At 64.7% G+C, this 57,123-nt stretch carries 51 protein-coding genes and 2 pseudogenes (1 of these 53 only partly in view); 28 read left to right on the forward strand and 25 right to left on the reverse strand.

Annotated features, from left to right (window positions below; genetic code table 11):
* Nucleotides 1-292 precede the first annotated feature (292 nt).
* Genes IC50_RS24305 through cnbZ form a run of 4 tightly spaced genes read left to right on the forward strand, consistent with a single transcriptional unit; the run spans nt 293 to nt 5,288 of the window.
* Nucleotides 293-2,899 (forward strand): sensor histidine kinase, encoded by a 2,607-nt coding sequence (locus IC50_RS24305; RefSeq protein WP_050991077.1) that lies wholly within the window; start codon nt 293-295, stop codon nt 2,897-2,899.
* The gene (locus tag IC50_RS24310; RefSeq protein WP_035710643.1) at nt 2,896-3,285 is read left to right on the forward strand and encodes a response regulator; all 390 of its coding nucleotides are present in this window, start codon (nt 2,896-2,898) and stop codon (nt 3,283-3,285) included. The genes IC50_RS24305 and IC50_RS24310 overlap by 4 nt, the downstream gene beginning before the upstream one ends.
* On the forward strand, nt 3,282-4,532 hold the full coding sequence (locus IC50_RS24315; RefSeq protein ID WP_035710644.1) for an adenylate/guanylate cyclase domain-containing protein: 1,251 nt from the start codon (nt 3,282-3,284) through the stop codon (nt 4,530-4,532). Before IC50_RS24310 ends, IC50_RS24315 begins: the two co-directional genes overlap by 4 nt.
* A 9-nt stretch (nt 4,533-4,541) precedes the next feature.
* Nucleotides 4,542-5,288, forward strand: coding sequence for a 2-amino-5-chloromuconate deaminase CnbZ (gene cnbZ / locus IC50_RS24320; RefSeq protein ID WP_035710645.1), 747 nt, complete (start codon nt 4,542-4,544; stop codon nt 5,286-5,288).
* Between the two features lie 63 nt (nt 5,289-5,351).
* Here cnbZ and IC50_RS24325 read toward each other — a convergent pair whose 3' ends face one another.
* From IC50_RS24325 to IC50_RS24380, 12 genes and pseudogenes are all read right to left on the reverse strand, one after another.
* A complete protein-coding gene (locus IC50_RS24325) occupies nt 5,352-6,236 on the reverse strand; it encodes an ABC transporter permease (RefSeq protein WP_035710647.1) in 885 nt (294 codons plus the stop codon).
* A gap of 3 nt (nt 6,237-6,239) precedes the next feature.
* The gene (locus tag IC50_RS24330) at nt 6,240-7,181 is read right to left on the reverse strand and encodes an ABC transporter permease (RefSeq protein WP_035710764.1); all 942 of its coding nucleotides are present in this window, start codon (nt 7,179-7,181) and stop codon (nt 6,240-6,242) included.
* Nucleotides 7,182-7,341: 160 nt separating this feature from the next.
* Nucleotides 7,342-8,852: pseudogene (locus IC50_RS24335) on the reverse strand (ABC transporter substrate-binding protein).
* Nucleotides 8,853-8,869: 17 nt separating this feature from the next.
* Nucleotides 8,870-9,979 (reverse strand): ABC transporter ATP-binding protein, encoded by a 1,110-nt coding sequence (locus IC50_RS24340; RefSeq protein WP_035710650.1) that lies wholly within the window; start codon nt 9,977-9,979, stop codon nt 8,870-8,872.
* A 175-nt stretch (nt 9,980-10,154) separates the two neighbouring features.
* Entirely contained in the window at nt 10,155-11,144 is a 990-nt protein-coding gene (locus IC50_RS24345; protein ID WP_035710654.1) for an ABC transporter ATP-binding protein, read from the reverse strand.
* A complete protein-coding gene (locus tag IC50_RS24350; protein ID WP_035710657.1) occupies nt 11,141-11,851 on the reverse strand; it encodes a DUF1028 domain-containing protein in 711 nt (236 codons plus the stop codon). Before IC50_RS24350 ends, IC50_RS24345 begins: the two co-directional genes overlap by 4 nt.
* 10 nt (nt 11,852-11,861) lie before the next feature.
* Nucleotides 11,862-13,667, reverse strand: a complete 1,806-nt coding sequence (locus IC50_RS24355; protein ID WP_035710659.1) for a gamma-glutamyltransferase family protein — start codon at nt 13,665-13,667, stop codon at nt 11,862-11,864.
* A gap of 81 nt (nt 13,668-13,748) precedes the next feature.
* Nucleotides 13,749-14,738 carry an ABC transporter ATP-binding protein gene (locus IC50_RS24360; protein ID WP_035710664.1) on the reverse strand — a complete coding sequence of 330 codons (990 nt, stop codon included), beginning with the start codon at nt 14,736-14,738 and terminating at the stop codon, nt 13,749-13,751.
* Nucleotides 14,735-15,721 (reverse strand): ABC transporter ATP-binding protein, encoded by a 987-nt coding sequence (locus tag IC50_RS24365; RefSeq protein ID WP_035710668.1) that lies wholly within the window; start codon nt 15,719-15,721, stop codon nt 14,735-14,737. Before IC50_RS24365 ends, IC50_RS24360 begins: the two co-directional genes overlap by 4 nt.
* 28 nt (nt 15,722-15,749) lie before the next feature.
* Nucleotides 15,750-16,721, reverse strand: a complete 972-nt coding sequence (locus IC50_RS24370) for an ABC transporter permease (protein WP_035710671.1) — start codon at nt 16,719-16,721, stop codon at nt 15,750-15,752.
* Between the two features lie 10 nt (nt 16,722-16,731).
* Nucleotides 16,732-17,712 (reverse strand): ABC transporter permease, encoded by a 981-nt coding sequence (locus IC50_RS24375; RefSeq protein WP_035710674.1) that lies wholly within the window; start codon nt 17,710-17,712, stop codon nt 16,732-16,734.
* A gap of 102 nt (nt 17,713-17,814) precedes the next feature.
* Nucleotides 17,815-19,416, reverse strand: coding sequence for an ABC transporter substrate-binding protein (locus IC50_RS24380; RefSeq protein ID WP_035710677.1), 1,602 nt, complete (start codon nt 19,414-19,416; stop codon nt 17,815-17,817).
* Between the two features lie 373 nt (nt 19,417-19,789).
* On the opposite strand from IC50_RS24380, the gene IC50_RS24385 reads away from it, so the two are divergent.
* From IC50_RS24385 to IC50_RS24410, 6 genes are all read left to right on the forward strand, one after another.
* Complete coding sequence (locus IC50_RS24385; RefSeq protein WP_035710680.1) at nt 19,790-20,047, forward strand: DUF6489 family protein; 258 nt, start codon at nt 19,790-19,792, stop codon at nt 20,045-20,047.
* Complete coding sequence (locus IC50_RS24390) at nt 20,047-20,847, forward strand: esterase/lipase family protein (protein WP_035710683.1); 801 nt, start codon at nt 20,047-20,049, stop codon at nt 20,845-20,847. The genes IC50_RS24385 and IC50_RS24390 overlap by 1 nt, the downstream gene beginning before the upstream one ends.
* Before the next feature lie 48 nt (nt 20,848-20,895).
* A complete protein-coding gene (locus tag IC50_RS24395) occupies nt 20,896-22,446 on the forward strand; it encodes a WS/DGAT/MGAT family O-acyltransferase (RefSeq protein WP_035710686.1) in 1,551 nt (516 codons plus the stop codon).
* A gap of 10 nt (nt 22,447-22,456) precedes the next feature.
* A complete protein-coding gene (locus tag IC50_RS24400) occupies nt 22,457-23,452 on the forward strand; it encodes an alpha/beta fold hydrolase (protein ID WP_035710691.1) in 996 nt (331 codons plus the stop codon).
* Nucleotides 23,453-23,586: 134 nt separating this feature from the next.
* Nucleotides 23,587-26,823, forward strand: a complete 3,237-nt coding sequence (locus IC50_RS24405) for a bifunctional cytochrome P450/NADPH--P450 reductase (RefSeq protein ID WP_035710695.1) — start codon at nt 23,587-23,589, stop codon at nt 26,821-26,823.
* A gap of 128 nt (nt 26,824-26,951) precedes the next feature.
* Nucleotides 26,952-27,626 carry a spermidine synthase gene (locus IC50_RS24410; RefSeq protein WP_035710698.1) on the forward strand — a complete coding sequence of 225 codons (675 nt, stop codon included), beginning with the start codon at nt 26,952-26,954 and terminating at the stop codon, nt 27,624-27,626.
* On the opposite strand, the gene IC50_RS24415 is transcribed toward IC50_RS24410, so the two are convergent.
* Nucleotides 27,623-28,537, reverse strand: a complete 915-nt coding sequence (locus IC50_RS24415; RefSeq protein WP_035710768.1) for an alpha/beta fold hydrolase — start codon at nt 28,535-28,537, stop codon at nt 27,623-27,625. The genes IC50_RS24410 and IC50_RS24415 overlap by 4 nt on opposite strands.
* Nucleotides 28,538-28,699: 162 nt before the next feature.
* Here IC50_RS24415 and IC50_RS24420 point away from each other — a divergent pair, with 162 nt between their 5' ends.
* The 16 genes from IC50_RS24420 to IC50_RS24495 all read left to right on the forward strand — a co-directional run bounded on the left by IC50_RS24420 (nt 28,700) and on the right by IC50_RS24495 (nt 43,027).
* Nucleotides 28,700-29,080, forward strand: a complete 381-nt coding sequence (locus tag IC50_RS24420) for a hypothetical protein (RefSeq protein ID WP_035710702.1) — start codon at nt 28,700-28,702, stop codon at nt 29,078-29,080.
* Nucleotides 29,077-30,159, forward strand: a complete 1,083-nt coding sequence (locus IC50_RS24425; protein WP_035710704.1) for a PHA/PHB synthase family protein — start codon at nt 29,077-29,079, stop codon at nt 30,157-30,159. Before IC50_RS24420 ends, IC50_RS24425 begins: the two co-directional genes overlap by 4 nt.
* The gene (locus IC50_RS24430) at nt 30,156-30,749 is read left to right on the forward strand and encodes a GNAT family N-acetyltransferase (RefSeq protein WP_035710705.1); all 594 of its coding nucleotides are present in this window, start codon (nt 30,156-30,158) and stop codon (nt 30,747-30,749) included. Before IC50_RS24425 ends, IC50_RS24430 begins: the two co-directional genes overlap by 4 nt.
* 327 nt (nt 30,750-31,076) lie before the next feature.
* Nucleotides 31,077-31,532 carry a phasin gene (locus IC50_RS24435; RefSeq protein WP_035710709.1) on the forward strand — a complete coding sequence of 152 codons (456 nt, stop codon included), beginning with the start codon at nt 31,077-31,079 and terminating at the stop codon, nt 31,530-31,532.
* 225 nt (nt 31,533-31,757) lie between these two features.
* On the forward strand, nt 31,758-33,044 hold the full coding sequence (locus IC50_RS24440) for a DUF445 domain-containing protein (protein ID WP_035710711.1): 1,287 nt from the start codon (nt 31,758-31,760) through the stop codon (nt 33,042-33,044).
* A gap of 190 nt (nt 33,045-33,234) precedes the next feature.
* Nucleotides 33,235-34,005, forward strand: a complete 771-nt coding sequence (locus IC50_RS24445; protein WP_035710771.1) for an esterase/lipase family protein — start codon at nt 33,235-33,237, stop codon at nt 34,003-34,005.
* A gap of 238 nt (nt 34,006-34,243) precedes the next feature.
* Nucleotides 34,244-35,110, forward strand: coding sequence for a phenylacetic acid degradation operon negative regulatory protein PaaX (gene paaX, locus IC50_RS24450; protein WP_035710716.1), 867 nt, complete (start codon nt 34,244-34,246; stop codon nt 35,108-35,110).
* Between the two features lie 76 nt (nt 35,111-35,186).
* Nucleotides 35,187-36,179, forward strand: a complete 993-nt coding sequence (gene paaA / locus IC50_RS24455) for a 1,2-phenylacetyl-CoA epoxidase subunit PaaA (RefSeq protein ID WP_035710718.1) — start codon at nt 35,187-35,189, stop codon at nt 36,177-36,179.
* A 9-nt stretch (nt 36,180-36,188) separates the two neighbouring features.
* Entirely contained in the window at nt 36,189-36,476 is a 288-nt protein-coding gene (gene paaB, locus IC50_RS24460) for a 1,2-phenylacetyl-CoA epoxidase subunit PaaB (RefSeq protein ID WP_008136594.1), read from the forward strand.
* Nucleotides 36,476-37,252: a 1,2-phenylacetyl-CoA epoxidase subunit PaaC gene (paaC, locus tag IC50_RS24465; protein ID WP_035710719.1), complete on the forward strand. Its 777-nt coding sequence runs from the start codon at nt 36,476-36,478 to the stop codon at nt 37,250-37,252. Before paaB ends, paaC begins: the two co-directional genes overlap by 1 nt.
* A complete protein-coding gene (paaD, locus tag IC50_RS24470; RefSeq protein WP_035710721.1) occupies nt 37,246-37,749 on the forward strand; it encodes a 1,2-phenylacetyl-CoA epoxidase subunit PaaD in 504 nt (167 codons plus the stop codon). The genes paaC and paaD overlap by 7 nt, the downstream gene beginning before the upstream one ends.
* Before the next feature lie 136 nt (nt 37,750-37,885).
* Nucleotides 37,886-38,968, forward strand: a complete 1,083-nt coding sequence (gene paaE, locus IC50_RS24475; RefSeq protein ID WP_035710723.1) for a 1,2-phenylacetyl-CoA epoxidase subunit PaaE — start codon at nt 37,886-37,888, stop codon at nt 38,966-38,968.
* Between the two features lie 101 nt (nt 38,969-39,069).
* Nucleotides 39,070-39,519 (forward strand): hydroxyphenylacetyl-CoA thioesterase PaaI, encoded by a 450-nt coding sequence (gene paaI, locus IC50_RS24480; protein ID WP_035710725.1) that lies wholly within the window; start codon nt 39,070-39,072, stop codon nt 39,517-39,519.
* Between the two features lie 33 nt (nt 39,520-39,552).
* Nucleotides 39,553-40,884, forward strand: a complete 1,332-nt coding sequence (gene paaK / locus IC50_RS24485) for a phenylacetate--CoA ligase PaaK (RefSeq protein WP_035710727.1) — start codon at nt 39,553-39,555, stop codon at nt 40,882-40,884.
* 77 nt (nt 40,885-40,961) lie between these two features.
* Nucleotides 40,962-41,966, forward strand: a complete 1,005-nt coding sequence (locus tag IC50_RS24490) for a quinone oxidoreductase family protein (RefSeq protein ID WP_035710729.1) — start codon at nt 40,962-40,964, stop codon at nt 41,964-41,966.
* Nucleotides 41,967-41,968: 2 nt separating this feature from the next.
* The gene (locus tag IC50_RS24495) at nt 41,969-43,027 is read left to right on the forward strand and encodes a YeeE/YedE family protein (RefSeq protein WP_035710731.1); all 1,059 of its coding nucleotides are present in this window, start codon (nt 41,969-41,971) and stop codon (nt 43,025-43,027) included.
* Here IC50_RS24495 and IC50_RS24500 read toward each other — a convergent pair.
* On the reverse strand, nt 43,006-43,920 hold the full coding sequence (locus tag IC50_RS24500; protein ID WP_035710773.1) for a DMT family transporter: 915 nt from the start codon (nt 43,918-43,920) through the stop codon (nt 43,006-43,008). The two genes, IC50_RS24495 and IC50_RS24500, sit on opposite strands and share 22 nt — an antisense overlap.
* Nucleotides 43,921-44,020: 100 nt before the next feature.
* Between IC50_RS24500 and pdxR the strand changes: the two genes are divergently transcribed.
* Nucleotides 44,021-45,451: a MocR-like pyridoxine biosynthesis transcription factor PdxR gene (pdxR, locus tag IC50_RS24505; RefSeq protein WP_193374151.1), complete on the forward strand. Its 1,431-nt coding sequence runs from the start codon at nt 44,021-44,023 to the stop codon at nt 45,449-45,451.
* Nucleotide 45,452: 1 nt separating this feature from the next.
* Here pdxR and IC50_RS24510 read toward each other — a convergent pair whose 3' ends face one another.
* The 8 genes from IC50_RS24510 to IC50_RS41440 all read right to left on the reverse strand — a co-directional run bounded on the left by IC50_RS24510 (nt 45,453) and on the right by IC50_RS41440 (nt 53,682).
* Nucleotides 45,453-46,676, reverse strand: a complete 1,224-nt coding sequence (locus IC50_RS24510) for a bifunctional alpha/beta hydrolase/OsmC family protein (RefSeq protein ID WP_035710734.1) — start codon at nt 46,674-46,676, stop codon at nt 45,453-45,455.
* Nucleotides 46,677-46,701: 25 nt separating this feature from the next.
* Entirely contained in the window at nt 46,702-47,358 is a 657-nt protein-coding gene (locus IC50_RS24515; protein WP_035710737.1) for a sulfite oxidase-like oxidoreductase, read from the reverse strand.
* Nucleotides 47,359-47,361: 3 nt separating this feature from the next.
* Entirely contained in the window at nt 47,362-48,684 is a 1,323-nt protein-coding gene (locus tag IC50_RS24520; RefSeq protein WP_035710739.1) for an MFS transporter, read from the reverse strand.
* Nucleotides 48,685-48,716: 32 nt separating this feature from the next.
* The gene (locus IC50_RS24525; RefSeq protein ID WP_035710741.1) at nt 48,717-49,940 is read right to left on the reverse strand and encodes a cytochrome P450; all 1,224 of its coding nucleotides are present in this window, start codon (nt 49,938-49,940) and stop codon (nt 48,717-48,719) included.
* A gap of 53 nt (nt 49,941-49,993) precedes the next feature.
* Entirely contained in the window at nt 49,994-50,203 is a 210-nt protein-coding gene (locus tag IC50_RS24530; RefSeq protein WP_035710743.1) for a ferredoxin, read from the reverse strand.
* 324 nt (nt 50,204-50,527) lie between these two features.
* Nucleotides 50,528-51,733, reverse strand: coding sequence for a calcium-binding protein (locus IC50_RS24535; protein ID WP_035710745.1), 1,206 nt, complete (start codon nt 51,731-51,733; stop codon nt 50,528-50,530).
* Between the two features lie 255 nt (nt 51,734-51,988).
* Nucleotides 51,989-53,191: a calcium-binding protein gene (locus IC50_RS24540; RefSeq protein WP_035710747.1), complete on the reverse strand. Its 1,203-nt coding sequence runs from the start codon at nt 53,189-53,191 to the stop codon at nt 51,989-51,991.
* A 329-nt stretch (nt 53,192-53,520) separates the two neighbouring features.
* A complete protein-coding gene (locus tag IC50_RS41440) occupies nt 53,521-53,682 on the reverse strand; it encodes a hypothetical protein (protein ID WP_157461049.1) in 162 nt (53 codons plus the stop codon).
* Nucleotides 53,683-54,142: 460 nt separating this feature from the next.
* On the opposite strand from IC50_RS41440, the gene IC50_RS24545 reads away from it, so the two are divergent.
* Nucleotides 54,143-54,790, forward strand: a complete 648-nt coding sequence (locus IC50_RS24545) for a TetR/AcrR family transcriptional regulator (RefSeq protein WP_035710748.1) — start codon at nt 54,143-54,145, stop codon at nt 54,788-54,790.
* On the opposite strand, the gene IC50_RS24550 is transcribed toward IC50_RS24545, so the two are convergent.
* The 3 genes and pseudogenes from IC50_RS24550 to IC50_RS24560 form a co-directional block, all read right to left on the reverse strand.
* Entirely contained in the window at nt 54,769-55,437 is a 669-nt protein-coding gene (locus tag IC50_RS24550; RefSeq protein WP_035710751.1) for an aspartate/glutamate racemase family protein, read from the reverse strand. The two genes, IC50_RS24545 and IC50_RS24550, sit on opposite strands and share 22 nt — an antisense overlap.
* Before the next feature lie 165 nt (nt 55,438-55,602).
* Nucleotides 55,603-56,616: pseudogene (locus IC50_RS24555) on the reverse strand (amino acid ABC transporter substrate-binding protein).
* 12 nt (nt 56,617-56,628) lie between these two features.
* Nucleotides 56,629-57,123 carry the end of an aspartate aminotransferase family protein gene (locus IC50_RS24560; protein ID WP_035710755.1) on the reverse strand. It continues 855 nt past the right edge of the window, so 495 of the gene's 1,350 nt are visible here — the last part of the coding sequence; its start codon lies off the right edge, out of view; its stop codon occupies nt 56,629-56,631.

Consider the following 57,123-nt stretch of genomic DNA (forward strand, 5'->3'; position numbering starts at 1 on the left):
GGTCGTCGTGGCCGGCATGTCGATCGGCACGCTGTTCACCCTGTTCGTGCTGCCGGCGGTCTATGTGGTGCTGGCGACCGACCATCGCGCTGCGGCCGATTCGGAGCGGAACAAGCAGGTCAACGAGCTCGACCTCGGCTCAAAGGCGCTGCGGCCGACCTGAGGCCGCAAGGCAAGCTGGTCCAAGGGCGGTAGCGGTCATCCGCTGCCGCCCTTTTTGTTGTGTCCCGGGATAGCCGCTTTTCCGCGCCTGCGAGAGACAAGGTCCGGTCTTCTTGCTAGGTTCCGCGGTATGAGCCTTTCCGTCCATCCCGATAGCCGGCAAGCGAGGTCTTTGCCGAGCGGAGCTTCGAATGGCGTTGCCTCCGGCGGCCAGGCGGCACGGGGGATCAGAAGCCGGCTGTTCATCAAATATGTGGCGCTGTTCGTGGCGGTCGTTGCTGTCGCCCTGCTTGCGAACGGCCTGTTCGAGGTCGTCTTCTATTACCGCGAGCACAAGGCGGCGCTGATCCGTGTCCAGCATGAGCAGGCCGAGGCCGCCGCGGCCAAGATCGGCCATTTCGTGAAGGAGATCGAGAGCCAGCTCGGCTGGACCACGCAACTGCCGTGGTCGGCGGGCTCAATCGAGCAGCGCCGATTCGATGCACTGCGTCTCCTGCGCCAAGTCCCCGCCATTACAGAGCTTGCCCAGGCGGATTCGACCGGTAAGGAGCGGCTGCGCGTTTCGCGGTTGGCGATGGACGCCATCGAGAGCGGGATCGACCTGTCCAGGGATGCCAAGTTCACCGAGGCGGTCGCGCACAAGATCTATTATGGCCCGGTCTATTTCCGCCGGGAGTCCGAGCCCTACATGACGCTGGCGCTGGCCGGTGTGCGCAAGGATGCCGGCGTCAGCATCGCCGAGGTCAATCTCAAGCTGATCTGGGACCTCGTGTCCCAGATCAAGGTCGGCAAGCACGGGCACGCCTACGTGGTCGGCCCCGAGGGACGCCTGATCGCGCATCCCGACATCAGCCTGGTCCTGCGCAACACCGATATGTCGAACCTGCCGCAGGTGCGGGCCGCGCTTGCCTCAGGCGGCCTTATGGGCGACGGGCTCTCCGAGGCGCGCAACATCGAAGGGCAGAAGGTGCTGACCGCGTCGGCGCCGATCGCTCCGCTGCACTGGACCATGTTCGTCGAACTGCCGGTCGAGGAGGCCTATGCCGCACTCTACGCCGCGTTGCAACGGCTCGCGATCGTGCTGCTCGCGGCATCGATCTTTGCCGTGCTCGCCGGGATATTCCTGGCACGTCGCATGGTCGGGCCCATCCAGGCGCTGCGCAGCGGCGCCGAAAGGATCGGCGGCGGCGACTTCTCCCAGCGCATCTCGATCCGGACCGGCGACGAACTCGAAGGCCTTGCCGATCAGTTCAACGACATGGGTGCGCGCTTGCAGGAATCCTATGCCGACCTCGAAAACAAGGTCGAACGGCGAACTGCGGAATTGAGCGAGTCCTTGCAGCAGCAGACGGCGACCGCCGATGTGCTGAAGGTCATCAGCCGTTCGGCGTTTGATCTGCAGACCGTCCTGAACACGCTGGTCGGATCGGCCGCCCGCTTGTGCGACGCCGACGAGGGGACGATCTTTCGGCCTCGCGACGGCGTTTTCTATTTGGCGGCAAGCTGCGGGCTCGACGCGGAGCAGGAAAGCAAGCTTCGGACCTTCGCGTCCGTACCGGAGCGCGGGAGTGTGGTCGGACGCACGTTGCTTGATGGCAGGACGGTCCATGTTCCCGACGTGCAGGCCGACCCAAACTATGCCCCCTCGGCCGCGCGACGGCGTTCCAACGTGCGTACGATGCTCGGTGTCCCCCTCCTTCGGGAGGGGACACCGATCGGCGTGTTCGTCCTGACGCGGCATATGGTACGGCCCTTCAGCGACAAGCAAATAGAACTCGCTACGACCTTTGCGGATCAGGCCCTTATCGCGATCGAGAATGTCCGATTGTTCGAGGAGGTTCAGGAACGCACGACAGAACTGTCGCGATCCCTCGACGATCTGCGCACCGCGCAGGACCGCCTGGTCCAGACGGAGAAGCTTGCCTCGCTCGGCCAGCTTACCGCGGGGATCGCTCATGAGATCAAGAACCCGCTCAACTTCGTCAACAATTTCTCGGCTCTCTCGACCGAGTTGATCGACGAGCTCAACGAGGCCCTGCAATCCGCCGCGCTCGACGGCAAGACGAAGGAGGAGATCGAGGAGCTGACCGGCACGCTCAAGGGCAACCTCGAAAAGGTGGTGCAGCACGGCAAGCGCGCCGATTCCATCGTCCGGAACATGCTGCTGCATTCGCGCGAGGGCTCCGGCGAACATCGCGCCGCCGACATCAATGCCGTCGTGGAGGAAAGCCTCAATCTGGCCTATCACGGCGCGCGCGCCGAGCGGCCGGCCTTCAACGTCACGCTCCAGCGCGAGCTCGACCCGGCCGCCGGTATGGTCGATATCTATCCGCAGGAGATCACGCGCGTCTTCCTCAACCTGATCTCCAACGGCTTCTATGCCACTGCCAAGCGCAAGGAGAGCGCGGGCGACGCCTTCGAGCCGACCTTGCGCGCCGCGACGAAGAACCTCGGCGACAAGGTCGAGATCCGGATCCGTGATAACGGCACCGGGATTCCGTCCGAGGTGAAGGAGAAGATGTTCAATCCCTTTTTCACGACCAAGCCGGCCGGCGAGGGGACCGGGCTCGGTCTTTCGATGAGTCATGACATCGTGGTGAAACAACACGGCGGGACGATCGACGTGAACACCACACCCGGTGTATTCACCGAATTCGTCATCACCTTGCCGCGGACGATGACACCGGGCAGCACGACCGGTAGTACAGCTGGCAGTACACTTGGAGGCGAGTCTTGAACGTTTACATCCTGGTCGTCGATGACGAGCCCGACGTCGAGGCGCTGTTCCGGCAGCAGTTCCGGCGCGACCTGCGCGCCGGCCGCTTCCAGATGGAGTTCGCTCTCTCGGCTCCCGAGGCGCTCGAGCGCGCCGCCGAGGTTCGCGATCCCTCGCTGATCCTGATCCTGTCCGATATCAACATGCCCGGCATGAGCGGGCTCGACATGCTGCCGAAGGTGCGTGCCGCACATCCGGACGTTCCGGTCATCATGATCACAGCCTATGGCGACGCCGAGACGCGCCGAAAGGCGATCGAGCGCGGCGCGGTCGGGCTCCTCACCAAGCCGATCGATTTCGTGCTGCTGCGGCAGGAGATCGACACGAGGCTCGAGCAAGCCGCATGACTGCGACCATCCTCTTCGTCGATGACGAGCCGGACCTCGAGGCGCTGATCCTGCAGAAATTCCGCAGGCAGATTCGCGATGGACAGTTCGCTCTCATATTCGCGCGCGACGGCTTGGAGGCGCTGGAGTCGCTCGAGCAGAACCCGCATGTCGACATGGTGGTTTCCGACATCAACATGCCGCGGATGGACGGGCTGTCGCTGCTGGCGAAGCTCCAGGAAGCCGAGGACAAGAAATCGACCATCATCGTCTCGGCCTATGGCGACATGAGCAACATCCGTGTCGCCATGAACCGCGGCGCGTTCGACTTCCTGACCAAGCCGATCGACTTCGCCGATCTGGAGACCACGATCGAGAAGACCATTCGTCATGTCGAGATGCTGCGCGACGTGCGGCGGCGCCAGATGGAAGCCGAGCGCGCCCATGCCTCGCTGTCGCGTTTCTTCTCGCCGGAGATCGCAAGGCGCCTGGCGGCGGATGTCGACGGCGACGGCATGGAGGTGCAGTGGCGCGATGTCGCCACCCTCTTCACCGACATCACCGGCTTTACCTCGCTGGTCGAGTCCGCGGCCCCGCAGACGCTGGGCGAGCTTCTCAACGAGTATGTCGGCGGCATGACCGAGATCGTCTTCGCTCATGAGGGGACGGTCGCCAAGATCATCGGCGATGCGATCCAGGTGCTGTTCAATGCACCAGGCGACCAGCCGGACTATGCGACGCGTGCAGTTGCCTGCGCTCATGACCTCGACGCCTGGGCGGAGGACTTTTCGGCGCGCTGGAAGGCGAGAGGCGTGAATTTCGGGGCCACCCGCATCGGTGCCCATGCTGGTCCCGCGCTGGTCGGCAATTTCGGCGGCAACCGCTTTTTCGACTACACGGCCTATGGCGACACCGTCAATACGGCGGCGCGGCTGGAAGCCGCCAACAAGCATCTGGGAACGCGCATCTGCGTCAGTGCCAGCGTGGCAAAGGCGGCTGCGAACTTCCATGGTCGGCCCGTGGGCGACCTGATGCTGCGTGGACGCAGCGAGCCGCTGCGCGCGTTCGAACCGTTGCCCGAGGCGAAATTCGAAGCCCCGGAGACGGCGCAATATTCCGAAGCTTTTGCCAAGATGGAGGCCGGCGATGCCGCGGCCATGCCGGCCTTTGCCGCGCTGGTCGGGATGCATGCCGACGATCCGCTGGCCGGTTTTCACCTGAGGCGTCTGCTCAACGGCGCCAAAGGCATTCGCATGCAATTGGAATAGGAGTCCGTCATGACGCGTGAATTCTCCGCCGGCAACTATCGTTTCATCCCATCCGTGTTCCAGTATTCCGCCGGCGCCGCCGCGGATGAGGGCTACGAGATCGAGCGCGTCCGGTTCGACCGCCTGGTACCGCTCGCGGAAGGATTTGCGCGGGCCGCAAAATACATCCAGGAGGCGGGGCGTTCGCTGACCGCATTCTGTGCCTGCGAGCTGCGCTCACCGGCGGCGTTCAGCGAGGAAGGCTTCCGCGCGTTCAATTTGCACTACGTGAAGACGCTGTCGGAATGGGGCATCTTCGACGGGACCACCAATCCGGTGGCGCGCAGCAATGTGTGTCCGGAGATCGAGCCGCCCTCAGAGCCGTCCTTCTACGCATTCTCCTTCACGCGCCCGACCCACTCGAAAGCACCATCGTTTGTGATTGCCGGTGGCGCCGAGGCCCGTGAAGGCAGTGGGACCTATGTCGAGCGCACCGTGCGCTACCGCGACCTCAGTCCGGAAGGCCTGCGGGAGAAGGTTCGCTTCACCACGACCTCGCAAATGGAGGCCCGGATGGCCGCCTTCGGCTTCGGCTGGAAGGATACGACCGGCGTTCAGGCCTATTCCGTGCACGACTTTCACCACGCGCTGGTCGACGAACTGGTCCGCCGCGGCGCATTGCGCTCCGGCTTGACCTGGCATTTTGCCCGGCCGCCGGTGGTCGACCTGGAATACGAGATGGATTGCCGGCGGGTGATGCGGGAAGTGGTGATCTGATCCGTCGACGGTCGCTCTTCACTTCTGTGGGGCAGAGGTGAAGATCGCGGTTCTGATCCAACTTCAGCGCTGCCGCGGATCGAGCGCGTCGCGGAGGCCGTCGCCGAGCAGATTCAGCGACAGCACCACGAGGAAGATCGCAAGTCCCGGCCAGATCGCCATCCACGGCGCCTGGGTCAGGAAGCGTTGCGCGGCGTTGAGCATGCTGCCCCAGGATGGCGCGGGCGGCTGCTGGCCGAGGCCGAGGAAGGACAGGGCGGCTTCCGCGATGATGGCGGCGGCGATCGAGAGTGTCGCCTGCACCAGCAGCGCCGGCAGGATGTTCGGCAGGATATGGGAGAACGCGATCCGCCAAGGCGGATTGCCGAGGGCGCGCGCCGCCTCGACATAGTCCTCGGCCTTGACGACCAGCACCTGGCCGCGGGTCAGGCGGATGAAGATCGGGGTCGCCGAGATGCCGATCGCGATCATGGCATTGCCGAGGCTTGGACCGAGGAACGCGGCGAGCGCAATCGCCAGGATCAGGAACGGGCAGGCCAGCATCGCGTCCGTGATCCGGCTGATCAGCGCATCGACGAAGCCGCCGCGATATCCGGCGAGGAGACCGAGCGGCACGCCGACGCCGAGCGCGATCGCCACCGAGATGAGGCCCGCGAGCAGAGAGGCGCGGGCGCCGTAGACGACGCGGCTGAGGATGTCGCGGCCGAGCTCGTCGGTGCCGAACCAGTGGGTTGTGGTCGGCGGCTTGCGCACCAGGCTCCAGCTCGTCGCGACGGGATCATAGGGCACGACGAGCGACGCGAGGGCCGCAAGGAGAATGAATGCCGTGATCACGACGAGCCCGAACACCGCTGCCTTGCGCTTGAACAGCCGCCGCCGCGCGCGGCGAGCAGGGCTATCCAGCTCATAGGCTTGCGTGACGGGACTGGGCAGCGCGGCGTCGGTCATGGGCTAGCCTCGCAGCCGCGGATTGACCAGGATATAGGCGACGTCGGCGACAAGGTTCAGCGTGATGTAGACGGTGGCGGTCACCAGCACGACGCCCTGCACCACCGCATAGTCGCGGTTGAAGACGGCGTCCACGATCAGCTTGCCGAATCCGGGAATGGAGAAGATCTGTTCGGTCAGCACCGCACCTGACAGCAGCGTGCCGAGTTCGAGCGCGCCGAGTGTGATCACGGGCGTCAGCGCATTGCGCATCGCGTGCTTGAGGATGACCGAGCGCTCGGAGAGGCCCTTCGCCCGCGCGGTGCGGACATAGTCGCTTTCCAGCACCTGGAGCATGGCGCTGCGCGTATGCCGCATCAGGATCGCGGAAATCGCATTGCCGAGCACGAACGCCGGCATGATGGTGGCGGCCAGGCTCGCGCGCCAGTCCTCGGTCAGCGGCACGTAGCCGGAGGCGGGCAGCCAGCCGAGCTTGATCGAGAACAGGAAGATCAGGAGGATTCCGAGCCAGAAATTCGGCGTCGAGATGCCCCACAGCGCAAACAGATTGGCGCCATAGTCCCAGGCCGTGCCCTTCTTCACCGCGGAGACGATGCCGGCGGGAATGCCGATGAAGAACGCGATCAGGATCGCCATCGAGCCGAGCTGCAGCGTCACCGGCAGCTTCTGCGCGATCAGCTCGCGCACCGGCATCTTGTTGCGCAGCGACTCGCCGAAATTGCCCGTCAGCACGCCCTTGAGCCAATAGACGTATTGCACGGGGATCGGCTGATCGAGCTTGTACTGCTGGCGGATCTGCTCGATCACCGCGGGATCGCGCTCCTCGCCGGCCATCACCAGCGCGGGATCGCCCGGCAGCAATTGCTGCAGCGAGAAGATCAGCACCGACACGAAGAACAGCGTCGGCACGATCTGCGCGATGCGGCGGGCGAGGAAGTTCAGCATGATGCGGCTTGTGTCCCGGGCGCAGCGCAACATGCAATGTTGCGCTGCTGAACCGGGACCCAATGGCCGCGGTTTGCTGCTGCTGTGGGTCCCGGCTCTGCGGAGCAGCGCTTATGCGCTGCGCCGCGTCCGGGACACGCCATCGTCGTCATCAGATCTGTCACTTGAACTTCAGTCCGACCACGCGCACGAGGCCATCGGGCATCTGCCGGTAACCGTCGAGCTTCTTGGTGTGCGCGATCAGGAGCGTGCGGTGATAGATGTAGATGATCGGCAGGTCGTCGAGCAGGATCTTGGTCAGCTTGGCGTAGATCGCCTTGCGCTCGTCGACGTTGGATGTCGCTCGCCCCTCTTCCAGCAGCTTGTCGGCGTCTGGGTTGGAATAACCTCCGTCATTCTGCGGCGCCTTGCTGCGCATGAAGATGTAGGAATTGCCGTCGGGATCGATCCGGCCGCTCCAGGGGATCTGAAACACCTGGAATTCGCCGGCCTGGGCTGCTTGAAGGTGGTCGCAAATTCGACGGCGCGGATCTTGATGCCGAAGCCGGCTTCGGCGGCCATGGACTGCACGACCTGGGCGACGGCCTCGTACTCGGTGCCCTTGGGGACCATGTAGTCGATGGTCACGGGGAGGCTGACGCCGGCCTCCTTCAGCAGTGCTTTGGCCTTGGCGATGTCGCGGCCCGGAACGGGGAAAGACTTCTGATAATACGGATGCGTCGGGCTGACCCACTGATTGCCTGGGGTGAACTCGCCGTTGAACACGACCTGGTTGATGGCCTCGCGATCGATCGACAGGCTGAGCGCCTGGCGCACCTTCGCCGACTGGCTGAGCGGTCCCTTGGCTTTGTCGTTGGCGATGTTGATCGTGAGGCCTTGATAGCCGAGCTCGGGCGCGGTCGACAGCACGAGCCGGGGATCGGCGCGAACGTCCTTGATGTCGGTGGCGAGCACGCGTTCGATCAGGTCGAGCGCGCCGGATTTCAGATTGGCGAGGCGCACGGTGGCGTCGACGATCGGCTGGAACACGATGCGGTCGATGTGGATGTTGTCCTTGTTCCAGTAGTCGGCGAATTTCTCGAATACCATGCGGTCCTGCTGGACGCGCTCGACGAATTTGTAGGGACCGGCGCAGACCGGATGCAGGCCGAACTTGTCACCGGCCTCCTTCGCAGCCTTGGGCGAGACCATCATGCCGGAGCGGTCGGTGAGCTGGGTGATCAGCGGCGAGTACGGCGTCTTCAGCACCAGCTTGATCGTGAGGGGATCGACCACCTCGACATGGTCGACGCTGGCGAGCTCCGACTTGCGGAACGAGGTCGGCAGCGTCATGTGACGCTCGATCGAGAATTTTGCGGCTTCCGCGTCGAGCGGCTCGCCATCGTGGAACTTGACGTTTGGCCGAAGCTTGATCGTCATGGCCTTGCCGTCGGCCGATGTCTCGTAGGACAACGCCAGCTGCGGCACGATATTGAGCTTCTCGTCGATGTCGAATAGCTTGTCACAGAACGCGGAGAAGACGATGCGGCCGACATAAGTGCGGCCGATGCTGGGATCGAGGATGTCGGGGTCTTCGGCGATGCCGATGCGAAGCGTGGTCTGCGACTGGGCCGTGCCCGCGAGCGACGTCAGCAATGCCGACGCCAGGATTGTCAAGCGCATCAAGCTCATCGTTCTCAACCTCTGTTTCACGGCGATGTGGGGGCCGCCCCCAATGAACGTATCCCGCCGCCGCGTGCTGCTTCGGGCCCGCCGCTGAAGGCTGCGACCAGTTTTTCCAGGACCGGCGAGAAGCCGCCGTCCATGCGGACGATCGCCTCCGAGGAGGGCAGTTCCGATGTTCGGTGGCAGGCCGTTGCATGTCCGATGCCATCCGCGACGAGCCGAGGCATTTCGCTGCGGCAGCGATCGACCACATAGGGGCAGCGGGTGTGGAAGCGGCATCCCGGCGGCGGATTGAGCGCGCTGGGGATCTCTCCCTGCAGCACAATCCGGCTGCTCTTTGCCCGCGGTTTAGGCACGGGGATCGCGGACAGAAGCGCCCGGCTGTAGGGATGGCGCGGCGCGGCGAACAGCGCGTCCGCCTCCGCGGTCTCGACGATCTGGCCGAGATTCATCACCGCGACGTGGTCGGCGATGTGCTTGACCACGGCGAGGTCATGCGAGACGAAAATGTAGGCGAGGCCCAGCCGGTCTTGCAGCTCGCGCAGGAGGTTGAGGATCTGCGAGCGAATCGAGACGTCGAGTGCCGAGACCGGCTCGTCGCAGATGATCAGCTTCGGCTCGACCGCGAGCGCGCGAGCGATGGCGATGCGCTGGCGCTGGCCGCCGGAGAATTCATGCGGATAACGTCGCGCCAGCCGTGGCTCCAGCCCGACCAGCCGCAGCAGCTCGGCGACGCGCTCGGATCGCCGCGGCGCCGGAGCGAGATCATGCAGTGCCAGCGGCTCGGTCAGGATCTGGCCGACCGTCATGCGCGGATTGAGCGAGGCGTAGGGATCCTGGAAGATGATCTGCGCCTCGCGGCGGAAGGCGCGCAAGCCGCGGGCATCGAGCGAGAGCAGATCGCGGCCGTCGAAACGGACCGAGCCTGCATCCGGCTCGATCAGCCGCAGCACCAGGCGGCTGACGGTGGACTTGCCGCAGCCGGATTCTCCGACCAGGGCCAGCGTCTTGCCCGCTTCGAGCGAGAAGCTGACGCCATCGACCGCCTTGACGTGCGCCAGCGGCCGGCCCAGCAGCGAGCGCTCGGCGACGAAATGCTTGACCAGGCCTGTCACCTCGAGCAGGGCGGTCATTGTTTGCACACCCCACGAAATCCGGTCTCGTGTCCCGGGCGCAGCGCAATACGGAGTATTGCGACGCTGAACCGGGACCCAGCTCTTCGCCACATGGGCCCCGTTTCAGCGGTGCACCACTGCGCTTCGCTTGTGCTGCACCGCGCCCGGGGCACGAGAGGAGATAGCAGCGCCATCACGACACCAGGCGTTCGAGCGGCGCGCGGATGCAGCGCGAGAGGTGACCGGGGCCGACTTCCAGCAGCCGCGGCGGCACCTTCGTACAGGCATCCAGCACGAAGGGACAGCGCGCGGCGAAGCGGCAACCGGCGGGCGGCTGCGCCATGTTCGGAACCATGCCTTCGATCGTCGCAAGCTGCTCGGCCCGATGGTCGAGCCGCGGGATCGAGCCGAGCAGGCCGACCGTGTACGGATGCTGCGCCGCGGAGAACAATTCGTCCACCGGCGCGCGCTCGACGATCTCGCCGGCATACATCACCGCCACCTCGTCGCAGACCTCGGCGACGACGCCGAGATCGTGGGTGATCAGGATGATCGCGGCGCCGCTCGCCGCTTTCAGCTCGCGCATCAGCTCCAGGATCTGGGCCTGCAGGGTGACGTCGAGCGCCGTCGTCGGCTCGTCGGCGATGAGGAGGCGCGGGTCGCAGGCGAGCGCCATCGCGATCATCACGCGCTGGCGCATGCCGCCGGAGAGCTTGTGTGGATATTCGTCGATGCGCCGCTCGGGCGATGGAATGTGGACGCGGCGCAGCAGCTCGATTGCGCGGTTCCGCGCACTCTTCCGCGAGCCGCCGCGGTGGCGCAAGATCGTTTCGATGATCTGGTCGCCGATCGTGAAACTCGGGTTGAGCGAGGTCATCGGCTCCTGGAAGATCATCGCCAGCCGGTTGCCGCGCAGATCGCGCAGCGTCTGGTCCGGGGTCTTCAACAGGTCGAAACCGTCGAAGCGGATCGCGCCGGATATCTCCGCGCTCTGCTTCGGCAAGAGGCCCATGATCGCCAGCGACGTCACGCTCTTGCCGCACCCGGATTCGCCGACGAGGCCGAGCGTGGCGCCATTGGCCACGCTGAGATCGACACTGTCGACGGCGTGGGTGACGCGGCCGTCGTCGCCGTGAAAGCGGATGCGCAGGTCCCTGATCTCGATGAGTGGGCTCGCGCTCATGACCGCCTTGCGCGCGCTGCTGCGATGCTGGCATCGATGACGCTGCGATCGGTGTTGCCGGCCGGGTTCTGCCGCGTCGGCATGGAGGCGCGGAAGTGCACCCAGAGCTCGTGGCTGACTTGCTCGAGTCGTTCGACCTCGCCGAGCGGATCGGGATGGTCGTCGGCGCGAACGTCCAGCGCCGGCCATTCCTCCTCGCCGTGGATCAGCAGCGCGGCGGACTGCTTGCCCCGCTTGTCGCCGCCGGCGGCCTCGCCCGCACGCATCGCCGCGAGCAGACGGCGCGGGAAGGGCAGGCTGTCGTTGGCAATGTAGGTCCTTGCGGTCTCGTCGAGCACGTCGGCGCAGGCGAGCATGTTGCCGGCGACCGAGAAGCCGCTGCCTGCGATGTGGCCGCACCAGTCGACGCAGTCGCCCCCTGTATGCGCGGCGATCTCGCCGCTGGCATCCATGATGTGGACCTGGCGGCTTTCGCGGCCGTCATCGGTCGCAAGCAGGGTGGCGAGCACATCGTGCGCATTGAGGCCTTCGCGCAGCAGCTTGACGCCGTCGATGCCGTAGTAGGGGTTGACGAAGGCCTGCGTGGCGATGGCGCCGAGGCCGGCGGCAATGTACGGGACCCGTGCGCCGACGGCGAAGAAGCGAGTGGCGACAGCAATGCCGAAATGGCCGGTGGCAGGATCGCGTGCGATAATCGACCAGGTCATTGGCTGCCTTTCAGCGTCCTGCGGCGTAGCCCTGCATGCCGCGCGGATTGGCGGCGGCGCGGCGGCGTACGCCGATGCGCGAGGCTGCGGTGAGGCGACCTTCCGACCAGTCGGGGCCGACCTCGACGATATGGCCACGCTCGCGCAGGTTTTCGATCGTCGCCTTCGGCACGCGGTTCTCGACCACGAGCACGCCGGGGCGCGCGGTGCGCGGCCAGAACGAGATCGGGAAATGCTCGGAGTGCCAGGCCGGCGCGTCGATCGCTTCCTGGAGATTGAGATTGCAGTGAACGTGGCGCAGGAAAAACTGCGTGATCCACTGGTCCTGCTGGTCGCCGCCGGGCGAGCCCCAGGCGAGATACGGCTCGCCATCGCGCAATGCCATGGTCGGCGACAGCGTCGTGCGCGGCCGCTTTCCCGGCGCGAGCGCGGCGGGATGGCCTTCCTCCAGCCAGAACATCTGGGCGCGGCTGCCCAGACAAAAGCCGAGCTCCGGAATGATCGGCGAGGATTGCAGCCAGCCGCCCGACGGCGTCGAGGACACCATGTTGCCGGCTTTGTCGATGATGTCGAAATGCACGGTGTCGCCGCGCACCTCGCCGAAGCGCCCGACCGTCGGTTCGCCGGCACCGAGTGCGCCGACAGCCTCGCGCTGGCCCTCGGCGCGGCGCAGCTTGACCTCGCCGCCAAAACCCTCGACCGAGCCGGGCACGAAGTCGAGCGAGGCCTTGTCGGTGACGAGCTTGCGGCGCTCGTCGTTGTAGGCATCCGACAGCAGCGTTGCGATCGGGATCTCGGTGAACTTGGGGTCGCCGTAGAATTTCTCGCGGTCGGCGAAGGCAAGCTTGGCGGATTCGATCTGGAGATGGATGAACTCCGGTCCGGTCGGATCGAGCCCGTCGAGCGCAAAGCCCTTGAGCAGCGCAAGCTGCTGCAGTGTCACCGGGCCCTGGCTCCAGACACCGGCCTTGCAGACGGTGTAGCGGCCGTAATCGTAGGTGAGCGGCGCCTCGACCGTCGGCTGCCAGCGCGCCATGTCGTCGGCAGAGAGGACGCCGCGGTGCGGGGAGCCGCTGACATCCATTACGTCCTGAGTGCGACAAAATTTGTCGATCGCCTCAGCGACAAAACCCCGCGACCAGGCCTTTCGCGCGCGCTCGATCTCGGCGTCGCGGCCACCGCCGCCGCTCTCGGCTTCGCTGAGAATGCGGGTGTAGGTCGCGGCCAGCGTCTTGTTGGTGAAGAGTGTGCCCGGCTTCGGTACCTCACCGTTCGGAAGATACACCGCGGCCGAGGTCGGCCAGTGCTGACGGAACAGCTGCTCGACGGTCTGGATCGTGGCGCAGGCGCGCTCGACCAGAGGATAGCCGTCGCGGGCGTAGGAGATCGCCGGCTCCAGCACGTCGCGCACGCGCATCGTGCCGTAGTCGCGCAAGAGCATCATCCAGGATTCGAAGGTGCCGGGGACGCAGGCGGCGAGCAGGCCGGTGCCCGGCACCATGTCGAGGCCTTCGCTTCTGTAATGCGCGATGGTGGCGCGCGCGGGCGCGGGGCCCTGACCGCAGATCACCTCGGTGCGGCCGCGCTTCACGTCATGGACGATGATGGGCACGTCGCCGCCGGGACCGTTCAGATGCGGCTCGACCACCTGGAGCGTGAAGGCGGTGGCAACGCCGGCATCGAAGGCATTGCCGCCCTTTTCCAGGATAGCCATGCCGACGGCGGTCGCAATCCAGTGCGTGGTGGCGACGACTCCGAAGGTGCCTTCGATCTCGGGCCTCGTCGTGAATGGATCGGGATTGATCTTGCTGGTCATCGGCTACCCCATTTGCGGTGCGCGCAATTGATCACAGGGCCACGCCGCCGCCAAATGCGCAGGCCGCATGGCACGCGCGCGTCACGCCGGGACCGGCGCGGTGTTGACGGCGTGGCAGGCGACGCCGTCGATCAGTTCCGGGGTCTCCTTGCGGCAGAGATCGAACGCCAGCGGACAGCGCGGATTGAAGGCGCAGCCGGAGGGCGGATTGATCGGGTTCGGGATCTCGCCCTTGACCGGAATGCGCTGGCGGCCGCTCATCGCGAGATCCGGCACGGCGCCGAGCAGCATCTTGGTGTAGGGCATGCGCGGACGGGCGAACAGCTCGCGTCCGTCCGCGATCTCGACGATGCGGCCGAGATACATCACGCCGACGCGGCTCGCCATGTGACGGACCACGGCGAGGTTGTGGCTGATGAACATGTAGGTCAGGCCGAACTTGTCCTGGAGGTCGCGCATCAGGTTCAGGATCTGCGCCTGCACGGAGACGTCGAGCGCCGAGGTCGGCTCGTCGCAGACGATGAACTCGGCATCGGAGGCGAGCGCCCGTGCAATCGCGATCCGCTGGCGCTGGCCGCCGGAGAATTCGTGCGGGAATTTCAGCCGGTCGTCCGGATGCAGGCCGACGAGGCCGAGCAGCTCGCCGACGCGGGCCTGGATATCGCGCTCGCCCTGGATCAGGTCGAAGGCGCGGATCGGCTCGGAGATGATGGCGTCGACGCGGAACCGCGGGTTCAGGCTCGCATAGGGATCCTGGAAGATCATCTGGATGCGGCGACGCAGCTTGCGCCGCGCCGGCGCCTGCCGCGGATCGGCCATCGAGACGCCGTCGATCAGGACATCGCCGGAACTGGGCGGCAGGAGGCCGACGACCATCCGCGCCACCGTGGTCTTGCCGGAGCCGGACTCGCCGACCAGAGCAAACGTCTCGCCCTTGCGGATATCGAAGGTGACGTGATCGACCGCCTTGAGATATTCGAGCTGCCCGCCTTCGAGGACGCGGTTGAGCCAGGGTTTTGAGACGTCGAAGACGCGGCGCAGGTTTGTGGCCTGGACGAAAGGCGCGCTCATGCGGCGCTCTCCGCCGGTACGGTGTCATAGAGATGGCACGCGACCGATTGCGCGCCGCGCGGCTGCGGCTCCGGCCGCTCCACGCGGCATCGGTCGAAGGCGAAGGCGCAACGCGGGTTGAAAGAGCAGCCGCGCGGGATCGCCGACAGCCGGGGCATAGATCCGGGGATCTGCACGAGGCGCTTGTCCTCGCCCGCAAGCGTCGGGATCGCGCCCATCAGGCCCTTGGCGTAGGGATGCAGCGGGTTCCTCACGACATCCTGCACCGGGCCGATCTCCGCGATGCGGCCGGCATACATCACCGCGACGCGGTCCGAGGTCTCCGCGATCACGCCCATGTCGTGCGTCACCAGCATCACGGCCGTGCCATGGTCGCGGCCGAGCCGCTTGATCAGCGAGATGATCTGCGCCTGCACGGAAACGTCGAGCGCGGTGGTCGGCTCGTCCGCGATGATCACCTCCGGCTCGGCGCAGATCGCAAGCGCAATCACCACGCGCTGGCGCATGCCGCCGGAGAACTCGTGGGGATAGCCGTCGATGCGCTTTTCGGGCGCGGGAATGCCGACCTCGGCGAGCAGGTCGATGGCGCGGCGGCGCGCCGCCTGCTCCGACAGATTGAGGTGCGTCCGGATCGTCTCCACGATCTGGTCGCCGACCTTGTACAGCGGATTGAGCGAGGTGAGCGGATCCTGGAAGATCATCCCGATGCGCTTGCCCCTGATACGGCGCATCTGCTCCGGCGGCAGATTGTCGATGCGCAGGCCCGCGAGACGAATCTCGCCGCCGGCAATGCGGCCGGGCGGATCGATCAGGCCGATCACCGAGAGGCCGGTGACGGACTTGCCGGCCCCGGATTCGCCGACGACGCCGAGCACCTCGCCCTTGGCGATGTCGAAGGAGACGTCGTCGATGGCGCGCAGCGTTCCGCGGCGGGAGGCGAACTCCACCTGGAGATTGCGCACGGAGAGCACGGGTTCGGTCATGGGCGAGGCGCTCTTATCGAAGTTTTGCTCATCGAAGCTTCGGGTTGAGCGCGTCGCGCAGCCAGTCGCCGAGCAGGTTGATCGAGAGGATCAGGGCGGCGAGCGCAAGCCCGGGGAAGGCGACGATCCACCATTCGCCGGCGAACAGATAATTGTTGCCGATGCGGATCAGCGTGCCGAGCGACGGCATGGTGTCGGGCAGGCCGACGCCGAGGAAGGAGAGCGTCGCCTCGGTGATGATGGCGAGGGCGAGGTTGATCGTGGCGATGACCAGGATCGGCCCCATCGTGTTCGGCAGCACATGCCGTAGCATGATCTTCGGCGCCGGCAGGCCGATCAGTTGCGCGGCGGCGACGTAGTCCTTGTTCTTCTCGACCATCACGGAGCCGCGCACGGTCCGCGCATACCCCACCCAGAAGCTCAGGCCGATCGAGATCACCAGCACGACGAGCATGCTGGTGGCGTCGAGCCGGTTGCCGAGGATCGATTTCGCGATGCCGTTGACCAGCAGCGCGATCAGGATGGCGGGGAAGGTGAGCTGCACGTCGGCGATCCGCATGATCACGCCATCGACGGCGCCGCCGAAATAGCCGGCGATCAGGCCGAGCCCGATACCGAGCGCGCCGGCGAAGATCACGCCGGCCACGCCGACGGCGAGCGAGATGCGCATGCCGTAGAGAATGGCGGAGAACACGTCGCGGCCCTGCTCGTCGGTGCCGAGCAGGAACGGGCTCTGGCCGTCCGCGGTCCACAGCGGCGAGATCCGCGAATTCATCAATTGCAGCTGTGCGGGATCGAAGGGGTTCTGCACCGCGAGCGCGGATGCAAAGATTGCGAGCAGGAAGAACAGGACCGTGATGGCCGCCGCCACCATGGTGAGCTTGGAACGCCGGAACGAATAGAACAGGTCGCTGTCGAGCGCGCGGCTGAACCAGCTCTGGGCGGCACGCGTCGGCTGCGCGCCCTGCTTGTCGGAATTGGAGACGACTGCGTCGGACATGCAGGCGGCCTTATGCGGCGCGGCCGACCGTCGCGCGCAGGCGCGGATCGACCACGGTGTAGAGGATGTCGACCACCAGGTTGATGGTGACGAAGATCAGCGAGACCATCAGCAGGTAGGCGGCCATGATCGGGATATCGACATTTTGCACGGCCTGCACGAACAGAAGTCCCATGCCCGGCCACTGGAACACGGTTTCGGTGATGATCGAAAATGCAATAACCGAGCCAAACTGAAGCCCGGCCACCGTGATCACCGGAATCAGCGTGTTCTTCAGCGCGTGGCCGAAATGGATGGCACGGGTGGTCAGCCCCCTCGCGCGGGCGAAGCGGATATAGTCGGTCCGCAGCACTTCCAGCATCTCCGCGCGTACCAGCCGCATGATCAGGGTCATCTGGAACAGGCCGAGCGTGATCGAGGGCATGATCAGCGCCTTCAGTCCGGACAGCGTCAGCAGGCCCGTCGTCCACCAGCCGAGCTTGACCACCTCACCGCGGCCGAACGAGGGCAGCCAGCCCAATGTCACCGCGAACAGATAGATCAGGAGAATGCCGATCAGGAAAGTCGGCAGTGAGATGCCTACAAGCGAAACCGCCTGGAATAGTTTGGCGAGCACGGTGTCGCGCTTGAGGGCCGAATAGACGCCCATCAGGATGCCGAACACCATTGCGAACACGGTGGCGCAGATCGCGAGCTCCAGTGTGGCAGGCATGCGTTCTATCAACAGATCGGTGACCGGTAGGCGGAACTGGTACGATATGCCGAACTTGAACTGCGCCGCATTTGCAGCGTAGTGGCTGAACTGCAGGATCACGGGATCGTCAAGCCCGAGCGATCTGCGGATCGCTTCGCGTTCAGCGATGGTGGTGTCCTGCCCAACCATCTGGTTCACGGGATCGCCGGCGAAGCGGAACATCGAAAAGGCGATGATACCGACCGCAAACATAACGGCGATCGCCTGGACGATCCGGCGAAGAGTGAAAGCGAGCATATTTTCCCTTCACGTCTCTTCAGAGGCGCCGTTCGAAGGCGTAGCGCGAAACAGGAAGTCCCGGAAGCTCGAGACTTCCGGGACTTCCGCAACTCTTAGCGCTTACTCGCCCTGCTTGGTGGCCCAGTAGAGCAGCACCTGATTGTCGGCACGCTGGGTCAGCTTCACCTTTTTCGACACGCCCCAAGCGAGCGACTGCTGATGCAGGGGGATGTAGGCGTAGTCCTTGATTGATATGTCAAACGCCTGCTTGATCAGGAGATCGCGCTTGGCCGTGTCGGCCTCAACCAGGATCTTGTCCGTGAGCGCGTCCAAATCCTTGTTGCAGTAGCCGCCAAGATTGGCCTGACCACGGTTGGGATCCTTGGGGTCTTCCCGGCAGCCCAGAATGTCGTGCAGCACGTTGTGGGAATCCATCGTGCCGGGGGTCCAGCCAAGCAGGTAGAAGGAGGTCTTGAAGCCGCCGGCCTTCAGAACCTTTGCGAAATACTGTGCCTTCGGCTGCGCCAGCAAATTCACCTTGACGCCGACGCGGGCGAGCATGCCGACTACCGCCTGGCAGATCGCCGCGTCGTTGACGTAGCGATCGTTTGGACAGTCCATCGTCACCTCGAAGCCGTCAGGATAGCCTGCGTCTGCGAGCAGCTTCTTGGCGGCATTAGGATCGAACTTCGGGCGCGTGAAGTCTTTCGACAGCGGGTACAGTTCGGGCGCAACCATCAGCGCGGAAGGGGTCGAGAGGCCGCGCATGACGCGGTTCTTGATCAAGTCGATGTCGATCGCCTTGTAGAAGGCTTCGCGTACGCGGACGTCCTTGAAGGGATTCTTGCCTTTGACGCTCGAGTAGAGCAGTTCGTCGCGCGACTGGTCCATGCCGAGGAAGATCGTCCGGAGTTCGGGCCCGGTCAGGACGGCCGCGTTGGGGCTGCTATTGACGCGCTGGATGTCCTGGAGCGGGACTGGCTCGATCACGTCAACTTCACCCGACAAAAGCGCCGCGACGCGCGTTGCATCGGAGGCGATCGGCGTGAACACGATCTCTTTGAGGTTGTGTTCAGGCTTATTCCACCAATTCGGGTTCGCCTTGAATACGGTCTTTACGCCCGGCTGGTGGCTTTCGATCATGAAGGGGCCGGTGCCGTTGGCGTGCAGCGAGGCGTAGCTCGGGGTGGTGGCAGCAACTGGCGTCGGTGCCACTGCATTGTTTGCCTCGGCCCATTTCTTGTCCATGATGTACCAGGTATCCCATTGGGAAATCAGAATGGGATTGGGCGAACTGAGGATGAAGTCGACGGTGTAGTCGTCAATCTTCACGACCTTGGCATCGGCGGGGATGCGGGTCAGCAGGTCGGAGCCCTTAGCTAGTACACGTTGGGCGGAGAAGACTACATCGTCTGCGGTAAAGGGGTCGCCATTGTGAAACTTGACGTTCTTGCGCAGATGGAAGCGCCAGCGCGTCGGCTCAGGCGTTTCCCAGCTTTCGGCGAGCGCCGGGATGATCTTCAGGTCCTTGCCCCGTTCGACCAACCCTTCATAGACGTGACCGAGATGCGCGTGCGTCGTGGTCTCGTTCAGCGTATAGGGATCGAGCGACTTCAGCTCGCCCTGATTGGCATAGCGCAAGGTCTGGCTCGACGCGGGCGAAGCTGCCAACGCCAGCACACCGGCGAGCGTCGCCGCAAACAGACTTCGACATATTGACATTCTTCACCCTCTCCACACGGCCATGCCGGTGGTTTTTGATTGTTCGGCCGGCCGATTGATCCATGTTGCCCAGAGTTATCGACCGGTGCAAGCGCCATTCCAGCAAGGAACGCGCCAAGTTGCGCCGCTGTGCAGCAATGCTGGCCGGCAATTTGGGGGTGAAAGCGTGGTGGGAGATGTTCGACTTTTGACCTGTGAATTCCCCGGATCAGGGTGGCAGCGCCTCTGGTGCGGTCATCGCGAAGGGGTTTGATCGACCATACCCCTCGATTGCGCAAGCCGGCGGCCCCGCCGTCCGCTTCAGGTCGCTTGCGTTGCACCACAACTCGCGGCGATACTGCACCAGGCCGCTCGAATCTCATCTGGAGGGGACATGAAAGTAAATATCGAAATCGACTGCACTCCCCTTGAGGCCCGCCAGTTCTTCGGTCTGCCCGACGTGGCGCCGATGCAGACAGCGGTGATGGACAAGCTGCAGCAGCAGGTGCTCAGCAACATCGAGAAGGTCTCGCCGGAATCGCTGATCCAGAGCTGGTTCACCTTCGATCCCAAGATCGCCGAGCGGTTTCAGGATATGTTCGTCGCGATGGCCGGCCTCGGCGGCACGCGCAGCGGCGACAAGAAAAAATAGTGTCGTCCGGGCCGGATGGGGCGCGGGAGTCAGGCCGGCTTCGTCCGCCGGGCCTCGGACTGCTGCTCGCCGAGGCCCGTGGGCTGTTCGAATTGAATGCGAGCCTGCTGTTGTCGCCGCTCCTGATGCGCGCGCCGAGGGGCGACGGCCATCCGGTGCTGGCGCTGCCGGGCTTTCTCGCCAGCGATCTATCGATGGCGCCGATGCGGCGCTATCTCAGCGAACTCGGCTATGAGGCACATGCCTGGCGGATGGGCCGCAATCTCGGCGGGCTCGGGCGGATGCGGGATTCGTTGCGCACCCGCTTGAGCGAAATCCATACCGCGAGCGGACGCAAGGTCAGCCTGGTCGGATGGAGCCTTGGCGGCGTCTATGCCCGCGATCTCGCGCTCTGGGCACCCGACATGGTTCGTTACGTCGTCACGCTCGGCAGCCCTTTTGCCAACGACGTGCGGGCCACCAATGCCACGCGGCTTTACGAGGCGCTGTCCGGCGAGCGGGTGGAGGATTTTGCCGAAGCGCGCGAGGCGATTGCCGGCGATCTGCCGGTGCCGGCGACGTCGATCTATTCGCGCGCCGACGGTGTCGTGAACTGGCGGACCTGTCTGCTCCGTCCCTCCAATCGCGCCGAGAACATCGAGGTGCATTTGGCGAGCCATATCGGGCTCGGGGTGAATCCCGCGGCGCTGTGGGCCGTGGTGGACCGCCTGGCCCAACCGGAGGGGGAATTTTCGCCATTTGACCGGGCCGGACCGTTTGCCATTGCATATGCCCCGCCGGAACAGGCAGTATCGGCCTGACGAGAAGCACCACCAAGGCGCCCGTCAAGAATCCTGCGGGAGGGAACCATGGCTGACGGGAAGAAGCTGTCGTCGCTGGACGCGTCGTTTCTCTATCTGGAAACGCCTGAGATGCCGATGCATGTCGGCAGCATGGCGATCTTTCGACTGCCCGACGACTACGAGGGCGACTTCTTCGAAGACTTCAAGGCGATGATCGTCTCGCGCCTGCACATCGCGCCAATCCTGAAGGCGCGGCTGGAGAAGGCACCGCTCGACATCGACCATCCCTCCTGGGTCGAGGACGATCAGTTCGACATCGACCGTCACATCTTTCGCGCCAGCCTGCCGCAGCCGCGCGACCGCGCCACGCTCGAGCGCATCGTCGGCTGGATGCACGCCAAGCTCCTGAACCGCGCGCGTCCGCTCTGGGAGTTCTACGTGTTCGAGGGCATGAAGGACAACGAGGTCGGACTTTATTCCAAGATGCATCATGCCGCAATCGACGGCGGCGCGGGTGCAGCCCTCACCAACATGATCTACGACATCTCGCCGATCCCGCGTAAGGTCGATCCGCCGATGCCTGGAAGCAAGCCCGGACAGGAGCCACGCGACATCGCCGCCAACCTGCTCGATTCCTATCAGCAGCTCTTCTCTCAGCCGCTCGACGCTTCGCAGGCGGCGAAGAACCTGCAACTGCCGCGCACCGGCAAGAGCGATATCGGCTCGATCCTGTTCGACAACGCGATGTACCAGATCGAGAGCGCCGTTCGTTTCGCCGGCAACATCCCGACCGTGCTCAAGAGCGTGTCCGACGTGCTCGGCAAGGTCGCCGATCCCAAATCGCGCGAGAGCCTCGCCAGCATGGTGTCGCCGCCGACCATGCTCAACAAGACGATCTCGTCCGAGCGCAGCTTTGCCGGCGTGTCGATTTCGCTGTCGCGGGCGAAGGCGCTGGCCAAGCAGGCCGGCGGCAAGCTCAACGACGTCGTGCTGGCGCTCGCCTCCGGCGTGGTTCGCCGCTATCTCCTGCAATATGGCACGCTGCCGGCGAAATCCCTGACAGCGGCCGTACCGATCTCGCTGCGCGAGGAGGGCAACACCGAGGCCAACAACCAGGTGTTCGGCATGATCTGCTCGATCGCGACCAATATCGACGATCCCAAGGCGCGGCTGGAGGCGATCATCGCGCAGTCGACCAAGTCCAAGGAGATGTCGCATCCCTTGCGCGCGCTGATGCCGCAGGTCTCCAACATCTCGATGCTGGGCGCGCCGATCATGGTGCAGATCCTGGCGCTGCTCTACAGCCGCTCCAACCTTTCGGACGTGCTGCCGCCGGCCGCCAACATCACGGTCTCCAACGTGCCGGGGCCGCGACAGACGCTCTATGCCGCCGGCGCCGAGCTATTGCATATCTTCCCGGTATCGATCTCGACGCACGGGCAGGCGCTCAACATCACCGTGCAGAGCTATCGCGACCAGCTCGATTTCGGCTTCATCGTGGGCGCCAACATCATTCCGCATGTGCAGGTGATGTGCGATATGCTGCCGGAGGAGTTCGACGCACTGGAGGCGGCCTATGCGCCGCCGGCGGCCGACATCAAGGGCGCCGCCGAGTAGGAATGTTGCAATGATTGAAATGCCGCCGCTCAAGTTCGCGCAGACGAACGGAATCCGCATGGGCTATTACGAGGCGGGCCCGGTCGACGACAAGCCGCCGATCGTGCTTTGCCACGGCTGGCCCGAGCTCGCCTTTTCATGGCGCCATCAGATCAAGGCACTGAGCGAGGCCGGCATCCGGGTGATCGCGCCGGACCAGCGCGGCTATGGCGCATCCGACCGGCCCGAGCCGGTCGAGGCCTATGACATGGAGCATTTGACCGGCGATCTCGTCGGTCTGCTCGACCACCTCGGGATCGAGAAGGCGATTTTCGTTGGCCACGACTGGGGCGGCTTCGTCGTCTGGCAGATGCCGCTACGGCACCCTTCACGCGTGGCAGGCGTGGTCGGCGTCAACACGCCGCATTGGGATCGCGCGCCGATCGATCCGATTGTGTTGTTCCGCCAGCGCTTCGGCGACCAGATGTACATCGTCCAGTTCCAGAATCCGGCGCGCGAGCCGGACAGGATTTTTGGCAGCCGCGTCGAGCAGACGTTCGACGCCTTCATGCGCAAGCCACTGGCCAGACCGGCGGGGAAGCCGGAGGAGCCGCCGATCGCGGGCGTCGGCGCCTCGTCAAAGACCAATCTGGCGTTCCCGCAGATGATCGCAGCCTATGACGCCAAGGTCGATCCGCGCACGCCGATCCTGTCGGCCGACGAGAAGAAGGTGTTCGTCGACACCTTCACGAAAACCGGCTTCACCGGCGGCATCAACTGGTATCGCAACTTCACCCGCAATTGGGAGCGCGCGAAGGGATTGGACCACCATATCCACGTGCCGTCGCTGATGATCATGGCCGAGAACGATGCCGTGCTGCCGCCCTCGGCAGCCGACGGCATGGAGAAGCTCGTGAGCGACCTCGAGAAGTACCTCGTGAAGGACAGCGGCCATTGGACGCAGCAGGAGAAGCCGGAAGAGGTCAGCGCCAAGCTGATCGAATGGCGTAGAAGGCGGTTTGGGTGACGACGCAGTCGTCGATGCAAATGGCAACGTCGTTCCGGGATGGTCCGTAGGACCAGACCCGGAACCTCGAGATTCCGGGTTCGATGCTGCGCATCGCCCCGGAATGACGGTTACCAAGTGGGAAGCGTAGTTAAATGTCATCCAAGAACCGTCTGGACCCGATTCCGCATCCGCCGACCAAGCCCGTGGTCGGCAACATGCTGTCGCTGGATTCGTCTGCCCCCGTGCAACACCTGACACGGCTCGCGAAGGAGCTGGGTCCGATCTTCTGGCTCGACATGATGGGCTCGCCGATCGTGGTCGTTTCAGGCCACGATCTCGTCGACGAACTCTCTGACGAGAAACGCTTCGACAAGACCGTGCGCGGTGCGCTGCGGCGCGTGCGCGCGGTCGGCGGCGACGGCCTGTTCACCGCCGACACCAGGGAGCCGAACTGGAGCAAGGCGCACAACATCCTGCTCCAGCCCTTCGGCAACCGCGCCATGCAGTCCTATCACCCGAGCATGGTCGATATCGCCGAGCAGCTCGTCCAGAAATGGGAGCGGCTCAACGCCGACGACGAGATCGACGTCGTCCACGACATGACGGCGCTGACGCTGGACACGATCGGCCTCTGCGGCTTCGACTACCGCTTCAACTCGTTCTACCGACGCGACTACCATCCCTTCGTCGAGTCGCTGGTGCGCTCGCTCGAAACCATCATGATGACGCGCGGCCTGCCGTTCGAGCAGTTCTGGATGCAGAAGCGCCGCAGGACGCTCGCCGAAGACGTCGCCTTCATGAACAAGATGGTCGACGAGATCATCGCCGAGCGCCGCAAGAGCGCGGAAGGAATCGACGACAAGAAGGACATGCTCGCCGCGATGATGACCGGTGTCGACCGCGCGACCGGCGAGCAGCTCGACGACGTCAACATCCGCTATCAGATCAACACCTTTCTGATCGCGGGCCACGAGACCACAAGCGGCCTGTTGTCCTACACGCTCTATGCGCTGCTCAAGCACCCCGACATTCTCAAGAAGGCGTACGAGGAGGTCGATCGCGTCTTCGGCCCCGATGTCAATGCGAAGCCGACCTACCAGCAGGTGACGCAGCTCACCTACATCACGCAAATCCTGAAAGAGGCGCTGCGGCTGTGGCCGCCGGCGCCGGCCTATGGCATCTCGCCGCTCAAGGACGAGACCATCGGCGGCGGCAAGTACAAGCTGAGGAAGGGCACGTTCACCACCATCCTGGTGACGGCGTTGCACCGAGATCCCTCTGTCTGGGGACCGAACCCCGATGCCTTCGACCCCGAGAATTTCAGCCGTGAGGCGGAGGCCGGGCGGCCGCTCAATGCCTGGAAGCCGTTCGGCAACGGCCAGCGCGCGTGCATCGGCCGCGGCTTCGCCATGCATGAGGCCGCGCTTGCGCTCGGCATGATCCTGCAGCGCTTCAGGCTGATCGACCACCAGCGCTACCAGATGCACCTGAAGGAGACGCTGACGATCAAGCCGGAAGGCTTCAAGATCAGGGTTCGTCCACGCGCCGATCGCGAGCGCGGGGCTTATGGCGGGCCGGTCGCGGCGGCGGCCCCGGCGCCGAAGGTCTCGCGCCAGCCGACGGCGCGGCCCGGCCACAACACGCCGATGCTGGTGCTGTACGGCTCCAATCTCGGCACCGCCGAGGAGCTCGCGACGCGCATGGCGGACCTTGCGGAGATCAACGGCTTTGCCGTGCACCTCGGCCCGCTCGACGACTATGTCGGCAAGCTGCCGCAGGAGGGCGGCGTGCTCGTCATCTGCGCCTCCTATAACGGCGCGCCGCCGGACAATGCGACGCAGTTCGTCAAATGGCTCGGAAGCGACCTGCCGAAGGACGCGTTTGCCAATGTCCGCTACGCCGTGTTCGGCTGCGGCAACAGCGATTGGGCTGCGACCTATCAATCGGTGCCGCGCTTCATCGACGAGCAATTGTCGGCGCATGGCGCGCGCGCCGTCTATCCGCGCGGCGAGGGCGATGCGCGCAGCGATCTCGACGGCCAGTTCCAGAAATGGTTCCCGGCAGCGGCCCAGGTCGCGACCAGGGAATTCGGCATCGACTGGAATTTCACCCGCACGCCGGAGGACGATCCGCTCTATGCGATCGAGCCGGTGGCGGTGACCGCCGTCAACACCATCGTCGCCCAGGGCGGCGCGGTGGCGATGAAGGTGCTGGTCAATGACGAGCTTCAGAACAAGAGCGGCCCCAATCCGTCGGAGCGTTCGACGCGTCACATCGAGGTGCAGCTGCCCGCCAACATCACCTACCGCGTCGGCGATCACTTGAGCGTCGTCCCGCGCAACGACCCGACGCTGGTGGATTCGGTGGCCCGCCGCTTCGGCTTCCTTCCCGCCGACCAGATCAGGTTGCAGGTCGCGGAAGGCCGCCGCGCGCAATTGCCGGTCGGCGAGGCGGTGTCGGTCGGCCGCCTGCTCAGCGAGTTCGTCGAGTTGCAGCAGGTCGCGACGCGCAAGCAGATCCAGGTCATGGCGGAGCACACCCGCTGCCCCGTCACCAAGCCGAAGCTGTTGGCCCTCGTCGGCGAGGAGGCCGAACCGCTCGAGCGCTACCGCGGCGAGATCTTGGCCAGGCGCAAATCGGTGTTCGACCTGCTGCTCGAATATCCGGCCTGCGAATTGCCGTTCCACGTCTATCTCGAAATGCTGTCGCTGCTGGCGCCGCGCTACTACTCCATCTCCTCCTCGCCGTCCGTCGACCCGGCGCGTTGCAGCATCACGGTCGGCGTGGTCGAGGGGCCGGCCGCGTCGGGGCGCGGTGTCTACAAGGGCATCTGCTCGAACTATCTCGCCAATCGGCGCGTGGGCGATACGATCTACGCGACTGTGCGCGAGACCAGGGCCGGCTTCCGGCTTCCCGACGATCCGTCGGTGCCGATCATCATGATTGGCCCGGGCACAGGGCTTGCGCCGTTCCGCGGCTTCCTCCAGGAGCGCGCCGCGCGCAAGGCGAAGGGTGCCGTCCTCGGGCCGGCCATGCTGTTCTTCGGCTGCCGCCATCCCAACCAGGATTTTCTCTATGCCGACGAGCTGAAGGCGCTGGCGGCAGCCGGCATCACCGAGCTCTTCACGGCATTCTCGCGCGCGAACGGACCGAAGACCTATGTGCAGCATGTGCTTGCCGCGCAGAAGGATGAGGTGTGGCCGCTGATCGAGCAGGGCGCCATCATCTATGTCTGCGGCGATGGTGGCAGGATGGAGCCCGACGTGAAGGCCGCGCTCGTCGCGATTCATCGCGAGAAGAGCGGCAGCGATGCCGCCGCCGGTGCGCGCTGGATCGAGGACATGGGAACGAAGAACCGGTATGTGCTGGACGTGTGGGCGGGCGGGTAGGCGAAGTTCACCCTTGTAGCTCGGATGAGCGAAGCGATATCCGGGATTTCACGGCACGAGCGGTCCCGGGTGTCGCTTCGCTCACCCGGGCTGCGAGCATGCGAAGCAAAACATGCTAGACACCTCCCATGATTCCCTGGGAAAAGCTCGATACCGCAAAGATCCCCGGCTCGGACGAAGAGCTCCGCCTGATGCGGCGGGGCAAGGAATTTTCGATCAAGCTCGGCACCAACGAGCTGATGAACAACCGCCTGTCGGGCTCGGAAGCCGCGCTCGCAACGCTCGCGGCGAAGCAGATCGAGAAGGTCGCGAAGCCCGTCGTCCTGATCGGCGGCCTCGGCATGGGTTTTACGCTGCGTGCAGCGCTGGCCGTGCTTGGAGCCAAGGCGAAGATCGTGGTCTCCGAGCTGGTGCCGGCGGTGGTCACCTGGGCACGGGGCCCGATGGCAGAGGTCTTCGGCGACAGTCTCGATGATGTCAGGGTGAGCATCCTGGAGAGGGACGTCGGCGAAATCATCCGCGCACAGCGGTCAGCCTTCGACGCCATTCTCCTCGACGTCGACAACGGACCCGAAGGGCTGACCCGCAAGGGCAATGACGCCCTCTACAATGCGAGCGGATTGGCGGCGGCCAAGACGGCGCTGCGGCCGGGCGGTGTGCTCGCAGTCTGGTCGTCGGGACCCAATCCGGCGTTCGCCAAGCGCCTTCGCAGCGCCGGTTTCGACGTCAACGAAATCAACGTCCGCGCCACCGGCAGAGGCGGCGGCGCGCGCCACGTGATCTGGATCGCAAGGAAGACCTAAGCCGCCTGCGCCGCTGCGCCATGCGCGTGCTTGTCGATGGCGCCGATGATCTCCGGCCAGAAGCGCATCGGCAGGGCGTGACCCATGCCCTCGATCATCAACAGTTTCGCGTTCGGGATCGACGCGGCGGTGTCCTTGCCCCCCTCCGGCCGCACCAACGGATCGACGGTGCCGTGAATGACCAGCGTCGGTGTCTTCACCGCGTGGAGCCGCTCCTTCCGGCTGCCGGACGCCAGCACGGCGCGGAGCTGGCGGCCGACGCCGGCCGGATTGAGTCCGCGCGCGAACACGCGCTCGGCGCGTCCGGGATCCTGCGCCTCCTCTTCGGGGAAGGACCCGGCGCGCAAGACCCTCCAGGTCTGGCCGAAGCGGATGATGAATTCCTCCTTGCTGCGCGGCGGCGGCGCCATCAGCATCGCGGCGGCCTCGCGTGTCGGCGGCGGGATGCGAGGATTGCCCGTGGTCGACATGATCGAGGTGAGCGAACGCACGCGATGCGGAAACGACAGCGCCACCTCCTGCGCGATCATGCCGCCCATGGACGCCCCGACCAGATGCGCCGACTTGATGCCGAGTGCATCCATCAGTCCGATCGTGTCCTTGGCCATGTCGATCAGCTTGTAGGTTGCGGCCACCGGAATCCTGAGGAACCGCAGCTTCAGCAGCTCGAGCGGCGTCAGGCGCTTGCCGCCCGTGAGATGGCTCGACTTGCCGATGTCGCGATTGTCGAAGCGAATCACGCGGAAGCCGCGCGCGGCGAGCTGCTCGCAGAACCCATCGTCCCAATGGATCATCTGGGCCCCGAGCCCCATGATCAGCAGCAGCGGCTCGGCATTGTCGTTGCCGAAAATCTCGTAGCAGATGTCGATGCCATTGGCGCGGACGGTCTGGGGCGGCTGATGGGCGGTCACGGGTCCCTCCTGCTGATCGATGCTGTATCGCACGGTTTCGTTCCGCGAAGAAGCCGCGTGTGCGACGCCGCGCCCGCTGCTTGCCGGTTGACCGGCACCTCGCAACGGTGTGGTATGGCGGGAAAAGAAGGGTGCGAAGCCCTCCATATTGGGAGGACGCTGATGACCGACAAGATCACCGATCCGGTCGCCTTGTGGCAGAAGATGGTTGGCGAGATGGAGAAGGGTTTCAACTCCTTCGCGACCAAGGCGATGGAGACGCCCGAATTCTCGCAAGCCATGAACCGCGCCGGCGGCGTTGCTGCAGGTGCGCAGAAGCAAATCGGCGATCTCATGGAGAAATACCTGCTCTCCATGAACCTGCCGAGCCGCGAGCAGATGACCGGTATCGCGGAGAGGCTTCAGTCGATTGAAGGCCAACTCGGCGAGATCAAGTCGATGCTGAGCCAGATGTCGGCCAACTCAGGCGCGCATCAGGTCGGCGCCGCACCGCGACCGCCGCGTACGAAACGTCCGCCGTCCGAGGGCGGAGACCAAAAATGAACGCGCCGACGGGACTTGATCTCGCTGCGATCCCGGAGCGCATCCAGTCCGAAGTGCAGCGCGCTATCATGCGCAGCATCAAGGGCGTCGAATATTTCTCGACCGCGGGCCCGTCGCTCGGCTCGACGCCGAAGGACGTGTTGCATTCGCGCGGCACGATGAGCCTCTACCACTATCGGCCGATGTCGGACGAGATCTACCGCGTGCCGGTGCTGATCGTGATGGCCACCACCAACCGCGGTTACATCCTCGACCTCGTTCCCGGCCAGAGCTTTATCGAGTTCCTCCTGCGGCGCGGCTACGACGTCTACATGCTGGACTGGAGCGCGCCGCGGCCTGAGGAGAAGAACCTGCGCATGGAGGACTATGTCCTCGACTTCATCCCGGACTGTATCCGCCGCGTGCAAGCCGATTCCGGCGAGCAGGACGTCTCCGTCATCGGCTACTGCTTCGGCGGCGTGCTGTCGCTGCTCTACGGCTCGATCCACAAGGACGGGCCGATGAAGAATCTGATCTGCTTCACCACGCCGATCGATTTCCGCGAGATGAAGCTGTTCTCGAATTTCTCCGACCGCCGCTATTTCGACGTCGACCGTCTCGTCGACAGCGTCGGAAACGTGCCGCCGGAGATGATCCTGTCCTCGTTCGAACTGCTGCGCCCGGCCTCGCGCACGGTGAGCCAGATCCAGCTCTGGGAGAACATCTGGAACGACGAGTTCGTCAAGTCGTACCGCATGTTCGACCGCTGGGCGACCGACACGCTGCCGCTCGCCGGCGAATATTTCCGCGCCATCACCAAGGACCTGATGTGGGACAACAAGCTGTTCAACGACACCATGTCGGTGGGCGGCCGCGCGGCGAAGCTCGAAAACATCACGGTGCCGATCCTGCATGCGGTCGCCGAGCACGACCACATCGTGCCCTACGACGCCGCAAAGCATCTGATCGCCAAGATCGGGTCGGCGGACAAGGAAGAGGTGATCCTGAAGGGCGGTCACGTCTCGCTGGTCGCCGGCGCGAACGCCGTTAAGCGGCTGTGGCCGAAACTGGATTCCTGGCTGGGAAGGAGATCGACATGAGTGAGCAGCGTTCCTATCCGCGTCACGTCAGGACCGACGCCGGGGATATCGAGATCCGCTTGATGTCGCCTGCGGATGAGGCCGCGGTGCTGGCCTTCGGCAAGGGCCTGCCGACCCACGATCTGCTGTTCCTGCCGCGCAATATCAGCGAGCCGAAGGTGCTGTCGGCCTGGGTCAAGGAGATCGAGCGCGGGGCGATCACGAGCCTGCTCGCGGTGAGAGAGGGCAGGGTCGTCGGTTGTGGCACGCTGGTACGCGATCCACACTCCTGGTCGCCCCATGTCGGTGAGATCCGCATGGTGGTTTCGCCCGACGTTCGCGGCAAGGGAGTGGGCAAGGCGCTCTCGCAGGAGACCTTTGCACTCGCGCTCGACGCCGGCCTGGAGAAGCTCTCGGTCCAGATGACCGTCGATCAGCAGGCGGCGATCGCGCTGTTCGAAAGCCTCGGCTTCAAGGCCGAGGCCTTGCTGCGCGACCATGTCCGGGATGTCGACGGCGAAACCCACGACATCGTCGTGCTCGGCCACAACGTTGCGCAGGTCCAGGCCCAGATGGAGGCCTATGGGCTGCCGAGCGCTGTCCAGCACTAAAGCATGATCCGGAAAAGTGCGCAGCGGTTTTCAGAAAAGATCACGCTTAAACAACAACCTAAAGCGCGATGACAATTCATCCTAATCGCAGCGCTTTGGAGGCGCCGTTGAGCACTGAAGGACCGAAGCCCGGACGCCTTCATCGGGGCCCAATTGGCCAAGGAGGCATCATGATGCCTCTCGCTTAAGAATATCACGATTTCGTGATATTGCGATGCAATACGAATATTGCAACGCACAATTTGCCATGTCATATAAGCCTTGCCCCGGGCCAATGCGGACGGGGTGAGCCCATAGCTCAGATCAAATGAGGATGGAGAGAACCCCATGACGACCGAAACCAACGCCGCTTTCGAGGGCTTCAAGGACGCTTTCAAGAACATCCAGAATCTGGAAGTTCCCGAGGCAGCCCGCGAATTCGTCAAGAAGACTGCCAACACTGCCAAGGACCGTGCCGCCGAGGCTTTTGCCGGCTCCGAGCGGGTGACCGCCGCCGTCGAGAACGCGGTGACCGAATCCGTTGCCGAGGCCGGCAAGATCAGCCGCAACATCCAGCAGGCCATCTACGAGGACGCCGAGGCGTTCTTCTCGGGCATCGACAAGCTCGCGTCCGCAAAGTCGATCAGCGAAGCCGTCGAGATCCAGTCGAGCCTGCTCCGTTCCCGCGGCGAAGTGTTCGTCTCGCGTGCCAAGGCGACCGCCGACTATCTCGGCAAGCTCGCGGCCAACGGTGCGAAGTCCGCTCAGGACAATTTCGCCAAGGTCTACAACAAGACCGCCTGATCCGGCGCCTGAGACGAGAAACTGAATTTGAGGCCCGCTTCGGCGGGCCTTTTGTTTATGGCCTCTTGCGTTCCCCGGATGCGGTGCAGCGTGCCGCTCTTGGGGCGTGTGCACTGCTGATCCGGGGTCCATCCTGTTGGCCCGCTGGGTCCCGGCTCTGCGGTGCATCGTTGCACGCTGCACCGCGTCCGGGACACGCGGAGACTGACGCGCTAAGTATCCGCCATGAACGCACCCGCCACCTTCTCCTTCGATTCCCCCGGCGATGCCGAACGCGCGGCCGAACTCCGCCGCGTCAAGGCGCTGGCGACACTGGTGCTGGCGTCGACGCTGGCGCTGTTCGTCGTCGCGAAATGGCTTCTGCCGGTGCATCCAATGTTCGGCTTCGTCGCAGCCTTCGCGGAAGCTGCGACCATCGGTGGCCTCGCCGACTGGTATGCCGTGGTCGCCCTGTTCAAACGGCCGCTCGGCCTGCCGATCCCGCACACCGCGATCATCCAGAGCAACCAGGCCCGCATCGCCGACAAGCTCGGCGAGTTCATCCAGGTGCATTTCCTCGAGGCCGGCCCGGTGGAGGCCAAGCTGAAGGAGATCGATTTCGGCTCCTTCGTCGCCGACTGGCTACGCGACCGCAAACGGAGCAATGATCTCGCGCGCTTCGCGCTGCGCCTGCTGCCGGAGGCGGTCTCTGCGACGGAAAGCTCCGGCCTGATGACCTTCATCATCCGCCGCATGTCATCGCAGCTCCAGGCGATCGACCTTGCACCGCTTGCTGCCGGCACTCTGCGCGGCTTCGTGGCGGAGGGGCGCCACCAGATCCTGTTCGACGATTTCCTGCGCGTGCTGCACGAGACGCTGAACCAGAAGGAGACGATGGCGATGATCCGCGAGAAGGTGCGCGCGGAATTGCCGACCCTGCTCAGGCTCTATCGCGCCGACAAATTCCTGGTGAACAAGATCGTGGCCTCGGCCACCGCTTTCTTCAACGAGGTGCGCAGCGATCCCAAGCATCCGTTCCGTGGCGAGTTCGACCGCATGGTGCTGAGCTTTGTCGACCGGCTCGGCACCGACCAGGCCTATATCGATCGTATCGCCGGGCTGAAGCGTGATCTGCTCGCGCGGCCCGAGCTTGCCGATCTCGCCCGCACCGTCTGGGCCAACACGCGCTCCTTCATCGAGCGCAGTGCGAGCGGCGAGACGCAGGTGCTGCAGCATCACCTCGCCGGCATGTTCGTCGCCGCCGGCGAAGCGCTCGCCGGCGATGCCGAGCTGCGCGGCGAGATCAACAATGGCCTGGTGACGGTGCTGCGCAGCTTCGTCGCCGACCAGAAGAGCGGCGTCTCCACCTTCATCTCCGATCAGGTCAAGGCGTGGAATATGACGCAGCTGATTTCGCTGATCGAAATCAACATCGGCCGCGACCTGCAATACATCCGCTTCAACGGCTCGCTGATCGGCGGCCTCGCCGGCCTGGTGCTTTACTCTGTAGAATTCCTGCTTCGATTGCTGTGACTTTTGCGTCACGGCCGCTAGCATTAGCGCGCGAGCCTATTGTCGCCTTGCGTCTCTCCCGCTTGAATGTCGGGAACCGGCCGCCTAGCTGATTCATGTTGCGCTGCGGAACGATCAAGAAGCCGGCGTATTGGAATTCATGCCCATTGCCGGCATCGCGGCCGGTGCCTTCTTCCGAGGGGAAACATTGATGACCGCTACTGCCCAGACGCTGCGTCCGCCGTCCCGTACCCTGATGTTGCTGGAAGGGCGTGCGATCCACGAGTTCGGTGCATTTCTCGGCGCGCTGCCGCTCTTGAGCCTCGCGCAGCGCGGCGACGGGCATCCGGTGCTGGTGCTGCCGGGCCTCGTCGCCTCCGATGCGTCCACGCGCGCGCTGCGCACGTTCCTGACCAGCAAGGGTTATGCGGCGAGTGGCTGGCGCCAGGGCCGCAATTACGGCCTGCGTGAGGGCGTGCAGCATGCGATGGTCGACCTCGTGCAGGAGCTTAGCGACACGCACGGTCGCAAGATCAGCCTGGTCGGCTGGAGCCTCGGCGGCCTCTATGCGCGTCAGCTCGCCAAGATGATGCCCGAGCGCGTGCGCCAGGTGATTACGCTCGGCAGCCCCTTCGCGGGCGATCCGCGCTCGACCAACGCCTGGCGCGTCTACGAATGGGCGAGCGGCCGCCGCGCCGATGAGGTCGATCCGCAGTTCGGCGGCGAGCTCGCGGCGCCGCCGCCGGTGCCGACCACGGCCATCTTCAGCCGCACCGACGGCGTCTGCGCCTGGCAGGGCTGCATCGAGAAGGCGGGCGCGCAGACCGAGAGCATCGAGGTCGAGAGCAGCCATTGCGGCATGGGGCATCATCCTGCGGTCGTCTATGCCGTGGCCGACCGGCTCGCCCAGAAGGAAGGTCAGTGGCGACCTTTCGACCGCAGCGGCTGGCGCAGTCTCGCCTATCCCGATCCGCATCGGTAGGCGGCCTGCATGGTTCTCCCGGCGATGCGAAGCATCGTCCGGAGACGCGCGGCCTTGCCGCGCTCCTCACCATGAGGGTTATGAGTAAATGACGCCGCGCGAAAGCGACTAGACCTCATCCTGAGGAGGCGCGAAGCGCCGTCTCGAAGGATCGAGACCGGCTCTCGCATTGTCGCTTCCATCCATTGTCGCTTCCATCCATTGTCGCGCCCGCACCAAACGCGCTATGCCATGCCGCATGGCGCATCCGCTCTCCCGCATCATCGACCAGCTCAAGCGCGAGCCGTCGCGCACCGGCTCCATCGTCATTACCGTGTTCGGCGATGCCATCGTGCCGCGCGGCGGTGTGGTGTGGCTCGGCACGCTGCTGGAATTCTTCGAAAGCCTGGACATCGACAGCGGCGTGGTGCGCACCGCGATGTCGCGGCTTGCGGCAGATGGCTGGCTCACACGGGAGAAGGTCGGCCGCAACAGTTTCTATCGGCTGGCCGACAAGGGACGCCAGACCTTTGAAGCCGCGACGCGCCACATCTACGATCCGCCGCCGTCTGACTGGACCGGGCGGTTCGAGCTGCTGCTGATCGGCAATGGCGAGGATCGTGATGTCTCGCGCGAAGCGCTCCGCAATGCCGGCTTCGGCAGTCCGCTGCCTGGCGTCTGGGTCGCGCCGTCAGGCGTGCCAGTTCCCGACGAGGCTGCGGGCGCCATCCGTCTCGAGGTCTCGGCCGAGGATGACAGCGGGCGTCGCTTGCTCAGTGCGAGCTGGCCGCTGGATCGCACCGCGGACGCCTATCTGAAATTCATGAAGACATTCGAGCCGCTCCGCGCCGCGATCGCGCGCGGCGCGGATTTGTCCGAGGCCGAAGCCTTCACCGCGCGCATCCTGTTGATCCACTACTACCGCCGTGTCGTGCTGCGCGATCCATTGCTGCCCGAAACCCTGTTGCCGGCAGATTGGCCGGGCAGGGCGGCGCGGGAGCTCTGTGGCGAAATCTATCGCGCACTGCTCGCTCCCTCCGAGCAATGGCTCGATGATCATGGCACCAACGAAAAGGGGCCGTTGCCGCCGGCGCGAAAGCTGCTGGAACGAAGGTTTGGCACCTGATCTTTATGTTACAGAAATATCTTGCATGATGTAATTTTTGTTATATATTGACTCCCAATAGAATGGGAGGATGCGCATGTACACCCAGGCGCTGAACACGGCCGAGACCGACGACCGCGGTCTCGAGGATGCGGCCAAGGCTGCGCAGTTCCAGGCCCGCATCGATGCCGAGGAGCGCATCGAGTCGAACGACTGGATGCCGGCGGCCTACCGCAAGACGCTCACCCGCCAGATCTCCCAGCACGCCCATTCCGAAATCGTCGGCATGCTGCCCGAAGGCAATTGGATCACGCGCGCGCCGACGTTGCGGCGCAAGGCCGCGCTGCTCGCCAAGGTGCAGGACGAGTGCGGCCACGGGCTCTATCTTTACGCCGCTGCCGAGACGCTCGGCTCCTCGCGCGAGGAACTGGTCGACGCGATGCTTGCGGGCAAAGCCAAGTATTCCTCGATCTTCAACTATCCGACGCTGACCTGGGCCGATATCGGCACCATCGGCTGGCTGGTCGATGGCGCCGCGATCATGAACCAGATCCCGCTGTGCCGTTGCTCCTATGGCCCTTATGCACGTGCGATGATCCGGGTCTGCAAGGAGGAGTCGTTCCACCAGCGCCAGGGTTACGAGATCATGCTGACGCTGTGCCGCGGCTCGGACGAGCAGAAAGCGATGGCGCAGGATGCGTTGAACCGCTGGTGGTGGCCGGTGCTGATGATGTTCGGACCGCCCGATGCGACCAGCCAGCACAGCGACACCTCGGCGAAATGGAAGATCAAACGCTTCTCCAACGACGAGCTGCGCCAGAAGTTCGTCGATGCCACCGTGCCGCAGGCGCAATATCTCGGCCTCACCATTCCCGATCCCGGCATGATTCAGGATGCGGACGGGCACTGGCGCTACAGCGAGATCGACTGGGCCGAGTTCAAGCAGGTGCTCGCCGGCAACGGCCCCTGCAACCGCGACCGCATGGCCGCGCGCCGCAAGGCGCATGCGGAGGGCGCCTGGGTGCGCGAGGCAGCCGCAGCCTATGCGGCGAGGCGCGCGCAGCGTCAGACCGCACAAGCTGCGGAATAGGAGATCGATATGGCCACGCCGAACACGCCGCTGTGGGAAGTCTTCATTCGCAGCCGCAACGGGCTCGCGCACAAGCACGTAGGGTCGCTGCATGCGAGCGATGCCACCATGGCCCTGCAGGCCGCCCGTGACATCTACACCCGCCGCGGCGAAGGCCTGTCGATCTGGGTGGTGCCGTCGACCGCGATTACCGCGAGCGATCCCGCCGAGAAGGGCATGATGTTCGAGCCGGCGGAATCGAAGATCTACCGGCATCCGACGTTCTATGAGGTGCCCGAGGAAGTGGGGCACATGTGATGGCGGTCGCCAACATCCAGGTCTCCGAGACGCCGCTGGTGCTCTACGCGCTGCGCCGCGCCGACGATGCGCTGATCCTCGGCCATCGGCTGTCGGAATGGTGCGGGCACGCGCCGATGCTGGAAGAGGACATGGCGCTCTCCAACATCGCGCTCGACCTGATCGGCCAGGCGCGGGAGCTCTACAGCTACGCAGCGAAGGTCGAAGGCAAGGGCAACGACGAGGACAAGCTCGCCTACCTGCGCGACGTCCGGCAGTACCGAAATCTGCTGCTGCTCGAGCAGCCCAACGGCGACTTTGCCCAGACTTTGGTGCGGCAGTTCTTCTATTCCGCGTTCGCCGACCTCTATTGGCGTGCGATGATGACCTCGCGTGATGCGACGCTGGCCGCCATTGCCGCCAAGTCGGAGAAGGAGAGCGCCTATCATCTGCGCCACGCCTCGGAATGGCTCATCCGGCTCGGCGACGGCACGGAGGAGAGCCATCGACGGGCACAGGACGCGATCGATCATCTCTGGGCCTTCACCGGCGAGATGTTTTCGGTCGACGACGGCGAGCGCGGCCTGATCCATGCCGGTATCGCCATTGATCCGGCGAGCTTGCGCGGCCGATGGTTGCAGACGATTTCCGATGTCGTCAGCGAGGCCACGCTGGTGCTGCCGCAGAACGAATGGATGCAGCAGGGCGGCCGCGCGGGCCGGCACAGCGAGCATCTCGGGCATCTCCTGTCCGAGTTGCAATCGATGCAGCGCACCTTCCCGGGGTTGACATGGTGAGCGTGCTGGAGAGCGATAGCGAGCTGCGCCGGCGCGCCTGGGACGCCGCGGCGAGCGTGGTCGACCCGGAGATTCCGGTGCTTACCATTGCCGATCTCGGCGTGCTCCGCGATGTCGTTCTCGACGGCGACCATGTCGAGGTCGCGATCACACCGACTTATTCCGGTTGCCCGGCGATGAACATGATCGCGCTGGAAATCGAGCTTGCGCTGGAGCGCGCCGGTTTTCACCATTCAAAAGTCAGCACCGTGCTGTCGCCTGCCTGGACCACCGACTGGATGAGCGAGGAAGGGCGCCAAAAGCTGCGCGCGTACGGCATCGCGCCGCCGCAGGCCTCAAGCTCGCGTCGCGCTTTGTTCGGCGAACAGGCCGTTGCGTGCCCGCAATGCGGCTCCGTAAACACCGAGCTGCTGTCCGAATTCGGCTCGACCTCCTGCAAGGCGCTGTGGCGCTGCAGGTCCTGCCGCGAACCTTTTGATTACTTCAAGTGTCATTGAGCGCACAAATGCCAACCTCATCGTCATTGCGAGCGAAGCGAAGCAATCCAGACTACCGCCGCGGAGACAGTCTGGATTGCTTCGTCGCAAGGGCTCCTCGCAATGACGACGGAAAGACGGAACGAGGTTACCCGTAATGTCTGCAGCCGCACCGCGCTTCCATCGCCTGGCCGTCAACGACCTCCGCCGCGAGGCGTCCGACGCCGTCTCGATGACCTTCGCCATCCCCGGCGAGCTCGCCGGCGACTATGCCTTCACACCCGGCCAGTATCTCACGCTCCGCACCATGCTGGATGGCGAGGAGGTGCGCCGCTCCTATTCGATCTGCTCCGGCCCTGACGACGGCGAGATCCGCATTGCCGTGAAGAAGGTCGACGGCGGTGCGTTTTCGAACTGGGCGGCCGAAGAACTGAAATGCGGCGACGAGCTCGACGTGATGACGCCGACGGGCCGCTTCGGCGTCGTGCCGCCCGCCGATGGCGGCCGTATTCATGTCGGCTTTGCCGCTGGCTCCGGTATCACGCCGATCCTGTCGATTGTGAAGGGCGTGCTCGCGCGCGAGCCGAACAGCCGCTTCTTCCTGTTCTACGGCAACCGCACCACCGACAAGATCATGTTCCTCGAAGCGCTCGAGGAGCTGAAGGATCGTTTCATCGATCGCCTCTCGATCTTCCATGTCATCTCCGGCGAGGACCAGGACATCCCGATCCTGCATGGCCGGCTCGACGGTGACAAGGTGAGGGTGCTGCTGCGTTCGCTGGTGCCGGCAGGCAGCGTCGATCACGTCTTCATCTGCGGTCCCCTTGGCATGAGCGAGGAGATCGAGGCGACCTGCCGCGATCTCGGCATCGCAGACGAGCGCATTCACGTCGAGCGTTTCGTCTCCGAATTCGGCGGCAAGCCGCGGCCGAAGAAGGCCGTTGCGCCTGACGCGCCGCCGAAGGCGATCGCGTCGCTGATCATCGACGGCAAGCGTCGCGACGTGCCCGTCGCCGAGGATGAGGCGATCCTCGATGCCGCATTGCGCGCCGGGGTCGATCTGCCCTTCGCCTGCAAGGGCGGGATGTGCTCGACTTGCCGCGCCAAGCTGGTCGAGGGTGAGGCGCCGATGGACATCAACTATTCGCTGGAACCGTGGGAGCTGAAGGCCGGCTTCGTCCTGACCTGCCAGGCAAAGCCGGCGTCCGAGCGGGTCGTGGTCGATTATGACCATGTCTGATCGGGCAGATCGGGCCCCATGAATGCAAATGCGTCGCGTTATTTGACAGCTTGAGCCAACCAGCAGAACATCATGTGCAACCATCTGGCCCGGAGGAGCGCGTGAACGTCGAAGCCGTCCTGTCGCCCGAGGATATTGCCCGCGCCTGCGCTGACGCGATGTGGGCGGAGGACGACGCCTCCAAGGGACTCGGCATGGAGATCGTCGAGGTCGGCCCGGGCTTCGCGACGCTCGCCATGACGGTGCGGCCGGACATGGTCAACGGCCAGCGCATCGCCCATGGCGGGTTCATCTTCACGCTCGCCGATTCCGCCTTCGCGTTCGCCTGCAACTCGCACAATGAGCGCGTGGTGGCGGCGCAGGGGCAGATCACCTTCATCAAGCCGGGCAAGCTCGGCGACCGCCTCACTGCGAAGGCGCGGGAGATCGCTCGCGGTGGCCGCTCCGGCATCTACGACGTGCGTGTCACGGCGGGCGACGCTCTCGTCGCGGAATTCCGCGGGCATTCGCGCGTCATTCCCGGCACGTGGCTGCCGGGGCAAGATCAATAAGACAAAAGAACAAACCAATGTGGGGAAACGAGGATGGCTCTGACGAAGCTCAGGGAAGGTGCCAGGACCTATAGAGCCGAGATGGACGCGCATGAGCGCGCCTCGCGCGACGAGATCATGGCGTTGCAGAAGCAGCGGCTGGCCTGGTCGCTGAAGCACGCCTACGACAACGTCGCGCATTATCGCAACGCGTTCGACAAGGCCGGCGTGCATCCGTCCGACTTTCGCGAGCTGTCCGATCTCGCGAAATTCCCATTCACCGCGAAGACGGACCTGCGCGACAATTATCCCTTCGACATGTTCGCCGTGCCGCGCGAGAAGCTGGTGCGCGTGCATGCCTCGTCCGGCACGACGGGCAAGCCGATCGTCGTGGGCTACACCCAGCGCGATATCGATACGTGGTCGGAGGTCATGGCGCGATCGATCCGTGCCGCCGGAGGGCGCACCGGGATGATCATCCACAATGCCTACGGCTACGGGCTTTTTACTGGCGGGTTAGGGGTGCACTACGGCGCCGAGAAGCTCGGCTGCACGGTGGTTCCGATCTCCGGCGGCATGACGGAACGGCAGGTGCAGCTCATCGACGACTTCCGCCCTGACATCATCACGGTGACGCCGAGCTACATGCTCGCGATCCTCGACGAATTCAAGCGGCAGAAGCTCGATCCGCGCCAGTGCTCGCTCAAGGTCGGCATCTTCGGGGCCGAGCCCTGGACCAATGCGATGCGCGGCGAGATCGAGGAGGCCTTCGACATGGATGCGACCGACATCTACGGTCTCTCCGAGGTGATCGGCCCCGGCGTCGCGCAGGAATGCATCGAGACCAAGGACGGGCTGCACATCTGGGAGGACCATTTCTACCCCGAGGTGATCGACCCCGAGACCGGCGCGGTGCTGCCGGACGGAGAGAAGGGCGAACTGGTGTTCACCTCGCTGACGAAGGAAGCTTTTCCGGTGATCCGCTATCGCACCCGCGATCTGACGCGGTTGCTGCCGGGCACGGCGCGCCCCGGCATGCGGCGGATGGAGAAGGTGACCGGCCGCTCGGACGACATGATCATCCTGCGCGGCGTCAACCTGTTTCCGACCCAGATCGAGGAAGTGTTGCTTGCGACCGATTGGTGCGGCGGGCACTTCATCCTGGAACTGACCCGCGAAGGCCGCATGGACGAGCTGACCATCATCGCGGAGGCGCGGCCCGAAAGCTGGGACGGCCGGGGTCTGATCGATCACGCCGACCGTGTTTCGACCCACATCAAGAACACGATCGGGATCAGCTCCAGGGTGCAGGTGGTTGCGCCCGCCACGCTGGAACGTTCGCTCGGCAAGGCCAAGCGGCTCTACGACAAGCGGCCCAAGGACTGACTTGACGGACTGACTTGACGGATTGACTTGACCGGTCCAAGAGGCGACAAGGCCCGCGAGAAATCGCGGGTTTTTCGATGTCACCAGCCGGTACCAAGATCGTCGAGGCGCGTTGTGTGCGCCTTAACGCCAAAGCTGAAAATGCTGCAGCGCTTGCGCCGGTCGTCGAGCGCCGGACGCTCACGCGCGGGCCGAACGATCTGCTGATCGAGGTGAAGGCCGCCGCCGTCAATCCGTCCGACGTCAAGGCCGCGACCGGGCTGATGCCCTATGCCGTGTTCCCCCGGACCCCCGGCCGCGATTACTCCGGCGTGGTGATCGACGGACCGGCCGGAACGGTCGGCCGCGAGGTGTTCGGCTCGTCCGGCGATCTCGGCATCCGCCGCGACGGTACCCATGCGAGCCATCTCGTCGTCGAGGCTGATGCTGTCGTGGAGAAGCCCAAGACCGTATCCTGGGAGGAGGCCGCCGGCATCGGCGTGCCCTTCGTCACCGCGATGGAAGGCTTTCGCCGCGCCGGCGTGCCAAAGAGCGGCGAGACCGTGCTGGTGATGGGCGTCAACGGCAAGGTCGGTCAGGCTGCGGTGCAGATAGCGACCTGGCAGGGCGCGCGCGTCGTCGGCGTGGTGCGCAAGGCGGAAGCCTATGAAGGCCACGCCAACGCGCCCATCGAGGTGATCGACGCCTCCGCAACCGACGTTGCCGAACGCGTGCGCGAATTGACCGGCGGCAGGGGCGCCGACATCGTCTTCAACACGGTCGGCGACCCCTATTTCCAGGCCGCTCACAAGTCGCTCGCCTTGCGCGGACGTCAGGTCCTGATCGCCGCGATCGACCGCATCGTGCAGTTCAACATCCTCGAATTCTATCGCGGCCAGCACACTTATGTCGGCATCGACACGCTGGGCCTGTCGTCGTCTGCGACGGGCGCGGTGCTGCGGGACCTCGGCCCGGGTTTCGCGAGCGGCCATCTGAAGCCGTTCCCGATCAAGACGAACGCGATCTATCCTCTGGAACGAGCGAAGGAGGCATACGCTGCGGTCGCGGGCTCGTCGCGCGACCGTGTGATCCTGAAGCCGTAACGATGGAATCCTCCGCGCAACTCGTCATCCTCGCCGGCCTCGCCATCGGCCTCATCTACGGCGCCGTCGGCCTGCTTAGCGGCTTCTGCCTGATGAGCAGCATGCGCGGCTGGCTGGCGGAGGGCGACCGGCGACTGGTGCGGACTTATGCGTTGGCAATCGCGGTTGCGATTGCCGCAAGCCAGTTCCTGGCGGGCAGCGGCATGGTCGATCTCGGCAGGGCGATCTACCTGCAACAGACATTCTCGGTACCGGTGCTGTTCCTCGGTGGCCTGCTGTTCGGCTATGGCATGGTGCTGTCGAACGGCTGCGGCTCGCGGGCGCTGGTGCTGCTCGGCCGCGGCAATCTCCGCTCCTTCGTCGTCGTGATCGTGCTGGCCATCGCCGCGCAGATGACGCTGAAAGGCCTGATCGCGCCGGCGCGTATCGCGCTGGTCCAGGCCTCGCAAACGACCGTCAGCGTAAATTCGCTGCCGTCCCTGCTGGTGGTGTTCGGTCTTGCCGAATCGCTTTCGCGCGCGCTTGCCGCCGCCGCGACCGTCGTCGCGCTGATCCTGTTCGCTTTCGCGCAGCCGGCGTTCCGCCGGTCACCGGGCCAGATCGCGGCGGGTGTGATTGTCGGCCTGCTCGTCGCCGGCGGTTGGTACGTCACCGGCTATCTCGGCGCCGACGACTTCAACCCCGTCCCGGTGACCTCGCTCACCTTCATCGCGCCGATCGCGGATGCCCTGCAATATGCCATGCTCTCGACCGGACTGACACTCAACTTCGGCGTCGCGACGGTCGTCGGCGTCTTCGCCGGTAGCCTCGCGACGGCGCTCGCTACGGGCCGCTTCAAGCTTGAGGGCTATTCCTCACCACGCCATATGCTGCGCTCGGGCGCTGGTGCTGCGTTGATGGGGGTCGGCGGCGTGATGGCGTTCGGCTGCTCGATCGGGCAGGGGCTCACTGGCCTATCGACGCTCGCGCTGGGGTCGTTCGTGGCGCTCGCCGGCATCCTTCTCGGCACGACGGCAGGCCTGCGCGGAAGCCTGCGGGTTCAACCCCTCGCAGTGGCCTGACCGCGCAGCAGCCGATCGCCGAGCGTTGCAAGACCGATGCCGGTAACGATCAGCCCGGCCGCGATGGCAAGGCTCGTGTCGATCGGCTCACTCAGCAGGATTGCGGCACTGGCGATGCCGACGACTGGCGTCGCAGTGGTTCCGAGCGACGTCGTCAGCGCAGAGATGCTTTTGTTGACCATCGACATCGCCCAATAGGCCAGCGCCGTCCCGATCAGGCCCGAATACAGGAAGAGCGACGCGAGCCGCCATGACCACTCGACTTGCGGCAGCCCGTCGATGATCATCGCCAGGGTCGAAAGCACGGCCGTGGCGACGAGCACCTGCCAGAGCAGGAGTTGGAGCGGGGAGGCGATCCAGCGATGCGCGCGGATATAGATGATGTTCGCGGCCCATGAGATCGCGGCGAGGATGACCATGCCGGCGCCGAGCAGGACACCTGTATTGGTCCAGTCGATCGAGGACGGATTCAGGATGACGGCAAGCCCGATCAGTCCGAGCAGAGCGCCGGCAAGCTTGGGCGCGGTCAAGGTGTCCTGTCCGAGCATGGGCGCGGCGAGGGCGACCCAAAGCGGCGTGGTGTAGCCGAGCACGACGCCCTTGCTGGCGGGCAGGAAGCGCAGGCCCGCGGCGACGAGGATCGAGAACAGCGTCATGTGCAGCAGCGCGACACTGAGGATGACCGGCACGTCGCCTCGTTCCGGGATCACCAGATTCCTGCTCAGTCCGAGGATCACGGCGAGGCCGATCAACGCGATCCAGCTCCGGATCGCCGAGCTCCACAATGGCGGGACGAGTTGCACCAGTTGCTTCGTCACCGACCAGTTCACGCCCCAGGCCAGAACCACGATGAGAAACAGGCCGACGGCGGCGCGGGGTGAGAGCGAGTTCATCTCGGAGTCCTTGAAGCAGTCCGGTTCGCCGGATAGCATCGCCGCTGGCACCTGAGAAAGTGCCAGACTGGAGAATAAAAAGGTGCCAGTTTCGGAAGACATGATCTCGGCCCTGATCGACCTGACGCCGGCCGACGACGGCGGGCTGGCGGCGCGACTGACGAGCCGGCTCAGAGAGCTGATTGCGACCGGCAGCCTCGGCAAGGGGCGCGCGCTGCCGTCGAGCCGTCGCCTTGCCGGTGATCTTGGCGTCTCGCGCAACACGGTTTCCTATGCGTACGAGCAGCTTGCCGCCGAGGGATATGTCGAGGCGTCGCACGGCCGCCGTCCGGTGGTCACGGTCGATGGAGGCGAACGCAGTGCAGGAACGGGTGCCGCCGTGGCGCGCGGCCGCTCGGCAAAGCCGCGACTTTCGCCCTGGGCCTTGAATCTCGGGCAGACCGACTGGCCGATGTCCTATCAGGCATCACTGAAGCCGTTGCGCCCGGGGCATGGCGATTTCAGAGAGTTTCCGAACGAGGTCTGGGCGCGTTGCCTGCGCCGCAGTGCCGTGCGTGCTACGAGGCGCGAGCTCGGCCCGGTCAACCGGACGCGTCTGCGCGAGGTGCTCGCGCATTATCTGGCGACCAGCCGGGGTGTGCGGGCCACCGCAGGCCAGATCCTGATCCTGCCGAGCGCGCAGGCTGCGTTGACCTTGATTGCCGCGACCGTCCTTGCGGCCGGTGACGAGGTTTGGGTCGAGGATCCCGGTTATCCCGGTGCTGCGGCGGCCTTCCGGGCCTCCGCCGCGCGCGTGACCGGTATCAGACTGGACGAGCAGGGCATGCAACGGATGCCGGGCCTTGCGGCGCCAAAGCTGATCTTCATGACGCCCTCGCATCAGCATCCGACCGGGCGGCTGATGTCGCTGGCCCGCCGCACCGAGTTTCTCAATCTGAGCAGGTCGGGCAGGACCTGGATCGTGGAGGACGACTACGACGGCGAATTTCAATACGACAGCCGGCCGGTACCGGCCTTGCAGGGGCTCGACGCCCATGGCCGCGTGTTTTATGTCGGCACCTTTTCGAAGGTGATGACGTCGGAGATCCGGCTCGGCTATCTCGTCGCTCCGCCGGCACTGGCCAGCACTCTGGAGATTGCGCAGCGGCATATCGGGCTGATCGCCGCCAGCCACATTCAGGAAGCGCTCGCCGAATTCATTGCCGACGGGCACTTCCTCGCGCATCTGCGCCGGATGCGCCGCCTCTATCGCGCACGCCGCGATCATCTCGTCGAGGAACTGGAGCGGCAACTGGGCGGGATGCTCTCGGTCGAAGTACCTCCTGGCGGTATCCAACTCGTCGCCCGCCTCAAGCGCGGTCGCACTGATCACGCGGCGGTGAAGCGGCTGGTTGCGGCGGGGATCGAGACGCGCGCATTGTCCGGCCTGGCGCTCGGCCGGCCGCGCGATCACGGCCTGCTGCTCGGCTTTGCGGCGTGGCGCGAGAGCGAGATCAGCGCGGCCGTGCGGACGATGGCATCGTGCTTCTAGTTTAGTCCACTGCCTTCGTCACGATGCGGATCTCCGATGTCAGCGTTCGGTGCACCGGGCACTTGTCGGCGATCTCCATCAGCCTCCTGCGTTGCTCGGCATCGAGGGCTCCGTCCATCGCGATGTCGCGCTCGATCTGGTCGAGCATGCCCTCGCGTGTCTCGCACTCTTCGCAGTCCTTTGCATGGATCTTGGAATGCTTCAGGGTGACGGTCACGCGCTCGAGCGGCAGTGACTTGCGGTCGGCGTAGAGACGCATGGTCATGGAGGTGCACGCGCCGAGCCCGGCGAGCAGGAAGTCATACGGTCCGGGCCCGGCATCTGCGCCGCCGGCCGCAACGGGTTCGTCCGCCACGAGATGATGCGGCCCGACGGTGATGGTCTGGTTGAACTTGCTCTTGCGGGTCTCCTGCACCACGACCTTTCGCGGTTCCCCGGGCAGATCCATCGCTTTGGCGGGCTTTGCTGCGTCGATGTAACGGCTCGCCCAGGCCGCGATCACGTCGGTCGCGTAGAGCGCGTCGGTCGGCTTGGTCAACAGATGATCGGCGTGGTCGAGCGAGACGAAACTCTTGGGATGCTTGGCCGCAACGAAAATCCTTGTCGCGTTGTCGATGCCGACCGTGTCGTCCACCGGCGAATGCATCACCAGCAGCGCCTTGTGCAGGCCGGTGACATCCTTCATCAGTTCGTGCTCGGCGATGTCGTCGATGAATTCGCGCTTGATCCGGAACGGGCGTCCCGCGAGCGAGACTTCGACCTCGCCCTGGGTGCGGATCTTGTCGATGTGCTCCTTGAACAGACCGGTGACATGGGCGGGATCGGACGGCGCCGCGATGGTCGCGACCGCCCGGGCTTCCGGGATTTGGTCGGCTGCGGCCAGGATCGCCGCGCCGCCGAGGCTGTGCCCGATCAGGATCGATGGCGGCTTGCGGACGCTACGTAGATGATCGGCCGCGCGCACGAGATCGGCGACGTTGGAGGAAAAGGTCGAATTGGCGAATTCGCCTTCGCTGGAGCCGAGCCCGGTGAAGTCGAAGCGCAGCACCGCAATGCCGCTGGCGGCAAGCGCGACAGAGATGCGCTTGGCTGCCAGCGTATCCTTGCCGCAGGTGAAGCAATGCGCGAACAGCGCGAAGGCCACGGGCTCGCCGTCCGGCAACTCCAGCGCAGCCGCAAGCTGATGGCCGCCCTCTCCGGTGAACTGGAAGCGTTCCGTCGGCATGAGGTCCTCCCGTCCTTGTCTGAATCTAGTCGCCCGAATAGCGCTGCTCGGCCCAGGGATCGCCGCGATTATGATAGCCGCGGACTTCCCAGAAGCCGGGTGCGTCGTCGGTCACGAATTCGATGGCCTGGAGCCATTTGGCGCTCTTCCAGAAATACAGATGCGGCACGACCAGCCGCACCGGGCCGCCATGCTCCTCCGACAGCGGCTGTCCCGACCAGCTATGGGCGAGCAGAGCGTCTTCGGCGGCGAAGTCATCCAGCGCCAGGTTGGTGGTGTAGCCGTCGTAGGAGTGCAGCACGACGAAGCGTGCATCCTCGCGCGGTCGGCAGGTTGCGAGCAGCTCGCGCGTGGCGAGCCCATCCCACTCATTGTCGTAGCGCGACCAGGTCGTCACGCAGTGGATGTCGGAGGTGAACCGCGCCTGCTTCTGTGCGATGAACTCGTCGAAGGTCCAGAACACGGGAGTTTCGACCGCGCCATAGACGTCGAGCCGCCAGCGCTCGCGCGAGATCGGCGGCACGACGCCGAGATCGAGCACCGGCCAGTCCTGGGTGAGGTGCTGGCCGGGCGGAAGCCTTTGATCCGCCGGCCGCGTGATTTTCCCTGTGAGAAAGCGGCCCTCGCGCGCCCACTTTTCCTTGGTGCGCGTCAGCTTGCTGTCGGATGGCTTGTCGGTCATGGCCTACTCGTGGCGATGCATTGCGGAGGCGTGCTTGGTGTCGCGCATGGTGGAATAGATGATCAGCGACAGGCATATGATGCCGCTGAGATAGAAATAGAACCAGTCTTCGTGCCCGATGCTCTTGAAGTAGAGCGCGACCGCAGGTGCCGTGCCGCCGAAGATCGAAACCGTGATCGCATAGGGCAGGCCGACACCGAGCGCGCGCACGTTGGTCGGGAACAGCTCGGCCTTGACCACCGCGTTGATGGAAGTGTAGCCGGCGACGAACAGCCAGGCAGCGCAGATCAGGATGAACGCGACGAAGGGCGACTTGGTCTCCTTCAGCGTCATCAACAGCGGCACGGTCGCGAGTGTGCCGGCGACACCGAAGAAGATCAGCAGCGGCTTGCGTCCGATCTTGTCGGAGATCGCGCCGTAGATCGGCTGGAGGATGGTCGCGAAGATCAGCGTGCCGAAGATCACGAACGTGGTCTGGTCCTCGGTCAGGCCGACCGAGAGCCTGACGAAGGTCTGCATGTAGGTGGTGAAAGTGTAGAACGCCGCGGTGCCGCCGGCAGTGAGGCCGACCACCAGCAGCAGCTCGCGCGGATAGCGCAGCAAGTTGGTGATCGAGCCGGTCGGCTTCACCACCTTCTTGGCCTCCTCGAACGCCTCGGTCTCGTGCAGGCCGCGCCGCATCACCGCGGCAAAGATCGCCAGCGCTGCGCCGATCGCGAAGGGGATGCGCCAGCCCCAGGCTTTCAGCTCCTCCGGTGTGAGGAAGACCTTTTGCAGGAGCAGCAGCACGATGATCGCGGTGAGCTGGCCGCCGATCAGCGTCACGTACTGGAAGCTGGAATAGAAGCCGCGATGCTTGGGATCGGCGACCTCGCTGAGATAGGTGGCGCTGGCACCATATTCGCCGCCGAGGCTCAGGCCCTCGATGACGCGGGCGAGCGCCAGGATCACCGGCGCGGCGAAGCCAATCGTGGCATGGGTCGGCGTCAGCGCGATGATCAGCGAGCCGAAGCACATGAAGACGACGGACAGGGTCAGCGAGATGCGGCGGCCAAAATGGTCGGCGAGATAGCCGAAGAACCAGCCGCCGAGGGGGCGCATCAGGAAGGTCGCCGCGAACACCACGGCGGCGTTCAGTTGTTGCACGACGGGGTCGTTACCGGGGAAGAACGCCGGCGCGAAGTAGAGCGCAAACGCCGTATAGGCGTAGAAATCGTACCATTCGACGAGATTGCCGATGGAGCCGATGAAGATCGCCTTGATCCGCCGCTCGGCGTCGGCGACGTCAAAATGCTCAGAGGCCGGGTCGGTTGCTTGCACTGTCACGTCCGGCCTCTTCGTACCTCTGCTGGAGAGGCCTACATCGCCTTTCCGAGCAGAAATGGCAACTGGCGGGGGCCTCTCACCGTTCCCTGCGACCAGGTCACCGTGCCTGCCGGATCGAGGCTGAAGTCGGGAATCCGCTTCAACCATTCCTCCAGCGCAACCTGCATTTCCATGCGCGCAAGGTTGGAACCGACGCAACGGTGGATGCCGAGGCCGAAGGCGGCGTGGCGATTCTCGCGGCGGTCGATCACGACTTTGTCAGCGTCCGGAAACATCTTGGGGTCGCGGTTGGCTGCCGGGAACGACAGCAGCACCATGTTGCCCGGCTTGACCGGACAGCCGGAAACCGTGGTCTCCTTGACCACTTCGCGCGCCATCGTCACCGGCGAATAGGCGCGCAGCAGCTCCTCCACCGCGGTCGGGATCAGCTCTGGCTCGGCGATCAGCCGCTCGCGGTCGGCGGGCGTCTTCGCGAGATGCCAGAGCGAGGAGCCGATCGCGCTCCAGGTGGTGTCGATGCCGGCGATCAGCAGCAGGCGCAGCGAGCCCAGCACATGGGTGTCCTCGAGCGGATTACCGTTCTTGTCCCTCGCGTTCATCAGGTAGGAAATCAGGTCGTCGGTGGGCTTGTTCTTGCGCGCCTCGATGTGACCGCCGAAATAGGCGGTCATCTCCTGCACGGCCTGGAGCAGCTTGCTCTCGTCCCTGATGCCGAGCTCGAGGATCATGTGAATCCAGTTGATGAAAAGGTCGCTGTCGCTCTCGGGAATGCCGAGCATGTGCGCGATCGCCCGCACCGGAATGTGCTTGGTGTAGCGCGCCGCAGCGTCCACCCTCTGCTCGGCGATGAAGTCGTCGATCAGCTCGTTGCAGATGGCGCGGACCCGCGGCTCGAGCTTCTTCATCGCGTCCGGCGTGAAGGGCGGCAGCAGCAATTGCTTGGCCGGCTTGTGCTCGGGCGGATCGGAGGTGATCGGCGGGGCCGCGTTCCTGCTGGTGATTTCCGGCCGTACGTCACGGACGATGATGCGGCGCGAAGAGAAGTGCTCGGTGTCGTTGGCAATCTCGCGCACGGCTTCATAGGTCGTCGGCAGGTAGCAGCCGAGGAAGCGTTCCGTGTGCACCACGGGACTCGCGGCGCGCAGTTCGTCCCAGATCGGGAAGGGGTCCTCGGTCCATTGCGGATCGGTGTGGTCGAAGTCATGGACCCAGTCGGTCACGGGCGGATGGGCGGCGGGCTGGTTGACGTCGGACATGGCAGGGAATTCCTTGGCTCGTGTTCGCTGAAAGCACGCGGGGCGCGGCCGCGCTACTCCTCGATCACATCGATCGCGATTTCCGGGCAATTGGATTTCGCAAGCCAGGCCTTGTCCTCGAGCCCCGGTGGGACGGTGCCGTCGCCGACCTCGTGCGCATTGCCGTATTCGTCGAGCTCGAACAGCTCCGGCGCGAGTGCCTTGCAGCGGGCATGGCCCTGGCATTTGTCGGGATCGACATGAACCTTCAGTCGTTCTGCCATTGCAGCTTCCTTGGTCGTGTGCGCGCAGGGCCCGTAGGGCGGCGCGGTTCCTCATTGAGTTCTATTTAAGTTATATCCTATTACATTCGCGACGGGCTTTCCCTGTCAAGCGTAAACTTATGGTGGACAGTCCAGCGATTGCTGCGAAACCGGAGTTTCCAGGCCGTACTGGCCGCACGCACGCGAAGCTGAACAATGAGCGGCCCGCAGCTGTTGTCAGCGTACGAGTGGCGTGCTGAAGGGGATCTGCTGGGCGGGGAAGGTATAACCCGCGTCTCGCCCCGTTGCAGGCGGGGCGAGACCGTTGCTCCCGGAGCAACTCGCTCAGATGAGGAAGTCGGTCGGGTGCAGGCTCGCCGCGTGGACGCCGTCGAGCGTGATGGAGTCGCTCGCCGACAGTTGAATCACGGCGTCGCCGGCGGCATTGTCGCTGATCAGGCTCGACAGCGCTGTCCAGTCCGCAAATCCGTAGTCGTGCACATTGATCAGATCGTGCTCCGTCACGGTGCTGCCTACCGCCTTGTTACCCTGATCGAAGTCGGTGATGAGGTCATTACCGGAGCCGGTGTTGAAGACGAAGATATCGCTGTTCCCCCCGCCCGCGAGCTGGTCATCGCCGCCGCCGCCATTGAGCACGTCCCTGCCGCCGGCGATCGAGCCAGGCGTTGCGGGGGCGTAGTTCGCGGCATCTCCATAGAGGTGATCGTTGGTTCCCCCACCAGTAAGAATATCGTTACCCCCTCGGGAATTGCCGGACATGGTCCTCGCATCGCCGAAGAGCTCCGGGTGCGAAAACTGGACGGTGTCGATGCCATCGAACGCGAGTGTGAGAATGTCATCTCCCCCTTGGGCATTGTCGGTCAGCGAGGTCACCGAATCTCCGTAGCCGAATCCGCCGGTCATGACGACTTCAGTGCCGAAGGTGAAGGTGATGTTGTCGTTGCCGCCATGCGCATCGCCGCCGATGGAGCCGATGGCATCGCCACTGGCTGTTGCAAAGCCCTGCAGGGTGTCCACGTCGATGTCGAGCGTGTCATTGCCGCCCTGCGCCGTGCCGCTCATGGAACCGCCGGCATCGCCGGCGTACACATGGTCGTAGCTTCGCCAGCCGACCGAGCCCGTGATGGTGTCATTGCCGCCGTGCGAATTGCCCGACATGTCGCCGACCACATCGCCGAAAACATGAACGTCGGTGTACAGCCCGCTGGCCTGGACATTGAGCGTATCGTTGCCGCCCTTGGCGTCGTCGGTCATCGCCTGGGCATCGCCGACCACGAGGAAGGCGTTCCAGCCGAAGTTCAAATTGACGATCAGGGTGTCGTTGCCGCCGTGGGACTGGCCATGCAACGTCGTGTTGTCCTCGCCGAAGATAGTGACCTCTGCTTCTGGCTGGGTGATGGTTGCCGTCACGGTGTCGTTGCCGCCCCAGGCGTCCGCGGTGGTCGGGAAGGTCGGATCCCCATAGATGGTTTCGATTTGACCAAACTGGTCGAGCAGGACGTCGATGGTGTCGTTCGGCAGATGCTGCATGGCGTAACTCCCATTTCATTGTCGGAAGCGGGGCCTCACGCCTGCGGACTTTTCTTTGCAAGACGCGTTGTTGACCACGCTTCACCGGGAGCAGTCTACCTTTGGTAGATGGCGGAGATTTGCAGGAATTCGGGAGAGAGTTTGATTGCGGTGAAGATTGGCAGCGCCCGCGACGGGAACTCGTCTTCGTGCTGTTGCAATCCGATGTCGCCCCGTGTGCCACGGGGCGACATCGCCGCCTTTGATTCAATTTCCTCAGATGATGAAGTCGGTTGGATGCAGGTTCGCCGCGTGAATCCCGTCCAGCGTGATCGAATCGTTGGCGGAGAGATGGACCACGGCATCGCCGGCGGTGTTGTCGCTGATCAGTTTCGACAATGCCGTCCAGTCTGCGAAGCCGTAGCCCTGCACGTCGATCAAATCATGTTCTGCCGCGGTGCTGCCGACGGCTTTGTTACCCTGATCGAAGTCGTTGATCGTGTCATTGCCGGAACCGGTGTTGAAGACGAAGAAGTCGCTGTTTCCCCCGCCCCACATCTGGTCGTCGCCGGCTCCTCCGTTCAGCGTATCGACGCCGCCGGTGATCGAGCCGGGCGATGCGGGCTCATAGGTCGCCGCATCGCCATACATGAAATCCCGGCCCGCGCTGCCGTTGAGGATATCGTTGCCGCCATGCGAATGGCCCGTCATGGTCGGCGCATCGCCGTACATCTGCGGAACGGCATCCGTGCCTTGGCCGTCGAGCCTGGCGGTGAGCACATCGTCGCCGCCCTGGGTGAGATCCATCAGCGATGTCGACGAATCCCCCGAGAGGGTTCCGCCCGAGATGGCGCTGTCGCCGTTCAAGGTCAAGGTCAAATTGTCGTTGCCGCCGTGCGCAAGACCTCTCAGGGAACCGATCGCGTCGCCGCTGACCGTCGCCCCGCCGTCCGACGTGAGCACGCTGACATCGAGTGTGTCGTTGCCGCCGCGCGAGGTGTCCATCATGGAACCGCCGGCATCGCCGGCGAACAGGTTGGCGCCGCCGCGCCACGCGATGGAGCCGGTGATGTCGTCATGGCCGCCCTGCGCATTGCCCGACATGTCGCCCACGACATCGCCGAAGGCCGAGACGGTCGTGTAGACTGTGCCATAGGCATCGGCGACGATGGTGTCATTGCCGCCCTTGGCGTCGTCGATCATCGATTGGGTGTCGCCGACCACGAGGGCGGTGTTCCAGCCGCCGCCGACGTCGGCGATGAGTGTGTCGTTTCCACCTTGCGAATGACCAAGCAGCACCGTGTGGTCGTCGCCGAAGATCGTGAGTCTCGTATTGAGCTCGGTGACTGTGGCCGTCACGGTGTCGTTGCCGCCCCAGACGTCCTTGGCCGCGGGGAAGCCGGGGTCTCCCTCCACGGTCGCGATTTGACCAAACTGGTCGAGGGTGACGTCGAAGGTATCGTTCGGTAGATGCTGCATCGCGTAACTCCCATTTCATTGTCGGAAGCGGGCCTGACGCCTGCAGAATTTTCTTGCAAGACGCGTTGTTGACCACGCTTCAACGGGAGAGTCTACCTTTGGTAGATGGCAGAGATTTGCAGGAATTCGGGAGAGAGTTGGATACGATGCACCATATCGTCGGGACGGATACGCTGCGACGACCTGCGGCACGTTTCCTACAACTGCCGTTTCGCTGCGCCGCGCGCCCATCGCCGAGGTTCCACCCTTGGGCTTTGAACGATTGACGCTCTGGTCCAATGCGGTCCTGCGCGAACGGCATCGCGGGACGCGTGATCACATGCGGGGCGCTATGGCTTCTTGTGGCTTCGTGCGTACGCTGCCAGTGCCTTCCGCGCCTCCTGTTCGATGATTCTCACCGCGGCGTCGACCGCCCGCTCGTGGCCATCGTCGAGAGATTTGTCCCTCATCCAAACATACAGGTAGACCGCCAAAGCATCCTGCAGTGTCATGGCAAGCACCTCTTCCGGACGGCGTCGTGCAGGTCGTTCGGAATGATCCTGCTTTATCCACACCGACGCAATTGGCGTGACTCTTTAAGTCGAGGTTAAGCTTGATAGCGGCAATGCAATTCAAATCTGTTGAACCCGCACGGCGGCCCGACGAAGCCCGGCTGCTGGATATCGAAGAGCGCTGCGCTCGGGGCATGCCGGAAGCACGGCGCTACGGCCGGCTCGAAGCATCGCCGCCGGATCGAGCTTATCCGGACGCGCGGAGCCCGCCCCGACTTGATGAGATTCTGAATCGCCGAACCTGTTCCTGGTGCGACATACGCAAAGACGCGCTCATTGGTTTTGCAGCCAATGGCCGGCAATTTTCGCAGGCTGCTTTGACAGGGGAGGCAAGTGCCCGTTTCTTCCCGCGTCAGGTTCTCGACAACTGCCGGACGTTCCATATAGGCTTCGCTTCAACATGCGCTCACGACCGGCCCGCAAGCCCGAGAAGACCTACCACCATGGCGATCTCCGTGGTGCGTTGATCAAGGCCGCACTGCACGAGGCGGAGCAGGGCGGCGCCGAGGCGGTCAGCATCAAGGCGCTTGCCAAGCAACTCGGCGTCTCGCAGCCGGCGCCATACCGGCATTTTGCCGACCGCGAGGCGCTGCTCGCGGCAGTGACGGCGGAGGCATTCCGGCAACTCTCGGCGCTTCTGCGCGAGGCGATGGCAAAGCCCTCGAAGCAGTCGAAACTCTCGCGACTGGCGCAGGCCACGCTCGATTTCGGCCTGCGGCGCAACGGCATCTATCGCCTGATGTTCGCTTCGCGCACGGTGTCCTGCGCGGCCAAGGGCAGCGAGCTGCACGAGGCGACGCGGGAGACCTTTGCGCTCGTGATCGAGGCTTTGGAAGCGCCCGCTGTCGGCTACTTGCGCGAACGGCAGGCGCTCAAGATCTGGGCGGCGCTGCACGGCGTCGTGATGCTGGCCGAGCAGGGCCTGTTCACCGGTGAGGCGGCGCACGCCACGCGCGAGGAACTGGTCGAGGATTTCGTCAACGAGACGAAGGCTGCGCTCGCGGTTGCGATCAAGGATGCGCGGCGTCAGAAAAGGGCCGGCGCTTGAGCCTTCACCTTCAGCAGCCGCATCAGCTTGTCGGCAGCGCTGTCCGGCGTCGTCACGACGGGACGGCCGGTGGCCTCTGCAACCAGCGGCGCAGTCGCGGCGATGCTGAACTGCGCGAGCGCAATGACGTCGCAATCGCGCAGGTCCTTCGACGCTTCGACGATCATCCGGTCATGTGCGGCGCGGTCGCCGCGATCGAGCGCGGCCAGCGCGCCCTCGGCGAGTTTCGGCACGACCTGGACCGAGGCCGGAAACTCGGGCGGCATCGACGCCAGCGTCGGCGGAAAGGTCGAGAGCAGGCCGATGCGCTGCCCCATGGTCACCGCCCTCTCGATCATGGCCTCGTTCGGCTTCAGCACCGGCATCGGCGCATGTGCGCGCGCGACCGCCTCGATGCAGGGGCCGAAGGCCGAACAAGTGAACAGGATTGCATCCGCTCCCGTCGCCGCTGCGTAATCGCCCAGCGCGAGGAAGCGCTCGGTCATGGCATCGGTGAGCGCGCCGTCGCGCGCCAGGTCTGCCGACAGGCTGTCGTCGAGCAGATTCATCAGCCGGGCCTCGGGCCAAGCCTTCGCGAATGCCGCCTCGATCGGCGCGATGGAATGCTTGAGGGCGTGGATGAGGGTGATGCGAGCGGGCTTCGTCATTGAAGGTGACTACCTGAAGGTCTCGTGCCCCGGACGCAGCGCAATGTGAAGCATTGCGCTGCAGAGCCGGGGCCCATTCTTTGGCATCAGAAGCCGTGGCCTCCTGGATCCCGGCTCTGCGCAGCAGCGTTGCACGCTGCAGCGCGTCCGGGACACAGGAGACATTCACTTGAACGGCAGCGCGTACATCAAGCCGCCCTTGCTCCAGAGGCCGTTGAGGCCGCGATCGAGCTTGAGCGGGCTCGCCTTGCCGACATTGCGCTCGTAGATCTCGCCGTAATTGCCGGTGGCCTTGATCGCGGTCACCAGCCATTTGTTGTCGAGCCCGAGCCGCGAGCCGAGATCGCCGGAGGCACCCAGCAGGCGCTGGATCGCGGGCGTCTGCGACTTCGTCATCTCCTCGACATTGGCCTGCGTCACGCCGAGCTCCTCGGCCTCAATCAGGCCATAGTGCAGCTAGGTGATGATGTCGCTCCAGACCTCGTCGCCATTGCGGGTGAAGGGCCCGAGCGGCTCCTTGCTGATCGTCTGCGGCAGCACCACGTAGTCGGCGGGGTTCGGCGCCGCGGTCGTCACCGCGCCGGCGAGTGCGGAAGCGTCCTGGGTCATGGCGTCGCAGCGGCCGCCGAAGAAGGTCTGGTACATGGTGTCGACGCGGTCGAACACCAGCGGCTTCCAGTCGATGCCGTTGGCGCGGCCGTAATCACCGAGCGTGACCTCATGCGTGGTGCCTTGAGCCACGCAGACGGTGGCGCCCTTGAGGTCCTTGAGCTCCTTGACACCGAGGTCCTTCTTCACGACGAAGCCCTGGCCGTCGTAGAAGTTGATCGGACCCTGCCGCAGGCCCAGTGTGACGCCGCGCAGGTACGTTTGCGTCGAGTTGCGGTAGAGCACGTCGATCTCGCCCGACTGCAGCGCAGTGAAGCGGTTCTGCGCCGTCAGCGAGACGTAGCGCACCTTGTTGGGGTCGCCGAGCACGCCGGCAGCGAGCGCACGGCAATCGTCGACGTCGAGACCTTTGTAATTGCCTTGCGAGTCAGGCGCCGAGAAGCCGGCAAAGCCTGCGCTGACGCCGCACACCAGCGTGCCACGGCTCTTCACCGTGTCGAGCGTTGCCGCCGACGCGACGACGGTCGATGCCGCGAGCACGCCCGCCGCGATAACCACTTTCCTCATCATGTGACTCTCCCCTCAGTGATTGACACTACGCAACACGTTGTCGACGGCCGTACCGAGCCTGTCGACGATCAGGTCGATCTCGGCAGCCGAGGTGATGTAAGGCGGCGCCAGCAGCACGTGGTCGCCGCGAACCCCGTCGACGGTGCCGCCACCCGGATAGCAACCGAGCCCGTTCGCAAAGGCCTCGGCCTTGATCTTCTGGTGCAGCTTGAGTGCAGGATCGAACGAGGCACGCGTCGCTCGGTCGGCGACGAGCTCGATCGCCCAGAACAGGCCGCGGCCCCTGATATCGCCAACATGGCGATGATTGCCGAAGCGCTCGGTCAGACGTTGCTCGAGCTGCTTGCCGCGCTCCCTGACTTGATTCAGCAGGCCGTCTTCCCGGATCACGTCCTGCACCGCGAGCGCGGCCGCGCAGGCGAGGGGATGTGCGAGATAGGTGTGGCCGTGCTGGAAAGCGCCCGAGCCCGAGCGGATGGTGTCGATGATCCTGCCGCCTGCGAGCAT

Source organism: Bradyrhizobium genomosp. I (2014) (genome assembly GCF_000261685.1).
In the GTDB taxonomy this organism is placed as follows: domain Bacteria; phylum Pseudomonadota; class Alphaproteobacteria; order Rhizobiales; family Xanthobacteraceae; genus Bradyrhizobium.

Excerpts from the sequence above, each read along its gene's own strand:
- IC50_RS24305 (WP_050991077.1), top strand. The coding sequence starts at position 293 with ATGAGCCTTTCCGTCCATCCCGATAGCCGGCAAGCGAGGTCTTTGCCG.
- IC50_RS24315 (WP_035710644.1), top strand. The coding sequence starts at position 3,282 with ATGACTGCGACCATCCTCTTCGTCGATGACGAGCCGGACCTCGAGGCG.
- cnbZ (WP_035710645.1), top strand. The coding sequence starts at position 4,542 with ATGACGCGTGAATTCTCCGCCGGCAACTATCGTTTCATCCCATCCGTG.
- IC50_RS24325 (WP_035710647.1), bottom strand. The coding sequence starts at position 6,236 with ATGACCGACGCCGCGCTGCCCAGTCCCGTCACGCAAGCCTATGAGCTG.
- IC50_RS24330 (WP_035710764.1), bottom strand. The coding sequence starts at position 7,181 with ATGCTGAACTTCCTCGCCCGCCGCATCGCGCAGATCGTGCCGACGCTG.
- IC50_RS24340 (WP_035710650.1), bottom strand. The coding sequence starts at position 9,979 with ATGACCGCCCTGCTCGAGGTGACAGGCCTGGTCAAGCATTTCGTCGCC.
- IC50_RS24345 (WP_035710654.1), bottom strand. The coding sequence starts at position 11,144 with ATGAGCGCGAGCCCACTCATCGAGATCAGGGACCTGCGCATCCGCTTT.
- IC50_RS24350 (WP_035710657.1), bottom strand. The coding sequence starts at position 11,851 with ATGACCTGGTCGATTATCGCACGCGATCCTGCCACCGGCCATTTCGGC.
- IC50_RS24355 (WP_035710659.1), bottom strand. The coding sequence starts at position 13,667 with ATGACCAGCAAGATCAATCCCGATCCATTCACGACGAGGCCCGAGATC.
- IC50_RS24360 (WP_035710664.1), bottom strand. The coding sequence starts at position 14,738 with ATGAGCGCGCCTTTCGTCCAGGCCACAAACCTGCGCCGCGTCTTCGAC.
- IC50_RS24365 (WP_035710668.1), bottom strand. The coding sequence starts at position 15,721 with ATGACCGAACCCGTGCTCTCCGTGCGCAATCTCCAGGTGGAGTTCGCC.
- IC50_RS24370 (WP_035710671.1), bottom strand. The coding sequence starts at position 16,721 with ATGTCCGACGCAGTCGTCTCCAATTCCGACAAGCAGGGCGCGCAGCCG.
- IC50_RS24375 (WP_035710674.1), bottom strand. The coding sequence starts at position 17,712 with ATGCTCGCTTTCACTCTTCGCCGGATCGTCCAGGCGATCGCCGTTATG.
- IC50_RS24380 (WP_035710677.1), bottom strand. The coding sequence starts at position 19,416 with ATGTCAATATGTCGAAGTCTGTTTGCGGCGACGCTCGCCGGTGTGCTG.
- IC50_RS24385 (WP_035710680.1), top strand. The coding sequence starts at position 19,790 with ATGAAAGTAAATATCGAAATCGACTGCACTCCCCTTGAGGCCCGCCAG.
- IC50_RS24395 (WP_035710686.1), top strand. The coding sequence starts at position 20,896 with ATGGCTGACGGGAAGAAGCTGTCGTCGCTGGACGCGTCGTTTCTCTAT.
- IC50_RS24400 (WP_035710691.1), top strand. The coding sequence starts at position 22,457 with ATGATTGAAATGCCGCCGCTCAAGTTCGCGCAGACGAACGGAATCCGC.
- IC50_RS24405 (WP_035710695.1), top strand. The coding sequence starts at position 23,587 with ATGTCATCCAAGAACCGTCTGGACCCGATTCCGCATCCGCCGACCAAG.
- IC50_RS24410 (WP_035710698.1), top strand. The coding sequence starts at position 26,952 with ATGATTCCCTGGGAAAAGCTCGATACCGCAAAGATCCCCGGCTCGGAC.
- IC50_RS24420 (WP_035710702.1), top strand. The coding sequence starts at position 28,700 with ATGACCGACAAGATCACCGATCCGGTCGCCTTGTGGCAGAAGATGGTT.
- IC50_RS24425 (WP_035710704.1), top strand. The coding sequence starts at position 29,077 with ATGAACGCGCCGACGGGACTTGATCTCGCTGCGATCCCGGAGCGCATC.
- IC50_RS24430 (WP_035710705.1), top strand. The coding sequence starts at position 30,156 with ATGAGTGAGCAGCGTTCCTATCCGCGTCACGTCAGGACCGACGCCGGG.
- IC50_RS24435 (WP_035710709.1), top strand. The coding sequence starts at position 31,077 with ATGACGACCGAAACCAACGCCGCTTTCGAGGGCTTCAAGGACGCTTTC.
- IC50_RS24440 (WP_035710711.1), top strand. The coding sequence starts at position 31,758 with ATGAACGCACCCGCCACCTTCTCCTTCGATTCCCCCGGCGATGCCGAA.
- IC50_RS24445 (WP_035710771.1), top strand. The coding sequence starts at position 33,235 with ATGACCGCTACTGCCCAGACGCTGCGTCCGCCGTCCCGTACCCTGATG.
- paaX (WP_035710716.1), top strand. The coding sequence starts at position 34,244 with ATGGCGCATCCGCTCTCCCGCATCATCGACCAGCTCAAGCGCGAGCCG.
- paaA (WP_035710718.1), top strand. The coding sequence starts at position 35,187 with ATGTACACCCAGGCGCTGAACACGGCCGAGACCGACGACCGCGGTCTC.
- paaB (WP_008136594.1), top strand. The coding sequence starts at position 36,189 with ATGGCCACGCCGAACACGCCGCTGTGGGAAGTCTTCATTCGCAGCCGC.
- paaC (WP_035710719.1), top strand. The coding sequence starts at position 36,476 with ATGGCGGTCGCCAACATCCAGGTCTCCGAGACGCCGCTGGTGCTCTAC.
- paaD (WP_035710721.1), top strand. The coding sequence starts at position 37,246 with ATGGTGAGCGTGCTGGAGAGCGATAGCGAGCTGCGCCGGCGCGCCTGG.
- paaE (WP_035710723.1), top strand. The coding sequence starts at position 37,886 with ATGTCTGCAGCCGCACCGCGCTTCCATCGCCTGGCCGTCAACGACCTC.
- paaK (WP_035710727.1), top strand. The coding sequence starts at position 39,553 with ATGGCTCTGACGAAGCTCAGGGAAGGTGCCAGGACCTATAGAGCCGAG.
- IC50_RS24490 (WP_035710729.1), top strand. The coding sequence starts at position 40,962 with ATGTCACCAGCCGGTACCAAGATCGTCGAGGCGCGTTGTGTGCGCCTT.
- IC50_RS24495 (WP_035710731.1), top strand. The coding sequence starts at position 41,969 with ATGGAATCCTCCGCGCAACTCGTCATCCTCGCCGGCCTCGCCATCGGC.
- IC50_RS24500 (WP_035710773.1), bottom strand. The coding sequence starts at position 43,920 with ATGAACTCGCTCTCACCCCGCGCCGCCGTCGGCCTGTTTCTCATCGTG.
- pdxR (WP_193374151.1), top strand. The coding sequence starts at position 44,021 with ATGATCTCGGCCCTGATCGACCTGACGCCGGCCGACGACGGCGGGCTG.
- IC50_RS24510 (WP_035710734.1), bottom strand. The coding sequence starts at position 46,676 with ATGCCGACGGAACGCTTCCAGTTCACCGGAGAGGGCGGCCATCAGCTT.
- IC50_RS24515 (WP_035710737.1), bottom strand. The coding sequence starts at position 47,358 with ATGACCGACAAGCCATCCGACAGCAAGCTGACGCGCACCAAGGAAAAG.
- IC50_RS24525 (WP_035710741.1), bottom strand. The coding sequence starts at position 49,940 with ATGTCCGACGTCAACCAGCCCGCCGCCCATCCGCCCGTGACCGACTGG.
- IC50_RS24530 (WP_035710743.1), bottom strand. The coding sequence starts at position 50,203 with ATGGCAGAACGACTGAAGGTTCATGTCGATCCCGACAAATGCCAGGGC.
- IC50_RS24535 (WP_035710745.1), bottom strand. The coding sequence starts at position 51,733 with ATGCAGCATCTGCCGAACGACACCATCGACGTCCTGCTCGACCAGTTT.
- IC50_RS24540 (WP_035710747.1), bottom strand. The coding sequence starts at position 53,191 with ATGCAGCATCTACCGAACGATACCTTCGACGTCACCCTCGACCAGTTT.
- IC50_RS41440 (WP_157461049.1), bottom strand. The coding sequence starts at position 53,682 with ATGACACTGCAGGATGCTTTGGCGGTCTACCTGTATGTTTGGATGAGG.
- IC50_RS24545 (WP_035710748.1), top strand. The coding sequence starts at position 54,143 with ATGCGCTCACGACCGGCCCGCAAGCCCGAGAAGACCTACCACCATGGC.
- IC50_RS24550 (WP_035710751.1), bottom strand. The coding sequence starts at position 55,437 with ATGACGAAGCCCGCTCGCATCACCCTCATCCACGCCCTCAAGCATTCC.